The organism is Azospirillum sp. ST 5-10 (genome assembly GCF_051225715.1).
Taxonomy (GTDB): Bacteria; Pseudomonadota; Alphaproteobacteria; order Azospirillales; family Azospirillaceae; genus Azospirillum.
The window spans coordinates 1-56,260 of sequence record NZ_JBPJSP010000033.1; the positions used below are offsets into that span (position 1 = coordinate 1).

Annotated in this window: 48 protein-coding genes and 1 tRNA gene (1 of these 49 cut by a window edge); 28 read left to right on the plus strand and 21 right to left on the minus strand. The window is 71.0% G+C overall.

From position 1 onward, the window contains the following. Positions 1-374 (minus strand): transporter substrate-binding domain-containing protein (locus ACSBPG_RS26450; RefSeq protein ID WP_435540236.1); only part of this gene is annotated, 374 nt, incomplete at its 3' end. A 292-nt stretch (positions 375-666) separates the two neighbouring features. Beyond that, entirely contained in the window at positions 667-1,713 is a 1,047-nt protein-coding gene (locus tag ACSBPG_RS26455) for a transporter substrate-binding domain-containing protein (protein WP_435540237.1), read from the minus strand. An 81-nt stretch (positions 1,714-1,794) separates the two neighbouring features. Here ACSBPG_RS26455 and ACSBPG_RS26460 point away from each other — a divergent pair, with 81 nt between their 5' ends. The 8 genes from ACSBPG_RS26460 to rplS all read left to right on the plus strand — a co-directional run bounded on the left by ACSBPG_RS26460 (position 1,795) and on the right by rplS (position 10,179). Further along, entirely contained in the window at positions 1,795-5,313 is a 3,519-nt protein-coding gene (locus tag ACSBPG_RS26460; RefSeq protein WP_435540238.1) for an ATP-binding protein, read from the plus strand. Positions 5,314-5,350: 37 nt separating this feature from the next. After that, on the plus strand, positions 5,351-6,049 hold the full coding sequence (locus ACSBPG_RS26465; RefSeq protein ID WP_435540239.1) for a response regulator: 699 nt from the start codon (positions 5,351-5,353) through the stop codon (positions 6,047-6,049). A gap of 182 nt (positions 6,050-6,231) precedes the next feature. Next, positions 6,232-7,608, plus strand: coding sequence for a signal recognition particle protein (ffh, locus tag ACSBPG_RS26470; RefSeq protein WP_435540240.1), 1,377 nt, complete (start codon positions 6,232-6,234; stop codon positions 7,606-7,608). Continuing rightward, positions 7,605-7,979: a VOC family protein gene (locus tag ACSBPG_RS26475; protein ID WP_435540241.1), complete on the plus strand. Its 375-nt coding sequence runs from the start codon at positions 7,605-7,607 to the stop codon at positions 7,977-7,979. The genes ffh and ACSBPG_RS26475 overlap by 4 nt, the downstream gene beginning before the upstream one ends. Before the next feature lie 46 nt (positions 7,980-8,025). Next, the gene (gene rpsP, locus ACSBPG_RS26480) at positions 8,026-8,379 is read left to right on the plus strand and encodes a 30S ribosomal protein S16 (protein WP_435540242.1); all 354 of its coding nucleotides are present in this window, start codon (positions 8,026-8,028) and stop codon (positions 8,377-8,379) included. A gap of 12 nt (positions 8,380-8,391) precedes the next feature. Further along, on the plus strand, positions 8,392-8,934 hold the full coding sequence (rimM, locus tag ACSBPG_RS26485; protein WP_435540243.1) for a ribosome maturation factor RimM: 543 nt from the start codon (positions 8,392-8,394) through the stop codon (positions 8,932-8,934). A 3-nt stretch (positions 8,935-8,937) separates the two neighbouring features. Beyond that, positions 8,938-9,741 carry a tRNA (guanosine(37)-N1)-methyltransferase TrmD gene (gene trmD / locus ACSBPG_RS26490; RefSeq protein ID WP_435540244.1) on the plus strand — a complete coding sequence of 268 codons (804 nt, stop codon included), beginning with the start codon at positions 8,938-8,940 and terminating at the stop codon, positions 9,739-9,741. A 42-nt stretch (positions 9,742-9,783) separates the two neighbouring features. Next, positions 9,784-10,179 carry a 50S ribosomal protein L19 gene (rplS, locus tag ACSBPG_RS26495; RefSeq protein WP_435540245.1) on the plus strand — a complete coding sequence of 132 codons (396 nt, stop codon included), beginning with the start codon at positions 9,784-9,786 and terminating at the stop codon, positions 10,177-10,179. Between the two features lie 86 nt (positions 10,180-10,265). Here rplS and ACSBPG_RS26500 read toward each other — a convergent pair whose 3' ends face one another. The 8 genes from ACSBPG_RS26500 to ACSBPG_RS26535 all read right to left on the minus strand — a co-directional run bounded on the left by ACSBPG_RS26500 (position 10,266) and on the right by ACSBPG_RS26535 (position 25,759). After that, on the minus strand, positions 10,266-12,485 hold the full coding sequence (locus ACSBPG_RS26500) for a methyl-accepting chemotaxis protein (protein WP_435540246.1): 2,220 nt from the start codon (positions 12,483-12,485) through the stop codon (positions 10,266-10,268). Positions 12,486-12,579: 94 nt separating this feature from the next. Next, positions 12,580-14,685 carry a TRAP transporter permease gene (locus tag ACSBPG_RS26505; protein ID WP_435540247.1) on the minus strand — a complete coding sequence of 702 codons (2,106 nt, stop codon included), beginning with the start codon at positions 14,683-14,685 and terminating at the stop codon, positions 12,580-12,582. 94 nt (positions 14,686-14,779) lie between these two features. After that, on the minus strand, positions 14,780-15,745 hold the full coding sequence (locus ACSBPG_RS26510) for a TAXI family TRAP transporter solute-binding subunit (RefSeq protein WP_435540248.1): 966 nt from the start codon (positions 15,743-15,745) through the stop codon (positions 14,780-14,782). Between the two features lie 212 nt (positions 15,746-15,957). Beyond that, on the minus strand, positions 15,958-16,710 hold the full coding sequence (locus ACSBPG_RS26515) for a M48 family metallopeptidase (protein ID WP_435540249.1): 753 nt from the start codon (positions 16,708-16,710) through the stop codon (positions 15,958-15,960). Between the two features lie 5 nt (positions 16,711-16,715). Then, the gene (locus ACSBPG_RS26520; protein ID WP_435540250.1) at positions 16,716-20,060 is read right to left on the minus strand and encodes a type I restriction endonuclease subunit R; all 3,345 of its coding nucleotides are present in this window, start codon (positions 20,058-20,060) and stop codon (positions 16,716-16,718) included. Continuing rightward, positions 20,057-21,943, minus strand: coding sequence for an AAA family ATPase (locus ACSBPG_RS26525; protein WP_435540251.1), 1,887 nt, complete (start codon positions 21,941-21,943; stop codon positions 20,057-20,059). The genes ACSBPG_RS26520 and ACSBPG_RS26525 overlap by 4 nt, the downstream gene beginning before the upstream one ends. Positions 21,944-21,945: 2 nt before the next feature. Further along, a complete protein-coding gene (locus ACSBPG_RS26530) occupies positions 21,946-23,274 on the minus strand; it encodes a restriction endonuclease subunit S (protein ID WP_435540252.1) in 1,329 nt (442 codons plus the stop codon). Continuing rightward, a complete protein-coding gene (locus tag ACSBPG_RS26535; protein WP_435540253.1) occupies positions 23,267-25,759 on the minus strand; it encodes an N-6 DNA methylase in 2,493 nt (830 codons plus the stop codon). Before ACSBPG_RS26535 ends, ACSBPG_RS26530 begins: the two co-directional genes overlap by 8 nt. Before the next feature lie 176 nt (positions 25,760-25,935). On the opposite strand from ACSBPG_RS26535, the gene ACSBPG_RS26540 reads away from it, so the two are divergent. After that, on the plus strand, positions 25,936-26,232 hold the full coding sequence (locus ACSBPG_RS26540) for a DUF1778 domain-containing protein (protein WP_435540254.1): 297 nt from the start codon (positions 25,936-25,938) through the stop codon (positions 26,230-26,232). Then, positions 26,229-26,729, plus strand: coding sequence for an N-acetyltransferase family protein (locus ACSBPG_RS26545; protein ID WP_435540255.1), 501 nt, complete (start codon positions 26,229-26,231; stop codon positions 26,727-26,729). The genes ACSBPG_RS26540 and ACSBPG_RS26545 overlap by 4 nt, the downstream gene beginning before the upstream one ends. A 1-nt stretch (position 26,730) precedes the next feature. Here the strand turns inward: ACSBPG_RS26545 and ACSBPG_RS26550 are convergent, their stop codons facing one another. The 3 genes from ACSBPG_RS26550 to ACSBPG_RS26560 all read right to left on the minus strand — a co-directional run bounded on the left by ACSBPG_RS26550 (position 26,731) and on the right by ACSBPG_RS26560 (position 30,849). Further along, on the minus strand, positions 26,731-28,077 hold the full coding sequence (locus tag ACSBPG_RS26550; RefSeq protein ID WP_435540256.1) for a sigma-54-dependent transcriptional regulator: 1,347 nt from the start codon (positions 28,075-28,077) through the stop codon (positions 26,731-26,733). Next, a complete protein-coding gene (locus ACSBPG_RS26555) occupies positions 28,074-30,008 on the minus strand; it encodes a sensor histidine kinase (RefSeq protein ID WP_435540257.1) in 1,935 nt (644 codons plus the stop codon). Before ACSBPG_RS26555 ends, ACSBPG_RS26550 begins: the two co-directional genes overlap by 4 nt. A gap of 76 nt (positions 30,009-30,084) precedes the next feature. After that, positions 30,085-30,849: an SDR family oxidoreductase gene (locus ACSBPG_RS26560; RefSeq protein ID WP_435540258.1), complete on the minus strand. Its 765-nt coding sequence runs from the start codon at positions 30,847-30,849 to the stop codon at positions 30,085-30,087. Positions 30,850-30,963: 114 nt separating this feature from the next. On the opposite strand from ACSBPG_RS26560, the gene ACSBPG_RS26565 reads away from it, so the two are divergent. Then, a complete protein-coding gene (locus tag ACSBPG_RS26565; protein ID WP_435540259.1) occupies positions 30,964-31,902 on the plus strand; it encodes a LysR substrate-binding domain-containing protein in 939 nt (312 codons plus the stop codon). Between the two features lie 298 nt (positions 31,903-32,200). After that, complete coding sequence (locus tag ACSBPG_RS26570; protein ID WP_435540260.1) at positions 32,201-32,344, plus strand: AbrB/MazE/SpoVT family DNA-binding domain-containing protein; 144 nt, start codon at positions 32,201-32,203, stop codon at positions 32,342-32,344. Between the two features lie 266 nt (positions 32,345-32,610). Here the strand turns inward: ACSBPG_RS26570 and ACSBPG_RS26575 are convergent, their stop codons facing one another. Continuing rightward, a complete protein-coding gene (locus tag ACSBPG_RS26575; protein WP_435540261.1) occupies positions 32,611-37,494 on the minus strand; it encodes an NAD-glutamate dehydrogenase in 4,884 nt (1,627 codons plus the stop codon). A gap of 250 nt (positions 37,495-37,744) precedes the next feature. On the opposite strand from ACSBPG_RS26575, the gene ACSBPG_RS26580 reads away from it, so the two are divergent. Continuing rightward, a complete protein-coding gene (locus ACSBPG_RS26580; RefSeq protein ID WP_435540262.1) occupies positions 37,745-39,769 on the plus strand; it encodes a PAS domain-containing hybrid sensor histidine kinase/response regulator in 2,025 nt (674 codons plus the stop codon). 67 nt (positions 39,770-39,836) lie between these two features. Here the strand turns inward: ACSBPG_RS26580 and ACSBPG_RS26585 are convergent, their stop codons facing one another. Beyond that, positions 39,837-40,853 (minus strand): zinc-binding alcohol dehydrogenase family protein, encoded by a 1,017-nt coding sequence (locus ACSBPG_RS26585; protein ID WP_435540263.1) that lies wholly within the window; start codon positions 40,851-40,853, stop codon positions 39,837-39,839. Positions 40,854-40,978: 125 nt separating this feature from the next. Between ACSBPG_RS26585 and ACSBPG_RS26590 the strand changes: the two genes are divergently transcribed. The 5 genes from ACSBPG_RS26590 (at position 40,979) to ACSBPG_RS26610 (ending at position 45,639) form a co-directional block, all read left to right on the plus strand. Further along, the gene (locus ACSBPG_RS26590; protein WP_435540264.1) at positions 40,979-41,338 is read left to right on the plus strand and encodes a winged helix-turn-helix transcriptional regulator; all 360 of its coding nucleotides are present in this window, start codon (positions 40,979-40,981) and stop codon (positions 41,336-41,338) included. Between the two features lie 84 nt (positions 41,339-41,422). Beyond that, positions 41,423-42,436, plus strand: coding sequence for a YeiH family protein (locus ACSBPG_RS26595; protein ID WP_435540265.1), 1,014 nt, complete (start codon positions 41,423-41,425; stop codon positions 42,434-42,436). A 10-nt stretch (positions 42,437-42,446) separates the two neighbouring features. After that, positions 42,447-43,346, plus strand: coding sequence for a LysR family transcriptional regulator (locus tag ACSBPG_RS26600; protein ID WP_435540266.1), 900 nt, complete (start codon positions 42,447-42,449; stop codon positions 43,344-43,346). 21 nt (positions 43,347-43,367) lie between these two features. Then, positions 43,368-44,300 (plus strand): aldo/keto reductase, encoded by a 933-nt coding sequence (locus ACSBPG_RS26605; protein WP_435540267.1) that lies wholly within the window; start codon positions 43,368-43,370, stop codon positions 44,298-44,300. Between the two features lie 79 nt (positions 44,301-44,379). Then, a complete protein-coding gene (locus ACSBPG_RS26610; protein ID WP_435540268.1) occupies positions 44,380-45,639 on the plus strand; it encodes a DUF763 domain-containing protein in 1,260 nt (419 codons plus the stop codon). 59 nt (positions 45,640-45,698) lie between these two features. On the opposite strand, the gene ACSBPG_RS26615 is transcribed toward ACSBPG_RS26610, so the two are convergent. Next, a complete protein-coding gene (locus tag ACSBPG_RS26615) occupies positions 45,699-46,277 on the minus strand; it encodes a flavodoxin family protein (RefSeq protein ID WP_435540269.1) in 579 nt (192 codons plus the stop codon). After that, positions 46,274-46,747 carry a DoxX family protein gene (locus ACSBPG_RS26620; protein ID WP_435540270.1) on the minus strand — a complete coding sequence of 158 codons (474 nt, stop codon included), beginning with the start codon at positions 46,745-46,747 and terminating at the stop codon, positions 46,274-46,276. Before ACSBPG_RS26620 ends, ACSBPG_RS26615 begins: the two co-directional genes overlap by 4 nt. Before the next feature lie 118 nt (positions 46,748-46,865). Between ACSBPG_RS26620 and ACSBPG_RS26625 the strand changes: the two genes are divergently transcribed. Both ACSBPG_RS26625 and ACSBPG_RS26630 read left to right on the plus strand, forming a co-directional pair. Beyond that, complete coding sequence (locus tag ACSBPG_RS26625) at positions 46,866-47,771, plus strand: LysR family transcriptional regulator (protein WP_435540271.1); 906 nt, start codon at positions 46,866-46,868, stop codon at positions 47,769-47,771. Between the two features lie 226 nt (positions 47,772-47,997). After that, positions 47,998-48,621 carry an alpha-ketoglutarate-dependent dioxygenase AlkB gene (locus ACSBPG_RS26630; protein ID WP_435540272.1) on the plus strand — a complete coding sequence of 208 codons (624 nt, stop codon included), beginning with the start codon at positions 47,998-48,000 and terminating at the stop codon, positions 48,619-48,621. Between the two features lie 325 nt (positions 48,622-48,946). On the opposite strand, the gene ACSBPG_RS26635 is transcribed toward ACSBPG_RS26630, so the two are convergent. Beyond that, positions 48,947-49,021: transfer RNA gene (locus ACSBPG_RS26635), tRNA-Gly, on the minus strand. A 153-nt stretch (positions 49,022-49,174) separates the two neighbouring features. On the opposite strand from ACSBPG_RS26635, the gene ACSBPG_RS26640 reads away from it, so the two are divergent. The 6 genes from ACSBPG_RS26640 to ACSBPG_RS26665 all read left to right on the plus strand — a co-directional run bounded on the left by ACSBPG_RS26640 (position 49,175) and on the right by ACSBPG_RS26665 (position 52,745). Next, on the plus strand, positions 49,175-49,714 hold the full coding sequence (locus tag ACSBPG_RS26640) for a prolyl-tRNA synthetase associated domain-containing protein (protein WP_435540273.1): 540 nt from the start codon (positions 49,175-49,177) through the stop codon (positions 49,712-49,714). A gap of 69 nt (positions 49,715-49,783) precedes the next feature. Further along, positions 49,784-50,719 carry a thioredoxin gene (gene trxA / locus ACSBPG_RS26645; RefSeq protein WP_435540274.1) on the plus strand — a complete coding sequence of 312 codons (936 nt, stop codon included), beginning with the start codon at positions 49,784-49,786 and terminating at the stop codon, positions 50,717-50,719. A gap of 39 nt (positions 50,720-50,758) precedes the next feature. Next, entirely contained in the window at positions 50,759-51,442 is a 684-nt protein-coding gene (locus ACSBPG_RS26650; RefSeq protein WP_435540275.1) for an LON peptidase substrate-binding domain-containing protein, read from the plus strand. A gap of 30 nt (positions 51,443-51,472) precedes the next feature. Continuing rightward, positions 51,473-51,742: a Trm112 family protein gene (locus ACSBPG_RS26655; protein ID WP_435540276.1), complete on the plus strand. Its 270-nt coding sequence runs from the start codon at positions 51,473-51,475 to the stop codon at positions 51,740-51,742. Between the two features lie 2 nt (positions 51,743-51,744). Further along, positions 51,745-52,143 (plus strand): gamma-butyrobetaine hydroxylase-like domain-containing protein, encoded by a 399-nt coding sequence (locus tag ACSBPG_RS26660; RefSeq protein WP_435540277.1) that lies wholly within the window; start codon positions 51,745-51,747, stop codon positions 52,141-52,143. Then, positions 52,140-52,745, plus strand: coding sequence for an exonuclease domain-containing protein (locus ACSBPG_RS26665; protein ID WP_435540278.1), 606 nt, complete (start codon positions 52,140-52,142; stop codon positions 52,743-52,745). The genes ACSBPG_RS26660 and ACSBPG_RS26665 overlap by 4 nt, the downstream gene beginning before the upstream one ends. Here ACSBPG_RS26665 and ACSBPG_RS26670 read toward each other — a convergent pair. Both ACSBPG_RS26670 and ACSBPG_RS26675 read right to left on the minus strand, forming a co-directional pair. Next, the gene (locus ACSBPG_RS26670; RefSeq protein WP_435540279.1) at positions 52,724-53,071 is read right to left on the minus strand and encodes a cupin domain-containing protein; all 348 of its coding nucleotides are present in this window, start codon (positions 53,069-53,071) and stop codon (positions 52,724-52,726) included. The genes ACSBPG_RS26665 and ACSBPG_RS26670 overlap by 22 nt on opposite strands. Then, positions 53,068-53,823 (minus strand): HAD family hydrolase, encoded by a 756-nt coding sequence (locus tag ACSBPG_RS26675; protein ID WP_435540280.1) that lies wholly within the window; start codon positions 53,821-53,823, stop codon positions 53,068-53,070. The genes ACSBPG_RS26670 and ACSBPG_RS26675 overlap by 4 nt, the downstream gene beginning before the upstream one ends. A gap of 269 nt (positions 53,824-54,092) precedes the next feature. Here ACSBPG_RS26675 and ACSBPG_RS26680 point away from each other — a divergent pair, with 269 nt between their 5' ends. Continuing rightward, on the plus strand, positions 54,093-54,317 hold the full coding sequence (locus ACSBPG_RS26680; protein ID WP_435540281.1) for a DUF1127 domain-containing protein: 225 nt from the start codon (positions 54,093-54,095) through the stop codon (positions 54,315-54,317). A gap of 141 nt (positions 54,318-54,458) precedes the next feature. On the opposite strand, the gene ACSBPG_RS26685 is transcribed toward ACSBPG_RS26680, so the two are convergent. Further along, the gene (locus ACSBPG_RS26685; RefSeq protein WP_435540282.1) at positions 54,459-55,598 is read right to left on the minus strand and encodes a type III PLP-dependent enzyme; all 1,140 of its coding nucleotides are present in this window, start codon (positions 55,596-55,598) and stop codon (positions 54,459-54,461) included. A gap of 457 nt (positions 55,599-56,055) precedes the next feature. On the opposite strand from ACSBPG_RS26685, the gene ACSBPG_RS26690 reads away from it, so the two are divergent. After that, positions 56,056-56,260: the beginning of an MgtC/SapB family protein gene (locus ACSBPG_RS26690; RefSeq protein ID WP_435540283.1), read on the plus strand. The gene runs 269 nt beyond the window's last position; the window shows 205 of its 474 coding nt (coding positions 1-205); the start codon lies at positions 56,056-56,058; the stop codon falls past the right edge of the window.

Sequence of the window (56,260 nt, forward strand, 5' to 3'; positions counted from 1 at the left end):
TCATAGTAGGTGACGGGGGCGAAGTTGAGGCCGACCGAGGTGTCGCGGGTCAGGGTCCAGGTGGTGTTGCGCGACAGGATGTCGACCTCGCCCGACTGCAGCGCCGGGAAGCGCTGCTGCGCCGACAGCGGCGTGAACTTCACCTTCTCCGGATCGTTGAACAGGGCGACCGCGGCGGCGCGGCAGAAGTCGACGTCCAGGCCGGTCCACTTGCCGGCGCTGTCGGGATTGCCGAAGCCGGACAGGCCGGTGTTCACGCCGCACTGGATGAACCCCTTCTGCTTGATGGAGTCCAGCGTCTGACCGGCAAGGGCGGAACCGGGAATGGCCGCGACGGTCGCGGCGAGGACGGCGGCACACAGCGTGGTCTTCACGAGAGTGATCTCCTTGTTCGGTTCGGACGGCCTGTCGTTACGGCTCCGGGCGGCCGGTGCCACATCCCCGGAGGCGGCGTCCTGGGGGCGGATCATTCGAAGGCGGCGTGAATGCAATGCGCGCCCGACGTGAACAGGGCGCGGAAATGTGTGAACGAATGTCGCCGGAGCGCCCGTGCCGGGTGCCGGGCGGTCAGTCAAGCCCTTGACGGCGTTGACTCTCTCGTCCGGCGGGCGGAGGTGCGCCGTTGGACATTCCATTCACAATTGCCGGCGGCCGCGCCGCCGGCCGTCACTGGAAGGGCAGGGCGTAGAGGAGTCCGCCCTGGCGCCACAGCCGGTTGGGGCCGCGCGGCAGGCCGAAGGGCGAGCGCGCGCCGAGGTTGCGCTCGAAGATCTCGCCGTAGTTTCCGACCTGGCGGATCACCTGGAAGGCCCAGTCGTCGGCCAGGCCGAGGCGCCGGGTGGCGCCGGGAACGCCGCTGAGCAGGCGGCGGACCTCGCTGTCGCCGGACTCGTCGCGCAGCCGGGCGGCGTTCTGGGATTCCACCGCCTTCTCCTCGGCCAGCACGAGGGCGTGCATGGTCCAGCGCACCACCGTCAGCCAGGTGCGGTCGCGGCTGGCCACCAGCGGCGCCACCGGCTCGCGGGCGATGGTGTCGGGCGACACCACGAGGTCGTCGATGGGCTCGTGCAGGGCCTGCAGCATGGTGGTGAGCAGCGCCCGGTCGGTCGACAGCACGGTGCACTCGCGGCCCAGGAAGGCCTGCAGGGCGTCGTCCAGGCTCTTGTACGGGCGCACCGACCAGCGCTTGCCGGTGGCCGCCATGTGGTCGCGCAGGTTGCTCTGGGCCGTGCTGGATTCGGTCACGCAGACCGTGGCCTCGTCGCCGGCGAAGGCGGGGACGCCGTCGCGGCCGCGCCAGCCGGCGAAGCCCTGGCCGTCGTGGAACACCACCGGCCCGAAGTCGAGGGGGAGGGCGGAGTCCCGCTCCATCGTCCACGACGTCTGGGCGAACGAGACGTCGACGTCGCCGTTCTCCAGGGCGGCGAACTCCAGGGGCTTGGAGGAGCGGCGCAGGTCGATGGCGTCGGCGTCGCCCAGCACCGCGGCGGCCAGCGCGCGGCACAGGTCGACCATGAAGCCGACCGGCCGGCCGGCGGCGTCGTGGGCGGCGAACCCCGGGGCGATGACGACGCCGCAGCGCACCACGCCGCGCGCCTGGATGTCGCGGATGACCGGCGACGGCGCCGGCACCGGCCCGGCCGCCAGCGCCAGGAGCGGGAGGCACAGCGCCAGCAGGGCGGCGGGTACGGCGCGGAGCGCGGCGGTCGGCATGAGAAGATCACGCGCGGTGGAGGGCGGCCCGTATGCTACGGTTGCCGCTCCGTCATGCAATGGATTTCACGGCTGGAGGGGATGGCCGACGTGGCAAGCGTGTTCCGCACGGGCGTCGCCGGCCGGGTGTTCGGCGCGCTCGCCCTCAACGGGCTGGTCGCCCTGGTGATCGGCCTGGGCGCCTACATCGTCCTCGGCGACCTGCACCGCGGCATCTCCGACGTCACCTCGCGCCATTTCCCGGCCGTCGTCGCCTCGGCCAAGCTGGAGCGCCAGCACCAGCGCATCATGCGGGCGCTGGAGCAGCTGGCGCTGGCCAAGGACAACCTGACCCGTTCGACCGTCAACCAGAGCCTGTCGGACCTGCAGAACGGCTACGACCTGATGCTGACGGACCTCGCCCAGCAGGACGGCCGGCTCGCCGCGCAGACGCGCACCCTGCAGGACATGCGCGACGAGATCGTGCGCATCCGCCAGACCATCGACCGCCTGGTCGAGCGGCGCATCGCCGCCGGCAACGCGGTGCGCGAGAGCAGCCTCGCCCTCCAGGGCATCGAGGACCGGCTGGCCGGGCTCGGCGTGCAGGAGCCGGCGGATCCGGTGGTGCAGCGCTGGCGCGCCGCGGCGCAGCGGGTGCTCTATCTGCTGATCTCCTCCTACCGGGTGGAGAACACCCACGCCCTCAGCCGCCTCGCCGCCGAGGCGGCCAGCGAGATGACCGCCCTGACGGCGCTGTCCGGGACGCTGGACCCCGGGGTGCGGGAACGCCTCGACCCGCTGCTGGCGGCGCTCCAGCCGATCGCCCTGGGCGACGGCGCCATCTACAGCCACCGCCAGGTGCAGCTCGACGCCGAGGAGAGCCTGAGCGGCATGGTCGACCGGGCCAACCAGGTGTCGCTCACCAACACCGGCCTCAACACGGCGATCTTCGTGGAGAAGACGGCGGCGGCCGAGCGCTACCGCCAGGACATCATCGGCGCCTCGGTCACCTACACGCGGCTGTTCTCGGCCTCGGCCGGCATCGTCCTGGTCGGCGGGCTGCTGACCTTCCTGTACATCCAGCGCAGCGTGGTGGCGCGCCTGTGGAACGTCCGCCAGGCGCTGCGCGCCAAGGCCGAGGACGGCGACGCCGAGATCCCCGCCGACGGCAGCGACGAGATCGCCGAGCTGGCCCGGGCCCTGCGCTTCTACATCCACGAGACGGAGGTGAAGGGCGAGGCCCTGCGCCGCAACGAGCGCTGGCTGCGGGCGGTGCTGGAGGCGACGCCGGTGCCGCTGGTCATCGCCGGGCGGGACGACGGGCAGATCCGTTTCGTCAACCGCCGCGCCGTCGACCTGTTCGGCGCCGCCGCCGCCGACCGCCTGGTCGGCCGCCCGGTGCGCGCGCTGTGGGGCGACGGCGCCGTGCACGACGCCTTCGTCGGCACCATCCGCGAACGCCAACAGGCCATCGATTTCGAGGCCGAGCTGGTGGCCGGCGACGGCCGCACCGTGTGGGGCCTGCTGTCCGGCCTGGCCTTCCCGTTCCAGGGCGAGGACGTCCTGCTGATCTCGGTGGTCGACATCACCCGGCGCCGCGAGGCGGAGGAGCTGCTGCTGCGCACCCAGGTCTTCATGGACGCCGTCATCGACAACGTGCCGAGCGTCCTCTACGTGCTCGACGGCGACAGCGGCACGGTGGTCCTCTGGAACCACGCCGCCGAGCGCGCCTTCGGCATCGAGCGGGCCGGCATCCACGGCCGCCGTCTCGACGAGGCGCTGGGCGACGGGGTCGGCGGCCTGCTGTGGCGCGCCGGCGGCGCCCTGCCGGAAACCGACGAGCTGGTGCTCGATCGCGGCGGCGAGCGGCGCACCTTCGCGGTCCGCCGCCACCCCTTCACCTGGTCCGGCGACGGCCGCCATCACGTCATCGGCATCGCCAACGACGTCACCGCCTCCCACCAGGCGCGCGAGGAGCTGCGCCTGGCCAAGGAGCGCGCCGAGCGGGCGGACGCCGCCAAGACCGAGTTCCTCGCCACCGTCAGCCACGAGATGCGCACGCCGCTCAACGGCATCCTCGGGCTGGCGCGCCTGCTCGTCACCGGCAGCCTCGCCCCGGCCGACCGGCGCCACGCCCATTCCATCATGCGCTGCGGCATGACCCTGCTCGACCACGTCAACGACATCCTCGACCTGCGCAAGATCGAGGACGGCAAGCTCGAGCTCGACCCCGCCCCCTGCGTGCTGCGGCCGCTGCTCGACGACGTGCTGGTGACGGTGGAGAGCCTGGCCGAGGAGAAGGGGGTCGCCCTGCGCCTCGCCATCGACGACGCGGTGCCGGCGGCGATCGTCATCGACGAGCAGCGGCTGCGCCAGATCCTCATCAACCTGGTCGGCAACGCCGTGAAGTTCACCGACCGCGGCGGCATCGACATCGCCGTCGAACGGGCCGCCGGCCCGGCCGGGGAGCGTCTGCGCCTGACCGTGCGCGACACCGGCATCGGCATTCCCGCCGACCGGCTGTCGGCGATCTTCGAGAAGCTGGAGCAGGCCGACGCCTCCATCGCCCGCCGCTTCGGCGGCAGCGGCCTCGGCCTCGCGATCGTCCGCCACCTCGTCGACGCCATGGGCGGCACCATCGCGGTCGCCAGCACGGTGGGCCGCGGCAGCGCCTTCACGGTCGAGGTGGCGCTGGTGCCCGCCGCCGCCGACGCCGGGTCGGCGGTGACGGCCGGCACGGCCCTGCAGCCGGTGGAACGCTCGCTGACCCTGCTCCTGGTGGAGGACGCGCCGATCAACCAGGAGATCGCCCTGGGCCTGCTGGGCGACGCCGGGCACCGGCCGGTGCTGGCGGCGACCGGCGAGGAGGCGCTGGCGCTGGCGACGGCGCGGGCCTTCGACGCCATCCTGCTCGACATGCGGCTGCCCGACATCGACGGGGTGGAGGTGGCGCGGCGCATCCGCCGGCTGCCCGACCGCCGCCGTGCCGCGGTGCCGATCATCGCCGTCACCGCCAACGTCTTCGTCGGCGCGCGCGCCCGCTACCTGGAGGCGGGGATCGACGCCATCGTCGAGAAGCCGCTGTTTCCGGACCGCATGATCCAGGCCCTGTCCGGCGTGCTGGCCGGCCGCCGGCCGCCCCCGTCGGACGCCGCCCCGGACGCCGCCCCGGGCGGCGCGCCGGTGATCCTCACCCTGGACGAGGGCGGCGACGCGGGCACCGCCCCGCTCGACGCCGCCCTGCTCGATGCCGGCGCGCTCGACCGTTACGCCCGCTCGCTGGGGCCGCGGCGGTTCGCGGCGATCCGCCGGACGCTGCTCGCCACCCTGTCCGAAGGCCTGGCCCGCCTCACCGATCCGGCGCTGCCGGAGGACGGGCGGGCGGACGCGGCGCATCTGCTGGCCGGCTCGGCCAGCCATTTCGGGCTGACCCGCTTCGTCGAGTCCATGCGGACGGTCGAGGACCACCTGCGCGCGGGCCGGGCCGCGGCGGCGGCCGCGCTGATCGCCGGGGCCCCCGACCTCCTGGCCACGACCGTCGACGCCCTGGAGGCGTGGTGCGCCGCGCGCGCCGCCGAGGAGGGGCCGGCCGAGGTTGCCGGTGCCGCCCGCGCCGGCTAGAATCGACCGCTCGTCCGCCAGCGGGCTGTCATCCGACATGACGCACACCATCGCCATCGTCGACGACGACGCGGTCACCCGCGACACGCTCGGCGCCTATTTCGGCCAGGAGGGATTCACGGTCCTGCCGGCGCGCGACGCCGACGGGCTGTCGGCCATCCTCGCCCGCCACGGCGTCGACCTCGTGCTGCTCGACATCCGCCTGCCCGGCAAGGACGGGCTGACCATCACCCGCGAGCTGCGCGCGACCTCCGACGTCGGGATCATCCTGATCACCGGCCGCACCGACCGGGTCGACCGCATCATCGGCCTGGAGCTCGGCGCCGACGATTACATCACCAAACCCTTCGAGCCGCGCGAGATCCTCGCCCGCTCCCGCAGCCTGCTGCGCCGGATGGCCCAGGCCGCACCGCTGCCGGCCGCCAACGTCCACCGCTTCGACGGCTGGGAGCTGCGGCTCGACACCCGCCGGCTGACGGCCCCGGACGGCACGGAGGTGCGGCTGACCACCGCCGAGTTCGACCTGCTGGCGGCGTTCGTCGTCAACGCCGGCCGCGTGCTCAGCCGCGACGCGCTCCTCGACCTGACCCGCCACCGGGCCGACCCCTTCGACCGCTCCGTCGACCGGCTGGTGCTGCGGCTGCGCCGCATCCTCGAGCCCGACCCGGCGAAGCCGCGCCACATCGTGACGGTGCACGGCAGCGGCTACGTCTTCGCCAGCGCCGTGGCGGGATGAGCCGCCGCCTTTCTGTTGACTCCGCCCGGCGGCGCCCCTAAAGTCCGCACCCCAGTTCCTGTCGACCCGTTCGACACCGCGCCCGCCGGCGCGCCGCCAGTCCGCGAGTTTCGCGCACTGGCGCGTTTGCGTTTGGCGTGGTGGCGGTGGGCGGCGGGGACGGAGACCAGATCGAGGACCGCATGTTCGAAGGCCTGACCGGACGCCTGGGCGACATCTTCGACAAGCTGCGCCGGCGCGGCGCGCTGAGCGAGGAGGACGTCTCCGCGGCGCTGCGCGAGGTGCGCATCGCGCTGCTGGAGGCCGACGTCGCCCTGCCCGTGGTCAAGACCTTCGTCGCCCAGGTCAAGGAGCGCGCGGTCGGCCAGGAGGTCCTGCGCTCAGTCACCCCGGGCCAGCAGGTCATCAAGATCGTCCACGACCACCTCGTGGAGATGCTGGGCCAGGCCGAGCCGATCAATCTCAACGCCGTGCCGCCGGTGCCGGTGCTGATGGTCGGCCTGCAGGGCTCGGGCAAGACCACCACCACCGCCAAGATCGCGCTCCGCCTCAAGACCAAGGAGCGCAAGAAGGTCCTGATGGCGTCGCTCGACGTGCGCCGTCCCGCCGCCCAGGAGCAGCTCAAGGTGCTGGGCGAGCAGACCGGCGTGGCGACCTTGCCCATCGTCCCCGGCCAGGACCCGGTGGCGATCGCCCGGCGCGCCCTGGAGACGGGGCGCAAGGAGGGCTACGACGTCGTCATGCTCGACACCGCCGGCCGCCTCGCCATCGACGAGGAGCTGATGGCCGAGGTGGCGGCGGTGCGCGACGCCGCCAAGCCGGTGGAGACCCTGCTGGTGGCCGACGCCATGACCGGCCAGGACGCCGTGACGGTCGCCACCAGCTTCAACGACAAGGTCGGCATCACCGGCATCGTGCTGACCCGCGTCGACGGCGACGCCCGCGGCGGTGCGGCGCTCTCGATGCGCCAGATCACCGGCAAGCCCATCAAGCTGCTGGGCCTGGGCGAGAAGCTGGACGCGCTGGAGGGCTTCCACCCCGACCGCGTCGCCGGCCGCATCCTCGGCATGGGCGACGTCGTCAGCCTGGTGGAGAAGGCGGCCGAGTCCATCGACCAGGAGGAGGCCGAGAAGCTCGCCCGCAAGATCGAGCAGGGCAAGGGCTTCGACCTCGACGACATGGCCGCCCAGTTCCGCCAGATCCGCAAGATGGGCGGCATGAGCGGCCTGCTCGGCCTGCTGCCCGGTGTCGGCAAGATCAAGGACCAGCTCAAGGACAAGAAGATCGACGACAAGGCGCTCAAGCGTCAGGAGGCGATCATCTCCTCCATGACCAAGAAGGAGCGCAAGTCGCCCGAGATCATCAAGGCGTCGCGGCGCAAGCGCATCGCCGCCGGCTCCGGCACCACGGTGCAGGAGGTCAACCGGCTGCTGAAGCAGTACGACGACATGCGCTCGATGATGAAGCAGGTGCAGAAGCTCGGCAAGAAGGGCATCGCCCGCCACGGGCTGGGCGGCCTCCTGCCGCGCAACCTGCGCGGCGGAGGGGGCTTCCCGTGATCGACCACCTCTCGGTGCCCGTGTCCGACTTCGAGCGGTCCACGGCGTTCTACGACGCGGTGCTGGCGACCGTCGGCTACAGGCGGGTGATGGAGTTCGGCCGCGGCGCCGGCTACGGCGACGGCCATCCCCACTTCTGGATCAACGAGACCGCGGATCTCCCGGCGGCACCGGTCGCCGGCTTCCACATCGCCTTCCGCGCGCCCGACCGCGCCGCCGTCGACGCCTTCCACGCGGCGGCGCTGGCGCACGGCGGCCGCGACAACGGGGCGCCGGGGCTCCGGCCGCTCTACCACCCCGACTATTACGCCGGGTTCGTCCTCGACCCCGACGGCCACAAGCTCGAAGCCGTGTGCCACACGGCGTCCTGAAACCGTCCTTTTTGTTTCACGACCAGCAAGGAAAGCAGTTCTACCCATGGCTCTGAAGATCCGTCTGGCGCGCGGTGGCGCCAAGAAGCGTCCGTTCTACGCCATCGTCGTCGCCGATGCGCGCAGCCCGCGCGACGGCCGCTTCATCGAGAAGATCGGCACCTACAACCCGATGCTGGAGCGCGAGCACCCGCAGCGCATCGTGCTCGACGCCGAGCGCGCCAAGCACTGGCTGTCGGTGGGCGCCCAGGCGACCGACCGCGTCGTCCTCTTCCTCGCCAACGCCGGCCTGGTCGAGAAGCCGGCCATCCGCGAGACCCCGAAGAAGTCGGCGCCCAAGGCCAAGGCCCAGGAGCGCGCCAAGGAAGCCGCCGCCGCCGCGGCCGCCGCCGAGGGCTGAGCCGTCTAGGCCATGACGTCCAAGGTCTGCGTCGGCCAGCTCGTCGGGCCGCACGGCGTGCGGGGGCTGGTGAGGCTGAAGAGCTTCACCGCCGACCCGCAGGCCGTGGCCGCCTACGGCCCCCTGTCGGACGAGGCGGGAACACGGCGCTTCGCCGTGTCGCTCACCGGATCCAACAAGGGGCTGTGGCTCGCCCGCATCGACGGCGTGGCGACGCGCGAGCAGGCCGAGGCGCTGGCCGGCGTCCGTCTCTTCGTCGACCGGGCGGCCCTGCCCGAGCCGGAGGAGGAGGACGAGTTCTACCACGCCGACCTGATCGGCCTGCGGGCCGAGCGGGCCGACGGCACGCCCTTCGGCACGGTCAAGGCGCTGTACGATTTCGGCGGCGGCGACGTGCTGGAGGTGCGCACCGAAGCCGGGACGACCGAGCTGCTGCCGTTCACCAGGGCCTGCGTGCCGGTGGTGGACGTCCGCGGCGGCCGCCTGGTGGTGGAGCCGCCCGACGTGGTGGAGGCGAGGCCGGAGGGCGGCGCCGAGGGCGAAGAGGAGTCGTGAGCGGTGAACCACGGTGCCACCGGACCGTGCGTCTGGACGGCGCGGGTGCTGACCCTGTTCCCGGAGATGTTCCCCGGGCCGCTCGGTCACAGCCTCGCCGGCAAGGCCCTGGAAAATGGCGTGTGGGCGCTGGAAACAGTGGACATCCGCACCTTCGCGCGCGATAAACACCGCTCCGTCGACGAGACCCCCTTCGGCGGCGGCGCCGGCATGGTGATGCGGCCCGACGTCCTCGACGCGGCGCTCACCGCGAGCTGCGGCGCGCCGGGAAGCGAAGGGCGGGGACGGGTCGTCTACCTGTCGCCGCGCGGCCGGGTGCTGGACCAGGAGCTGGTCCGGGAGCTGGCCGCGACCCCCGTGGTGACGCTGCTGTGCGGCCGTTACGAGGGGGTGGACGAACGGGTGCTGGAGGCGCACGCGATCGAGGAGGTCAGCCTCGGCGATTTCGTGCTGTCCGGCGGCGAGCCGGCCGCGCTCTGCCTCATGGACGCCGTGGTGCGCTTGCTGCCCGGCGTGATGGGGAACGTGGAGACGGCGGGCGAGGAGAGTTTCGAACGGGGATTGCTCGAATATCCCCACTACACCAGGCCCGCCGTCTGGACGGACGGGCAGGGCGTGGAGCGGCCGGTGCCGGACGTCCTTCTGTCCGGTCACCACGAGAAGGTACGCGCCTGGCGGCTGGCCGAGGCGGAGCGGATCACGAGGGCCCGGCGGCCCGACCTGTGGGCCCGCTACGCCGAGCGCCGCCGGGCCGAAGAGGAAGCAACCGGCCGCGCGCGCCGCGGCCGCCGGAAAACGATGGAGTGACGGTCCGCCGCGAGGCGCGCCGGGTTGGAAAGGGGTAGTGTCATGAACCTGTTGCAGCAGCTCGAGCAGGAGCACATCCAGAAGGTCCTGGGTGAGAAGACCATTCCGGAGTTCTCGCCGGGCGACACGCTCCGCGTGAACGTGAAGGTGGTCGAGGGCACGCGCGAGCGCGTGCAGGCCTACGAGGGCGTGTGCATCGCCCGCAAGAACGCCGGCCTGAACTCCTCGTTCACGGTCCGCAAGATCAGCTACGGCGAGGGCGTGGAGCGCGTGTTCCCGCTGTACAGCCCGCGCATCGACTCGATCGAGCTGGTGCGCAAGGGCGACGTCCGCCGCGCCAAGCTCTACTACCTGCGCGACCGCCGCGGCAAGTCGGCCCGCATCGCCGAGCGCACCACCGGCCGCGGCACGCAGAAGCCGGCCGCCGCCGCCGAGTAAGCGCCAGCGCCTCTGCTGCAAGAGCCGTTCCCGTCGCCCGCCGGAGGTCAGCCTCCGGCGGGCGATCGGCGTTTGCGGCCGGGGCCCTACACGGCCCTGATGGAGGCCACGAACCCCCGCATCTCCGCGTCGAGGCGGCGGGACTGGGTGGACAGCGCCGCGGCCGCGGCCAGCACCTCGCGGTTGGAGGCGCGGCCGGCGTCGACCCCGGCGGAGACGACGCCGAGCGCGCCGGAGAGGTCGCCGTTCTCGCGGGCGACGTCCTGGATGCTGCGGCTGATGGCGCGGGTCGCCGCCGCCTGGTCGCGCATGCCGTCGGCCACCGTGCCGGCCATCCCTCCCAGGGCGCGGATGGTCTCGGCGATGGCGCCGATGGCGGTCACGGCCTCCCCGGTCGCGGTCTGCATCGCCGCGATCTGCCCGGCGATGCGGTCGGTGGCGGCCGCCGTCTGGTTGGCGAGGGTCTTGACCTCGGAGGCGACGACGGCGAAGCCCTTGCCGGCCTCGCCGGCGCGCGCCGCCTCGATGGTGGCGTTCAAGGCCAGCAGGTTGGTCTGGGCGGCGATGCGGCCGATCATCTCCACCACGTCGCCGACATTGGCCGAGGCGCCGGCCAGCCCGTGGATGATGGCGTCGGTGCGTTCGGCGTCGCGCACGGCGCGCTCGGCGGTCTCGGAGGACAGGGCCACCTGCCGCTCGATCTCGGCGATCGACGCGCTCAGCTCCTCGGCGGCGGCGCTGGCGCTCTGCACGCCGTCCAGGGTGCGGGCGGCCGCCGCGGCGGCGCCGGCGGTCTGCCGGCCGGCGGCGTCGGCCTGCCCGACCATCGCCTCCGCCGTGCCCTGCAGGCCGCCGGCCGCCCGGGCCACCGCGTCGGCCACCGTGCGGACGCTGGCCTCGAACCGTTCGGCCAGGGTCTGCAGGGTGCGCGCCTTCTCCGCGGCGGCGCGGCGGCGCTCGGCCTCCACCCGCTCGTTGGCCTGCGCCGCGGCGGCGGAGGCGTCGCGCAGGACGAGCAGCGCCTCGGCCATCGCCGCCAGCTCGTCGCGGCCGCCGGCCGGCACCGGCGCCGACAGGTCGCCGTCGGCGATCGCCCGCATGGCGCGGGCGAGCGCCAGCAGGCGGGCGGCGATGCGGCGGCCGACGTAGAGCCAGGCGATGAGCACCGCACCGGCGATGCTGAGGACGGCCACCGCCGCCAGCCAGAGCCGGCCGGAGGCGGTGGCGGCGCGGGCCGCCGCCGCGGCGTCGCGCGAGTCCGCCAAGGTGGCCTCGACGATCGCCTCGACGCCGGCGTCCAGCGCCGACGCCTGGCCGCGGCTGTCCGCCAGCAGGGCGGCGCCGGCGCGCATGGCCGCCAGTTCCGCCGTGCGCACGGCGAACAGCCCGTCGGCGGCCCGTCCGACCTCCAGCAGGGTGGCGACCGGCCCCTCCACCCGCGCCGCCTCGCGCGCCGGCAGGCCGGCGACCAGCCCGGCGATGGCATCGGCGGCGCGGGCGAAGCGGTCGCGCAGCGCCGGCAGGCGGTCGGCGTCGAGGCCGTTGGCGGCCTCGTTGAGCAGGCCGGCGGCGAGGTTGGTCAGCGCGCTCAGCTCGCGGAAGGTGCTGAAGCGCTGCAGGGCGTCGGTGGTGAGGTCGCTGACCGCGAAGGCGGTGTCGCGCTGGAGCTTGTCGGCCGCCCGCTTCATCGCCTGCGTGGTCGCCTCGCCGCGGCCCTCGGTCCAGGCGCTCACCAGGGCGCGGGCGGCCGCCGCGGTGTCGTCGGTCAGCGCCTCCGCCGCGGCCACCACGTCGTCCCTGGCCTGCGCCGCCAGCGGCTCGATGGCGCCGAGCAGGGTCTGGTGCGCGGCGTTCAGCGTCTCCACCAGGGCCAGCCGGCGCATCCGCCCGGCGATGCGGGCGTCGGTCGCCGCCGCCTGGCGGTCGAGCGTGGCGATCATGCCGCGCGCGGCGCCGCCCAATTCCGCCACCCGCTCCGCCGGCAGCCCGAGCCCGTCGAGTGCCGCCAGCCGCTCCTGCAGCACGCCCGCCCGTCCGGCGATGCGGGCCGCCGCGGCGTCGCGGTCGGCCGGCGTCGCCGCCGCCTCGAGGTCGGGTGCGGCGGCGGCGAGGGCCGCGCTCGCCGTGCTGAGGCGGCTCACCGCCGCCACCTCCGGCAGGGTGCGGTCGGCGATGGCGGCGATCCGCCGCTCGACCGCCGCGTAGGACCACCATCCCACTCCGCTGCCCGCCACCGTCAGGGCCGCCACCGCCGCGAAGGCGGCGAACAGCCTGACGGCCAGTCCCGTCCGGAACGCCGTACGCATCCTTTTCCTCCCGTTGTGCCGCGCCGCCGCCCGCTGGTCCGCGGGTCTTGTCGGCGCCCGTTGGTGTCCGCCCGCCGGCGTCAGAGCGCCTGCGTCAGACCGCCGGCGCCTGCACCGCCGCCCGGCGGGTGCGCCACCACTGCCAGCCGATGAAGGCCGCCGCCATCGCCAGGCCGAGCTCGTCGGTGACCGGCAGCGCCACGACCAGCAGCGCCGCCGCCGCGGTGGCGAAGGCGCGTTCGGGCCAGCCGAGGCGGGTCATGAAGTAGCCGACCGAGGCGCCGCCCCACAGCAGGATGCCGAGCACCGCCTTGGCCGCGATGTAGGCCACGGCGACGGGATCGTCGGTCTGCAGCAGCAGGGCCGGCGAGTAGACCGCCATGAAGGGCACGACGTAGCCGGCGATGGCGATCCGCGTGGCGAGGAAGCCGATCTCCAGGTGGCCGGCCCGGGCGATCGAGGAGGCGGCGAGCGCCGCCAGGGCGACCGGCGGCGTCAGGTCGGCCATGATGCCGAAGTAGAAGACGAACATGTGGCTGACGATCAGCGGCACGCCCATCTGCAGCAGCGCCGGGGCGGCGATCGCCGAGGTGATGATGTAGTTGGCGGTCGTCGGCAGGCCGGTGCCGAGGACGATCGAGGCGATCATGGTCAGCACCAGGGCGAGGATCAGGCTGCCGCCGGAGATCTCGACGATGCTGGCGGCGATGCCCGAGGCCAGCCCGGTCAGGGTCAGGATGCCGATCAGCACGCCGACCAGCGCGCAGGCGATGCCGACGCCGATGGCGTTGCGCGCACCGTCGGCCAGGCTGCGCAGCAGCAGGCGCAGGGTCTCCCGCCCGCCGCGCAGGGCCAGCGCCGGCAGCACCAGCAGCCCGACCATGGCCGCCGCCAGGTGCTCCACCCGCAGCCCGAGGCGCCACAGGGCGGCGGCGACGAGGCCGAGGACCACCCAGAAGACGACGCGCAGCCACGCCGCCGGCAGGGTGCCGGCGGTGCCGGTGCCGAGGATCAGCACGGCGGTGCAGGCGATGCCGATGACGCCGGCGAACATCGGCGTGAAGCCGGAGAACAGCAGCAGGACCAGCACGACCAGCGGGAAGAGCAGGTGCCAGTTGGCGCGGACCGCCGCGAGGGCGCTCGGGCACTCCGCCTTGGGCACGCCGTCCAGCCCGTGCAGGCCGGCCTCCAGGTGGACCATCCAGAAGGCGGCGCCGAAGTAGAGGATCGCCGGCAGGAGGGCCGCCAGCGCCACCTCGTGGTAGGGCACGCCGATGGTCTCGGCCATGATGAAGGCGGCCGCCCCCATGACCGGCGGCATGAGCTGGCCGCCCATGCTGGCGGTCGCCTCGACCGCGCCGGCGAAGGCCGGACGGTAGCCGAAGCGGGTCATCAGCGGGATGGTGAACTGGCCGGTGGTCAGCACGTTGGCCACGCCGGAGCCGTTGATGGTGCCCATGAAGCCGGAGGACACCACTGCCACCTTGGCCGGCCCGCCCTTGGCGTGTCCGAACAGGCCGAGCGCCACGTCGTTGAACAGCTTGATCATGCCGGCGCGCTCCAGGAAGGCGCCGAACAGGATGAACAGGAAGATGAAGGTGGCCGAGACGTAGACCGGCGTGCCGTAGATGCCCTCGGTGCCGAAGGCGAGCTGCTCCACCACCTGGTCGACGCCGTAGCCGCGGTGGGCCAGCGCGTCGGGCAGCAGCGGCCCGAGCAGCGCGTAGGGGATGAAGACGCCGCAGATGATCGGCAGGGCCAGCCCCATGATGCGCCGCGCCGCCTCGAACACCAGGGCGATGAGGGCTGCGCCGACGGCCAGGTCCAGGACCGTCGGGTCGCCGGCGCGCAGCAGCAGGTCGTGCTCGAACACCCAGTGGTAGAGGCTCAGCGCGATGGCGAGGCCGGCCAGCAGCCAGTCGGTCCATGGCACGGCGGTGCGGACGCGGCGCTGGTTGGCGCCGAACAGCAGGAAGGTGAGGGCCAGCAGGAAGCCGACGTGGACGGCCCGCACCACGGCGCTCGACAGGGGCGCGAAGGTGGCGGTCCACAGCTGGAACAGGGCGAAGGCGACGGACAGGGCGAAGATGATCCGGTGGGTCGTCGGCGGCAGGTCGAAATCGGCGGTCGCCGGATTTTCGCGGTCGACGACCCGCCGCGCTTCGGCGGACTCGTCGGACCGCCGGTCGGAACTGGTCATGTAAGATCTCCGGACGTCGGGGTGTTGGCGGCGGTGCGCCGTCGCCCCCTCCCAAGGCGGGAGAGGGCCGGACCGGTGCGCTAGGCAGCCGCTCTCACTTCAGCAGGCCCTTCTCGCGGAAGTAGCGCTGCGCCCCCGGGTGCATGGGCACGGCGATCGCGGCGGCCGCCGTGTCGACGGCGATCTGCTTGGCGGCGCTGTGGGCGGCGGCGAGGCCGTCGAGATGGTCGAAGACCGCCTTGGTCATGGCGTAGACCGTGTCGTCCGACACGCCGGCGTGGGTCACCAGGTAGTTGGCGACCGCCACGGTCTGGACGGCGGTGTCCTGCCCCGGGTAGGTGCCGGCGGGGATGGGGGCGGAGACGTAGACGGGGTCGCCCATCTTGGCGACCACCGCCGGCGGCACCTCGACGACGACGATGTCGGCGCTGACCGCCAGGTCCTTGATGGAGGCGACGCCCAGGCCGGCCGACTGGAGCGTGGCGTCGAGCTGGCGGTTCTTCATCAGCTCCACCGACTCGCCGAAGGGCAGGTACTCGGTCCTGCCGAAGTCGCCGTAGCTCAGGCCGGCGGCGCCGAGGATGGCGCGGGCGTTCAGCTCCGTCCCCGACTTCGGCGCGCCCACCGACACGCGCTTGCCCTTGAGGTCGGCCAGAGTCCGGATGCCGCTGTCGGCGCGGGCGACGATCTGGATGTAGTTGGGATAGATGGCGCCGACCGTGCGCAGCTTGTCCAGTTTCTGCTTGAAGCCGGCCTCGGCGTCGCCCGCCCAGGCGAGGCTCAGGGAATCGCCGAGCGAGAAGGCCAGCTCGCCGCGCCCGCTCTGCAGCAGGTTGAGGTTCTCCACCGACGCCTTGGTGGCCTGCACCGAGGTCTTGGCGTCGGGCAGCGCGTCGCCCACCTGCTTGGCGATCGCCACGCCCAGCGGATAGTAGACGCCGCTGGTGCCGCCGGTCAGGACGTTGACGAATTCGGCGGCCGAGGCCGGCGAGGCGGCGAACGAAACGGCGGCGAACGAAACGGTGGCGGCGACCGCGGCGGCGGCAAACGCTGATTTCATGGTGCGTCTCTCCCTCATGGCAGTCCGGCGGCGCTTGGGCGCGCCGCCCGGACGTCCAGGGGCAAGAGCCGTGCCATCAACTGTGCGTGCATGCGATGGTTGGAAACGCTGCCTTTGCGCGGAGCGGGCGGGACGGCGGCGTGCGGAATTCCGCACGCGGCGGGGAGGGGTGTGCGGGATCCGGCACGGCGTCGGAGGCCGCGGAGCCGGCCCTACAGCCCTTCGACCAGGATTCCGTGTTCGGCCAGCCACGCCTTGCGGAGGGCGAAATCGGGCATGGCGCGTTCGACGCGCAGCCAGAAGTCGGGGGTGTGGTGGGGGTGATGGAGGTGGGCCATCTCGTGGACCACGACGTATTCGGCGATGCGGGCCGGCAGCAGGATGGTCTTCCAGTGGAAGTACAGCCAATCGCCCTTGCCGCACGACCCCCAGCGGAACCCGAGGTCCTGCACCCGCGTTCCGGCCGGCGCCACTTCCATCCGCGACCGGTAGGCGGCGACGCGATGGCCCAGCCACGCACGGGCGTGGTCGCTGTACCAGTGGATGAAACGCTCGCGCCCGGCCGGAACCGCGTCCCGGCGGAGCCGGAAGCGGCCGTTGACCAGCTTCAACGGGACGTCCTGGTCATCGACCAGTTTCAGCCGATAGCTGCGGCCGAGGTACAGGAACCCCTCGCCGTCCACCAGCTCCTTCGTAGGGACGGTGCGCTGAAGAGAGTCCTTTTCCGCCAGCTTGGTGTAGATCCAGAAGCGCTTCTCCAGAACGAAGGCGCGCAACGTCTCCACCGGCACGTCCGGCGGAGCGAGCAGGGCCAGCGAGCCGTCCCGTTCCACGGCGATCTCGATCGAACGGCGGCGCGTGCTGCGGCGGACGCTGAAATGCAGGTCTCCGACGCTGAGATGCCCGTCGGACGGTCGTTCGGCGTCCTGTGGCAACGGGTCCGGGAGTCTGCGGCGGGCGAGCATGGTCCTCAGAGCTGGATCAGCCGGTCATGGTTGGCGCGGGCCTGGGCCAGCAGCCTGTCGGCCAATATACCCGCCTTGTCCAGGTCGACCAACGGCGGACGCAGGCGCATCAGGTGATCGAAGATCTGCCCGTTCAGGGATTCCTGGTCGGCGCGCTTGTACGGACTCCAGATGTTCGGGTCGCTCCGCAACTCGCCCGCCAACATGTCCACCAGCTCGACCGTCACCTCGCCGAGGCGCACGAGGTCGGCCGCGCCCGGCGTTCCGTCGGGGTGGACGACGTCGAGCAGCGTGCGCAGGAACGGGGCGCAATGGTCGGGAAGGTCGGCTGGCGGCGTGGCGTCCTCCACCGCACCCGCCCGCAACTCGTCGATGATCTTCTGCAACTGCGCGATCAGGTCGTTCCATTGGTCGCCCAGTGATTTCAGGATGGCGTTGAGCCGTTCGGAGAGCCGGCGGTACAACACCGGGTCCTCGTCCAGGTGCTTGCGGATGTGGGAGCGGATGGCGTGCTCCATCTCCGAGGCCTTGGCGCGGTTGTTGGCGGATCGGGCGACATGCCGGTCGAAGTCGGCGTCGGTGAGCTGGATCGGCGGCACCTTCGGATCGACGCCCAGCGAAATGACGTGGTCGTCGATCAGCTTGCGGACCTTCGCCCCGAGATCCTTGCCGAGGGCGGGCGTGTCCTTGTAGCGGTTGCGGGCGCGCGCGTAGATGTAGGCCAGCCGCTTGGCGTCGCCGGAAAACGGCAGCCCCTCGGGACGCGGCAGGACGGTGTCGAGCGAGGCGAGGAACGCCTTCAGCTTCACCGCGAACTCGGCCCGCAGCCTGACGTCGGCCAGCAGGTCGACGCACGCCTCGGTGTCCTGCAGGGTGTCGATGCCGCGGCGGCGGAACAGCTCGGTGACCCGCAGGTAGCGTTCGCGCAGGACCGGAATCTGGTCCTTCAGGCTGGTGAGCGCGCCGTCCACGTCCTCGTCGGAATAGGCCGCCAGCGCCTCCTTCAGATGCCCGGCCACGCCGTAATAGTCGACCACGATGCCGCAGCGCTTGCCGTGGCCGGTGCGGTTGACACGGGCGATGGCCTGGAGCAGCTCGGCCTCACGAATGGGGCGGTCGAGATACATCACGCCCTCGACCGGCGCGTCGAAGCCGGTCAGCAGCATCGACTTGACGATCAGGAAGGCCAGCGGGTCGGCCTGGTCCGCCTTGGCGTGGGACAGCGGCTTCTTGAAGCGCTTGATCAGGCGCTCCTGTGCCGCCGCGTCCGTCCAGGGCGCCCAGGCCGCGTCATCGTCCTCGGAGCCGGAGATGACGGGGGCGAACTCGATCCGCGCCAGCGTATCGCGGCTCCGCCATGCCTGGACCACCGCCCGCATCTTTGCCGGGCGCAGCGCCAGCGCCTCGTCGTCCATGTCCCGCTCGGCCGGGGACAGGGCGGCGGCCTCGGCCAGCAGCTCGTCGCGCGCCGCCTTCAGCGCCTCGACGTAGCGGATGGCGGCCAGCCGGCTGTAGGCCACCACCTGCGCCTTGTAGCCGTTGGGCAGGATGTGGGCGACGTAGTGGCGCAGGATGTCGCGCGCCTTGTCGGCGATCAGCGCCGGGGCCTCGAAGATCTGCCCCTTGGTGGCGTATTTGCGCTTCAACGCCTCCAGCTCGGCCGGGGAGAGCTGGCGGAACATGTCCTCGAACAGCTCGTCCATGCTGGCGCCGTCCTTGACGGCGCCCTTGGCGGTGCGCCCCTCGTACAGCACCGGAACGGTGGCGCCGTCGGCCTCGGCCTCCTTGAGGGTGTAGCGGTCGATGAAGGCGCCAAAGATCTCATGGGTGCGCTTTTTCGCCCCCATGATGATCGGCGTGCCGGTGAAGCCGATGCGCGCGCAGTTGGGCAGGCTGGCCAGCAACTCGGCGTGCAGGTCGCCGGCCTGGGTGCGGTGCGCCTCGTCCACCAGGACCAGGATGGCGTCGTCGTCGTTCGCCACGTCGTAGCTTGGCTCGACCACATAGGCGCTCTGCCCCGGCTCTGCGAAACCCCGTGGCGGGCCGGCGTCCCGGGGCAGGTCCGCGCGCGTCAGCGGCCGGTCGTCGTCGGTGTCGCCGTTGCGGTACTTCTGGATCATGGCGAAGATCAGGCCCGGCCCCGGCCGGCGGGCCAACGCCCGCACGCCGGCCGCGCTCTCGGCGACCTCCACGGTCTCGCCGGTCAGGACGGCGGTGGCGGAGAGCTGGCGTTGCAGGTCCTTGCGGTCGGTGACGACGATGACCTTGAAGCGGCGGAGCTGCGGGTCGGTGCGCATCTTGCGCACCAGGAAGACCATGGTCAGGCTCTTGCCGGAGCCCTGGGTGTGCCAGATGATGCCGCCGCGCTGGTCGTGCTCGCCGTGGCGGCGGCGGGTGGCGCCGGTCTTCAGGCGCGCCAGCGCGCGGTTGACGGCCCGGTACTGCTGGTAGCGGCACACGGTCTTGATGGTGCGCCCGTCCACCTGCATGAACAGCATGAAGTTGCGCACCACGTCCAGGAGGTGGGACGGCGTCAGCAGCCCGGCCGCCAACCGTTCCTGGTCCGACAGCGTGGCCTTGCCCAGCATCGCGGCGGCATCCCGTTCGCTGCCCTCGCCGTCGGGGCCGACCACGGTCTTCCACCGGGCGAAGTGCTCGAAGGCGCCACCGATGCAGCCCACCCGCGCCTCGTCGAAGCTGGTGGCGACGAGAAGCTGGACCCCGGCGAACAGCGCCTCGGCGCCCTCGTTCTCCTCCACCTCGAAGGCGGCGCGGCGCTGGTTGGCGTAGCGGCGGAGCTGGTCGACCGCCTCGGCCAGCGGCTCCGGCCGGCCGGGGCTCTTGCACTCCGCCACCACCAGCGGCACGCCGTTCACCAGCAGCACCACGTCGGGCACGATGAAGACGGTGCCGGCATCGAATCCCGGCGGGCAGTCCACCCGGAACTGGTTGACGACGGTGAAGCGGTTGTTGGCCGGGTGATCCCAGTCGATGTAGCGGATCGTCTGCCCCCGCCCGCCGTCCCAGCCGGGCAGCCCCTCGACCGTCAGGCCCTTGAGCAGCAATTCGGTGACCGCGGCGTTGGCCTCCATCAGCTTGTGAAGGCCGGGGCGGGTAAGGGCGGCGACGGCCTCCGAAAGGCGGGCCTCGTCCAGCCAGGGCTGCCCGTCCGGGCCGGGGTTCAGGGCGTGGAGCCGCTCCCGCAGCACGCCTTCCTGGATCACCTCGGAAAACGCCGTGCGGCCGGTGAGCGCGGGATCATCGCGGGAGCCTTCCACATGGGTCCAGCCCAGCGCCACGAGCTGAGCGATGAATGGACGCTCGACGTTGTCGTCCTCCCAGCCTTTCATGAATCCCCCGATTCGGCAGCGGCAGACTGGATGTCCTCGATCACCCGGTCGACGCCATTTCCGTTGTTTGCCGAGGGGACGAGCGGCTGTTCCTCATGGGGACGCGCTACCCGAAAAATCTCGGCCAGCAGGTCCAGCTTTTCCCGAACCTCTTTTTCCGCCGCCGGACTCAGCAAGGCATGGGGGACCAGCCGGTGCAACTCGCCTTTCTTGAGAAGCATGGCTCCGCCAAGTTCCTGGGCAAGCCTACGGAAGAATTCCTCGGCGAAATCGCTCATCTTGCGGCGTTCGGTCTGGGTCTCCCAGATCAAGCGAGCCGCATCGGGGGGCGAGTCGCGCCATACCTGATAATTTTCAGCGTTTCCATCGAAAATCCTTTCGGTGACTAGCTGCTCGAGAATCTTGTCTGTCGCGTTCGCCGCGGGCGTCCTGAACAATTCGCCGATCGGGTACTGAGCAAGAGCAAATTCGCGGAGCACGCTTGGCGTGATGAAATAGTTCTCGGCCTCGTACCTCCGCCAATACCGGATCTTGAGCGCGCCTTCGTCCCTGTCTTGTCGGCCCTTCCCATCATTGTCTAGAATGGCCAATCCTTTCAAGTTGGGCACTAGACTTCGAAGGCCGAAGAAATGTTCCTTCGGGGTGATCCCGAACCCGCCTTCCACCCGTTCCAACTCGGCCTCCTGATCCTGGAGGGGATAGTTGTTCTGAACGTAGAAGGAATTGATGCGCTCATCCCAGAGATCCGCGGCGGGATGGCGAAGGTGCCGGGCCAGCGCCGACAGCATGTCCACATCCGTCCCGCCCTCAATGTAGAGCACGTATCGGCGCTCCCGCGCCTTGATATAGTGAGCGGTTCCGAAATGTTTCAGGCTGCTCTTGATATCAATCTTCCTGGCCAGATTGTCGGTCTGTCCTTCCAGAAGCAGCGTCAGGTTGGTGTCGAGGGCTTCGTCCAGGATGACCTCGGAATGAGTGACAATGATAACCTGGGATTGATTCTCGTTGGCTATGTCCCGCAGCAGAATATATACCTGTTTCTGGCGCAGGATCTCTAGATGCGCGTCCGGCTCGTCGACCATGAGGACGCTGCGCTTGTGAGAATAGAGATAGGCGAAGACCAGCAGCATCTGTAAGAAGCCCCGGCCCGCGGACGAGATGTCCAGCTTCTCCTTTACTCCTGGTTGGCGATATTGGAGTTGGATGCTTCCGCGCCCGGTTTCCTGCGGCGCCTCCAAGGACACGTTGAAGAGCCGGTCCATCAGCGTGACGATTCGATCCCAGTCCTCTGCTGAGGACGTGAAGACCGACCAGCAGAGGTTCCGTAAGACACCTGCGGTCCGGCCCTGACCCAGCAGGACGTCGATCCTTCCGGGTTGGAGGATCGGTTCTTCTGTATCCAGACCGGACATCGGGTAGAGGAGTTCCACCCGGATGGAGGCCGCATAGGAGATGAGCGGAAGATCGGACATGACCGAAGGGTCGGGGGTTCCATAGACCAGATCATCTCCCTGGTTGCGGAACCGCATGGACAAGGGCCGGATCTCGCCCTTGAACTCCACCCCCACCGTGATGACCAGCGGGATATCTTTGTTTCCCCTCCGGACCTGGGCGTTGTGCCAGAACAGGCGTGTGCGCAGAACGGGGACGGCGACGATGTTCAATCGGTTCAGGGAGGTGGCCGTCCGTTGCTTCGCGCTGGACTCCTTGCGGGCATCGTACCAGGTGCGCACCGCCTGGGACCACAGGGCCAGCGCCTGAATGGCGCTGGTCTTCCCGCAGTTGTTGGGGCCGATCAGGACGGCCGGATGATCCAGTTCGATGCGCTGCAGCTCACCGAATCTCTTGAAGTTCTCGATTTCGAGATAGTGCAGCAGTCGCATGGTCAGGTCCTCGATTCTTCGAGAGCGCAGATGCCCTGCTCCAGCAGTGGCGTGACACGCACGCGACCGGTGAGGAGGTCGTCCATGAGGCCAGATTTCATCAGTCGAAGCTTGGTAAGCGTCTGGCTTTCGTAAGTCAGCCGCTTTTCATGCTTATCGATCCTGTCTGCTATTTCCATGGCCTCTTTAATTGAGGGCACTCCAATTGGGATTCTCCTAACATCTCGGAGATTGATTCCCTGCACCGCCACTCCCAGCGTATGAGTCGCCACAAAGCTGATCGGCGCGGGCATGCCCAAATATGCGTGGACAAATCGCGGATCTGTGCCTGTTACTGCCAGCCGTGCCGTATCTTGTGTTATATTTGCATTCTGGAGTTCATTCGGAACAAAAGCTGTCCTTCCCACCGTTCCACGAATCGTAAACAACAGGTCTCCTGCAATCAAACGCGAGCGATTGTATTCTTGATCGATTTTAGGGTTTGTTAGCATAATATCATTTTGTAGTATGATGCCATCGACAATATTTTTAACTTTCACGACTGGCACACCGCCTGGATAACTGGGTCCTGGCATCAGGATTCCATATACAACTGGACGTCTTGGGTCGACAAGTTCATTTAGTAATTTTGGCTCCCACTCGGTTGGGAGCCAGCCTAATGGGGATATTTTATATTTGTGCGGCGCTTCGGCCTGAGGCGGGCGGAGCTCGCCGTTGGCGTCGATGCCGCGCGTCAGCAGATCGTGCAGCAGTCCCTGTTTGACGGCCTTCAGCTTGGCGATGATTGCCTCGGTCTTGTCGATCGCCACCGCCAGTGTGTCTAGGATATGCGCGATGGTCTGTTGTTCGGTTGGCTCCGGATAGGCGACCGGAAGTGCCAAGAGCCTCGCTTTTGGCAGGTTCTTCATCGTGCCGCTGGTGCCGGTCGCATGCACCTGAACATACCGCCGGTACTCAGGCGACTGAAGAACAAAAGATAGCCAGCGCATACTCAGCTTTGATCGATCCCTGGGCCTCAACTTCCAGATTCGGTCAGGGAGAAACAGCGTCGCATGTGCGTTTTCAACGTAACAGGATTCTCCGACAAGATCTGGCGTGTTCATGCGGCTGACGAGTACGGAGTCGGATTCAACCGGCTCGGCAACGCGCCATTTCTCGCGCGTCAATACAGCTTTGTTCTCGTTGGGCCGGAACGCACCGGCGTTGATCGCGCTGGTCTTTAGGATACCGATTTCCCCAGCCCCGTGGGGGCGGTCCTCCGCGTTTACGCTGACTCCAGCGTCAAGGAAGGCGATCGCGTCGCCAAGCTTGCCGACCCGCCAATCACACATACCGCAGTTCCTTCAGAAACCCCTGCAACGCTGCGGCGGCGGCGTCCCGTTCTCGCTCAATCTCTGTAAGGGTGACACGATACTTATCCCACCAGTTCTCGAAGGCGGCGATGATCGCCTTGCGCTGGGCGGCGATGTGGCGCTCCAGAATGGTGCTCATGTCGTCGTGCAGGATGGTCAGCAGCAGGCCGGCCGCCGCTTCGGGCGACAATCCGTTCACCCCTGCGTTAATCTCCGCCGTGAAGGTCGCCAGCCTCGCCTTGAGCTCCTTCTTCACCGCGGCCAGATCCTTCTTCCAGGCCTTGACCTGCGCCTCGTCGACGGCGTCCCCGTCGTCGTCCTCGCCCGCGTCCGGGGCGCCATCCTCGTCGTCCGGGCTGGCGGTGGCGGCTTTGATCTGCGCGTCAAGCTCGGCCTTGCGGGCCTCAAGTTCGGTGATCTCCTCGACGAAGCCGCCCAGCAGGTGCTTGACCAGCTTGTGCTCCAGCGGGTTTTCCTTCTTGCCCCGGTCGGTGTCCTCCAGGGCCGTGACGATGCTGGTGCGCCAGGCGTCGGCCACACCCTTGGCGCCGCGGGCCATCAGGGTCAGGAAGTCGTACCGGGTCTGGTACCAGAAGCCGGCGACGATGCCCCGCACCTGGAACGGGTCCAGCATGGCTTCCGCTTCCAGCGCCGCGCTGAAGCTGTCCAGCAGATCGCTGCGCAAGGCCACCAGACCGGCGGCGTCGTCGATCCGGCCGGACAGGGCGGTGATGCGCGGGCTGTGCGCCTCCCACCACCCGGCAAACGCCGCGCGCATGGCGGCCTCCTTGGCCAGCAGGCCGGCGTTGCTCTCGACCGCCGTCCGCAGGTCGGCCCGTGCGGCGAGGTGCGGGGCGAAGTCCAGGTACTTGGCGTCGCGCTCGACCAGCAGGTCCAGCGGGTCGAGCCCGTGGGCGCGGAACAGGGCGTCCTTGGCCGCCACTTCGGCCTTGGGAATGCCGCCCACGAGGTGGGCGCGCACGTCGTGCGGCTCCGGCGGCGGGGCGTTGTCGGCGTAGCGGCGGATGTTCAGGTTGAACTCGTTCTGGCGCAGCGTGTCGATGTCCACCACGGCGGAGAAGCCGGGGACGGCGCGGAACTCGTCGAAAATGGTGGCGATCTTCTCGATGTGCTCGGGCAGCAGGTGGTTCTGCCCGCGGCCCTCGAAATATTCCCGGTCGGCGTTGATGAACAGCACCTTACCGCGGCGCGCCTCCGGCTTGCCGCTGACCCGGTTGGCGCCGTCCGCCACCCGCTGGCGCAGCACCAGGATGCAGGCGGGAATGCCCGTGCCGTAGAAGAGCTGGGGGCCGAGGCCGATGACGGCCTCCAGCAGGTCCTCCTTGATGATTGCGGCGCGGATGGTCTTCTCCTCGCCACCGCGGAACAGCACACCGTGCGGCATGACGGTGGCGACCATGCCGCCGTCACGGGTGACCGCCAGCATGTGCTGGAGGAACATCAGGTCGGCCTTCTTCGCCCCCAACGGCACCTGCCCGTAGCGGAAGCGTTCCGGGAAGGCCGGTTCCCAGGCGGGGGTGCCGTCGGGCTTCCGGTCCGTGTTGCCCCATGGCATGGAGAAGGGCGGGTTGGTGATGACCCGGTCGAAGTGCATCAGCTCGCCGTCGCTGACGTGCCGTGGGTCGGCCAGGGTGTCCTCGTTGTGGAGGTCGGCCGTCTCGATGCCGTGCAGCAGCATATTCATCTTGGCGATCGACCAGACCGTGCCGGCGGCCTCCTGCCCGAACAGGTTGGCCTTGCGGCCGTCCTCGCCGTGCTCGTCCATGTACTCCTTGGCCAGGATGAGCATGCCGCCCGACCCGCAGCAGGGATCGTAGATCTTGTGCTCCCGCTTCGGCTTCACCAGCCGCACCATCATCCGCACGACGGAGCGGGGGGTGTAGAACTCGCCGCCCTTCTTGCCCGCGGAATCCGCGAACTCCCCGATCAGGTACTCGTAGGCGGCCCCCAGCAGGTCCGGGAACTCGAAATCCTCGTTGCGCAGCCGGTGTTGCCCGAAATGGGTGATGAGCTGGCGCAGCTTGGCGTCGGGAAGCTTGCTCTGGCCGACCTTGCGGGTGAAATCGATGTGTTCCAGCACGTCGGACAGCCTGGTGTTGCCCGCCTCGATGCCGCTCAGCGCCTTGTTGAGGCCGTCGCCGACATTGTGGTGCACCTCGTTCAGCAGATACGCGTAACGCGCGCGCGGCGGCACCCAGAAGGAGCCCTTGCCCTTGTACCAGCGCTCGTTCTCCGCCCATTCCTCCGCTTCCTTCCGGCTCAGGCCGCGGCACGGTTCGGAGGCCATCACCTCCTCCCGGCGCTGGTCGAACACGTCGGAGCAGCGCTTGAGGAACAGCATCCCGAAGATGTATTCCTTGAACTCCGAGGCATCCATCTTGCCGCGCAGGATGTCGGCGGCCTTGAACAGATGGCGCTCGAGCTGGGACAGGGTCAGGGGCATCGACGGCGATCCGGCTCCGGGAATGCGGCTGTGTGCGGTGGGCGAGGCTCGCCCGGCAGGCTGGAAAAGGCTTTCATACCAATACCTTGCCGAGCAGCTTCGTGCAAGCGCCGCGGGTTGCGTAATGACATTGTCATTGCGTCGTGCTAGCGTCCTCGCAGCGGGAGGTCAGAGCCATGCAGCCCACCGGACCATCGGACGAGAAGCCGCGGCGTGAGACGCTGAACATCCGCATCCGGCCCGAGGAGCGGAGCCTGATCGACCGGGCCGCCCGGGCGCAGGGCAAGAACCGGACGGACTTCATCCTCGACGCCGCCCGCCGCGCGGCCGAGGATGCCTTGCTGGACCGGGCGGTTCTGTCGGCCAGCCCCGAGGCGTACGCCGCGTTCGTCGCGCGTCTCGACGCGCCGCCCGAGCCGAACGAGCGGCTGCGGCGGACGATGCGGACGCGCGCACCGTGGGACGGGGAATGACGCTCTCCGCGCCCGAACCCCTGGCGTCCCATCATCGGGTCGAGGCGTTCGAGTCCGGGGAACCGTCCCTGGACGCGTGGTTGCGCCGCCGGGCGATGGCGAACCAGGCCAGCGGTGCGTCGCGGACGTTCGTCGCCTGCCGGTCCGGAGAGGTCGTCGGCTACCACGCCCTGGCGTCGAGCGCGGTGGCGGTCTCCCAAGCACCGGGCCGGTTCCGCCGCAACATGCCGGACCCGATCCCGGTGGTCGTGCTGGCGCGGCTGGCGGTCGCCCGCTCCGAACAAGGACAGGGGCTCGGGCGGGCCCTGTTCCGGGACGCGGCGTTGCGCGTCATGCAGGCGGCCGATCTCATCGGCGTGCGCGGCCTGATCGTCCACGCGCTGTCGGAGCCGGCGCGCGCGTTCTATCTCGGCCTCGGCCTCGATCCGTCGCCGTTCGATCCGATGACGCTCATGGTCACGGTGGCCGACCTGCGGGCGAGCGTGGAGCCTCCCTGAGCTATCCCCGCTCGAACCGCGCGCGGTCGATGCCGTGCCGCTTCAGCTTGTCGTAGAAGGTCTTGCGCGGCAGTTGCAGGGCCGCGCAGGTGGCCGTCACGTCGCCGCGGTGGCGGGTCAGCTCGCGCTCCAGCACGCCGCGCTCGAAGGCGTCCATCTCCTCGGCCAGCGACAGGGATGCGGCGGCGGCCGCGCCGTCGCGGCGGCCGGGGGCGAAGGGCTCGCGCAGCAGGCCCAGCACCGTGCGCTCCGCCACGTTGCGCAGCTCGCGCACGTTGCCCGGCCAGTCGTGGGTGCACAGCAGCTGCATCTGGGCGCGCGACACCGCCGGCGGCTCGCGGCCGTAGCGCACCGCCGCCTCCAGCACGAAGTGCTCGAACAGCGCCGGCACGTCGGCGATGCGCTCGCGCAAGGGGGGCAGGACGACGGTGGCGACGTTGAGGCGGTAGTAGAGGTCGGCGCGGAACCCCTGGCGGTCGGACAGCGCCTTCAGGTCCGCCTTGGTGGCGGCGACGACGCGGAAGTCGACCGGCCGCCCGTCGTTGGAGCCGAGCCGCTCCACCCGCCGGTCCTGCAGGACGCGCAGCAGCTTGACCTGCAGGGCCAGCGGCATGGTCTCGATCTCGTCGAGGAACAGGGTGCCGCCGTCGGCGTGCTCGATCTTGCCGATGCGGCGCTTCAGCGCCCCGGTGAAGGCGCCGGCCTCGTGGCCGAAGATCTCGCTCTCGAAGACGCTCTCGGGCAGGGCGCCGCAGTTCAGCGCCACGAAGTTGCGGGCGCGGCGCGGGCTCAGCTCGTGCAGCGCGCGGGCCACCAGCTCCTTGCCGGTGCCGGTCTCGCCGAGGATCAGCACGTCGGCCGCGGTCTCGGCCAGCCGCTCCACCAGGCGCCGCACCTCGGCCATGGCGGGGGAGGTGCCGCGGATCGTCTCCTCCAGGGTGCCGCGGCCGGCGATGGCGCGGCGCAGGCGGCGGTTCTCCAGCACCAGCCGCCGCTTCTCCAGGGCGCGCCGCACCACCTCGACCAGATGGTCGGAGGCGAAGGGCTTCTCGATGAAGTCGTAGGCGCCCTCGCGCATGGCGTCGACCGCCATGGCGACGTCGCCGTGGCCGGTGACCAGCACCACCGGCAGGCCGGCGTCCACCGTGCGGGCGTGGCGCAGCAGCGCCAGCCCGTCCAGCCCCGGCAGCTTGACGTCGGTGACCAGCACCGCCTCGACGTCCGGCACCAGGGCGGGGAGCGCCTGCTCGGCGCTCTCGAACCCCTCGACGGCGATGCCCGCCAGCGTCAGCGCCTGCTCGCTGCCGAGGCGGACGTCCGGCTCGTCCTCGACGAACAGCACCCTCATGCCGCACCCGCCACACCGCTGGCGCCGACCACCGGCGCGCGGGCCAGCTCGACCACGAACTCCGCCCCGTCGGGCCCGTTGCGCACGCCGAGCTGGCCGCCGGCGTCGCGCACGATGCCGGCCGAGATCGGCAGGCCGAGGCCGAGGCCGGCCGCCTCCTTGGTGGTGAAGAACGGCTCGAAGATGCGCGGCAGCACGTCCTCGGCGATGCCGGGACCGCTGTCGCGCACGCGGATGCGCACGCACCCGCCGTCCGCCTCGACGGCGATGCCGAGGCGCCGCACCGCCCGGCCCTTCATGGCGTCCAGCGCGTTGCGGAACAGGTTGATCAGCACCTGCTCCAGCCGCACGTCCTCGAACACCACGGCGACGTCGGGGTCGGGCAGGGCGCAGTCCAGCGCCACCCCTTCCAGCTTGAGGCGCTGCTCGATCAGCAGCAGCGCGTTGTGCACGGCCCGCCCGACCGGCACCGGCTCGGCCCGCGCCTTGGTCTTGCGGGCGAACGCCTTGAGCTGGCCGGTGATGCGCGCCATGCGCTCGACCAACTGGGGGATGCGCACGAGGTTGGTGCGCAGATCGTCGTGCAGGCCGCGCTCGAACAGGACGACGGCGTTGTCGGCGTAGGTGCGGATGGCGGCCAGCGGCTGGTTCAGCTCGTGGGTGATGCCGGCGGCCATCTGGCCGAGCGTGGCCAGCTTGCCGGCCTGCACCAGCTCGTCCTGCGCCTCGCGCAGCACCCGCTCGGCCCGCTCGCGCTCGGCGACCTCCAGGGTCAGCCGCTCGTTGGCGGCGACCAGGTCGGCGGTGCGGGCGGCGATGCGCACCTCCAGCTCGTCGTGGGCCCGGCGGAGCTCGACGTTGGCCTTCTCCAGGGCGTCGCGCGCCTGCATGCCCTCGCGGATGCGGCGGCGGCGCTGGCGCAGGTAGAGGAAGACCAGCAGCAGGAAGACCACCGCGAAGGCGCCGACCGCGGCGGCGGTGCGCGCCGCCGCCGCCACGGGCGCCATGTCCGACAGGGTGATGACCCGCCAGCCGGGGCCGGGCAGCGCCACGCTCTGCATGAGGTAGTCGGTGGTGCCGCGGCCGTCCGGGTTGCGGATCGTCAGGACGGGCGCGCCGTGGACCTCGCGCCGCCCGGCGACCGGCAGCGGTTCCAAGGTCACGCCGGCGTACTGGCGCGTCTGGCTCATCCGCCGCAGCTCCGCCGCGGACGGCTCGTCCAGGGTGCGGAAGCGCCACGCCGGTTCGGAGGACAGGAAGGCGATGCCGGCGCCGTCGGCCACCAGCACCCGTTCCGCGCCGAACCGCCAGGCCTCCTCCAGCCCGTCCAGGCTGACCTTGACGGCGAGGACCCCGGTGGTGCGCCCGCCGTCGGTCACCGCGTGGGACAGGAAGAGGCCGGGCGTGCCGGTGGTCACGCCGACCGCGTAGAAACGGCCGCGGCCGTCCGCCATCGCCTGCCGGAAATAGGGGCGGAAGGCGTAGTTGTTGTTGACGAAGCTCTGCGGCGTGTCCCAGTTGCTGGCGGCCAGCGTCAGGCCGGAGGTGTCGAGCACGTACAGGGTGGCCGACCGCGCCTCCTGGGTCACCGTGGCGAGGTAGCGGTTGACGCGGTCGCGCAGGGCGGCGTCGCCCGGTTCGCGGAGCAGGCGCCGCACGTCGGCGTTCATCGACAGGACGAAGGGCAGGTAGTCGTGCCGCTGGATGGCGCCTTCCAGGTTGTTGACGTAGAGCGCGATGCGGTGCTCGCCGGCGGAGCGCAGCCCCTCGACACCGCTGCGCTGGCTCCACAGGGCGGCGGTGGCGACGGCGGTCGCCGCCAGCGCCAGCACGACGAGCCACTGTCCCGCCGCCCGCACCGGGCGCGGCAGCCGTCCGAACGACGGCGTCCGCCCCGCCCCATGCCCGGAAACCTGCCACCCGAACGCCATCGCCGCTCCACATTCTTTGCGCAGCGGAGTGTATCCTGTCCGGACGGCCTTGTCGCGCGCAGGCACCGACGGCGGGTCAGACCTGGGCCATGCCGCCGTCGGCGAACAGCTCGACACCGTTGACGAAGCTGCTGTCGTCGGACGCAAGGAAGACCGCGGCCTTGGCGATCTCGTCGGGGTCGCCGACGCGACCCAGCGGCACCTGTGCCGCCAAGTGGTCCACCAGCCCTTGCTGCCGCGCGGCGTCCGGGCCGGCCAATCCGACCAGTCCCGGTGTGCGGGTCGGGCCGGGGCTGAGCGTGTTGACGCGGATCCCGCGGTCTTTCAGGTCGAGGATCCAGCTGCGGGCGAAGTTGCGCACGGCCGCTTTGCTGGCACTGTAGACGCTGAAGGCCGCCGTCCCTTTGCTGCCGGTCGTCGAGCCGGTGAGGATCACCGAAGCCCCGCGTCCGAGCAGCGGCAGTGCCTTCTGCACCGTGAAGAGGACGCCCTTCACATTGCGGTTGAAGGTGTCGTCGTACTGCTCCTCGGTGATGGCGCCCAGCGGCAGCATGTCGCCGCCACCGGCGTTGGCATAGAGCACGTCGATGCGCCCCTTCTCGGCCTGAATCCGGGCGTAGAGCCGGTCGAGGTCGGCGAGGATCGACGAGTCCGCCCGGACTCCCGTGGTGGCGCCGCCGGCCGCGGTGATCGCGGCGACCGCGGCATCCAGTTCGGCTTGGCGACGGCCGGTGAGATAGACGAAGGCGCCTTCCGCAGCGAAGCGCTTGGCCGCGGCGAGGCCGATGCCGCTGGTGGCGCCGGTGACGACGGCGATCTTGCCGTCAAGCTTGCGTGACATCCGAGGTTCCCGTGTCCGAGATCGTGTGTGAGCGACGCTCCGGTCACGCAGGCTATCGACGGCCTGATCGCATCGGAATAGAAATGGATGAAAACCATCATTGCAGATTTGCCGATGTCGAAGCTTCCCGACTTCGAGGGCCTGGCGATGTTCGCCAAGGTGGCGGAGGAACGCTCCTTCGCCGGCGCGGCCCGCGCCATGGGCGTCTCGGTCGCGACGGTGTCGCGCGCGGTGAGTCGGCTCGAGGAGCGGCTCGGTGCGCGGCTGTTCAACCGCACCTCCCGCCGGCTGGCCCTCACGGACGTCGGCCATTCGCTGGCCGAGCGCGCGACGCGCCTCTACGGCGAGGCCGAGGCGGCGGAGGACGCGGTGCGCGAGATGTCCCGCCGCCCGCGCGGATTGATCCGTCTGGCCGTGCCGATGTCCTTCGGCCTGCGCTGGGTGGCGCCGCTGCTGCCCGACTTCTTCCGCCTCTATCCGGAGATTTCCATCGATCTGCACCTGAGCGACGCGGTCGTCGATCTGGTGGGCGAAGGCTTCGACGCCGCGCTGCGGATCGCGGTGCTGCCGGACAGCTCGCTGGTCGCCCGGCGGCTCTGTCCCGTCGCCCCCGTGGTCCTTGCCGCTCCGAGCTATCTCGCCCGACATGGCCGGCCCCAGCGCCCGCGGGAGCTCAACGGCAACCATTGCCTGGGCTACGCCTACCGGCGGCAGCAGGACATCTGGCGTTTCACCAACAGCGCCGGCGAGGAGGAGAGCGTGACGCCGTCCGGCCCGCTGCGTGTCACCAATGCCGACGCGCTGGTGCCCATGCTCCTGGAAGGGCTGGCGATCGCCGAACTGCCGGACTTCATGGCCGCCGAGCATCTCGCCGCTGGGCGGGTCACCGTGATCCTGACCGACTGGTCGCTGCCCAAGGGCGGCCTCTACTTCGTCACGCCATCGGCCCGCACGCGCCCGGCGAAGGTCAACGCGCTGGCCGGGTTCCTGGCGGACCGGCTGTCGGAACCGGCATGGAAGACCCCTCGGGTGGCGCTGTCCCCGCCAGGGTGATCGCATTTGAGTCCCCCTCTCCCCCTGGGGCTAACGTATTCACACATCTGATGCGGCACCGCAGAACAACCCTCCCTCGGCCCCGGCTCTCGGCGAATGCCTTGGCATTCGCCGAGAGCCGGGGCCGAGGGAGGGTCGGTCGCCCGGCGTCGGAAGACGTGTGAATCTTCTAGCCCCAGGGGGGAGAGGGTTAATCAAGCCAAATGCGATGACCGTGCCGTCCCCGCCGCCGATTCTCCCCACGGATACACGGACGTGATAAGTGTATCCGCGAGAATCGTGGGGACGAGGATCGCGCTTGCACGTTTCACGGTGGGGCAACAGCCTGGCCGTCCGCCTGCCAGCGTCGGTGGTCGAGGCGCTCGGACTGCGGGAGGGTGACGGCATCACCATCCACGTGGTGGGAGAGCGCGCCTCCGAGGTCGAGCGGCAACCGACATGAGCGGCCATAGGCGTAAGGCACCGCGGGTGTTCTTTGACTCCCCCGAGCCGAACCCCTGACACACGAGTGCCTCCCCGACCCTCCCCCGCTTCGCAGGGGGGGGGGAGGGGACCCGCGGCGGAGCCGTGGGAAGGGTGGGGCAGGCGGTGTGTCAGCCATTCCGCTCGACGGCATCACTGGTGACCAACGATCCGCTCTTGATCGGCCGATGATTCCGGATCGGCGCCCGGCGGGGATCTGGCCTCGCCGGGTGCCGCATCCTGCGCTCACCCCAGGGTGAGGCCGCGGAGCTGGCGGTTGGCGACGGCGAGCATGGCGAGGTCGACGGTGGCCTGGGTGCGCAGCTCCGAGAGGAGCTGCTCGACGCGCTCGACCACCGGGCGGCGCTGCTCGATCCAGGCGCCCACCGGGTCCTCGGCCGGCAGGGCGGCGGCGCTCTCCAGCACGCGCATGGTGAGGTGCGTCTGGTGGGCGAACAGGTCGTCGACGATCGCCGCGGTCGCCTGCTTCTGCCAGTGGTTGTCGGTCTTCACCATGGCCGCGCGGTCGCGCAGCCACTCCAGGCCGAAGCGGCGGCCCAGCATGAAGTACACCGCCGCCACCGCCGGCACGTCGCGTCCCGTCTTCTCCGCCACCCGCACCAGGTCGGGGGCGACCGCCAGCACCGGCAGGCTGGCCACCCGGCGCCCCACCGCCTCCGGCACCCCCTGCTCGGCGTAGGCGGCGCAGCGCCGGGCCAGGCGCTCGCTCTCCTCGGCGTCCAGCACCTCGCCCAGGCCGGCGGCCAGCGTGTCGATGGCCGGCCGGAACACCGCCGTCTCGGCGGCGATGTCGAGCGGATGGCCGCAGTTGGTGAGGAACCAGGCGACCGCGCGCTCCATCAGCCGCACCGTCTCCACCAGCATGGCGGTCTGCGCCTCGGCCGGGACGCGGTTGTCCAGATCCTCGATCGCCGTCCACAGCGGGCGCAGGTCGAAGGCGTCGCGCACGATGGCGTAGGCCCGCGTCACGTCGGCCGGCCCCATGCCGGTCTTCTCCATCATCTCCTTCACGAACACCGGCCCGACCCGGTTGACCAGGCTGTTGGTCACGCTGGTGGCGATGATCTCGCGCCGCAGCCGGTGCCGGGACACCGCCTCGGCGAAGCCCTTGCGCAGGGGCTTGGGGAAATAGCGCTGCAGGTCGTCGACCATGAACGGGTCGTCGGGCAGGTCCGACGCCAGCAGGTCGTCGTACAGCGTGATCTTGGCGTAGGCCAGCAGCACCGCCAGTTCCGGCCGGGTCAGGCCGCGCCGCTCGGCGGTGCGCGCCGCCAGCTCCTCCTCGTCGGGCAGCGCCTCGATGCGCCGCTTCAGCCGGCCCGAGCGCTCCAGCGCCCGGATGAAGCGGGACTGCGCCTCCAGCATCTCGAAGCCGCGGCTCTGCGCCACCGTCAGCGCCTGGGTCTGCAGGTAGTTGTCGCGCAGCACCAGCCCGGCCACCTCGTCGGTCATCTCCGCCAGCAGGACGTCGCGCTGCTTCACCGTCATGTCGCCGCGCCCGACGACGTCGCCCAGCAGGATCTTGATGTTGACCTCGTGGTCGGAGGTGTCGACGCCGGCCGAGTTGTCGATGGCGTCGGTGTTGAGGCGCACGCCGGCCTGCGCCGCCTCGATGCGGCCGCGCTGGGTGACGCCCAGGTTGGCGCCCTCGCCGACCACCCGCGCCCGCAGCTCCGCCCCGTCCACCCGCAGCGCGTCGTTGGCCTTGTCGCCGACCTCGGCGCTGCTCTCGCCGGCCGCCTTGACGTAGGTGCCGATGCCGCCGAACCACAAGAGGTCGACCTCGGCGCGCAGCATCGCCTGCATCAGCTCCTGCGGCGTCACGTGGTCGCGCTCGACGCCGAAGGCGGCGCGGATCTCCGGCGTCAGCTCCAGCGACTTGGCCGCGCGCTCGAAGATGCGCCCGCCCTTGGAGAGCAGCTTTGTGTCGTAGTCGGCCCAGGACGAGCGCGGCAGCTCGAACAGGCGGTGGCGCTCCTGCCAGCTCAGGCCGGGGTCGGGATCGGGGTCGCAGAAGATGTGGCGGTGGTCGAAGGCGCCGACCAGCTTGGTGCAGCGCGACAGCAGCATGCCGTTGCCGAACACGTCGCCCGACATGTCGCCGACGCCGACGCAGGTGAAGGGCGCCGTCTGGATGTCGCGCCCCAGCTCGCGGAAGTGGCGCTTGACCGACTCCCAGGCGCCGCGGGCGGTGATGCCCATCTTCTTGTGGTCGTAGCCCTGGCTGCCGCCCGACGCGAAGGCGTCGCCCAGCCAGAAGCCGTGGTCGACGGAGATGCCGTTGGCGATGTCGGAGAAGGTGGCCGTGCCCTTGTCGGCGGCGACCACCAGATAGGGGTCGTCGCCGTCCAGGCGGACCACGCCGTCGGGCGGCACCACCCGGCCCTCGGCGTCGAGGTTGTCGGTGAGGTCGAGCAGGCCGCGCATCAGCGTCTTGTAGCAGGCCACCCCCTCGGCCAGCGCCGCCTCGCGGCCCGCCGCGGCCGGCGGCGGACGCTTGACGACGAAGCCGCCCTTGGAGCCGACCGGGACGATGACGGCGTTCTTGACCATCTGCGCCTTCATCAGGCCGAGGATCTCGGTGCGGAAGTCCTCGCGCCGGTCGGACCAGCGGATGCCGCCGCGCGCCACCTTGCCGCCGCGCAGGTGCACCCCCTCCATGCGCGGGGAGTAGACGAACACCTCCACCCATGGCCGCGGCAGCGGCAGGTCCTCCACCGCCTGGCTGTCGATCTTGAAGGAGAGGTAGGGCTTGGGCCCCCCGTCCGGCCCGGTCTGGTAGGCGTTGGTGCGCAAGGTCGCCTGCACGGCGTTGACGAAGCGGCGCAGGATGCGGTCCTCGTCCAGGTTGGCGACGCCGTCGAGCGCCCGGGCGATGGCCTCGCCGAGCTCGGCCTGGCGCGCCGCCGCGTCGGCCTGGCGGGCCGGGTCGAAGCGGGCCTCGAACAGGCGGACGATCAGCCGGGCGAGCTCGGGATGGGCGGCGAGCGTCGCCTCGATGCTGTCCTGGGCGTAGGGGATGCGGGCCTGGCGCAGGTACTTGGCGTAGGCGCGCACCACCGTGACCTGACGGGCGGTGAGGCCGGCGCGCAGCACCAGGCGGTTGAAGCCGTCGTCCTCCATGCGGCCGTCCCAGACCGCCGCGAACGCGTCCTGGAAGGTGTCCTTGACCTGGGCGCAGTCGACCGGCCGGCCGGTCTGGGTGCGGGTGCCGAAGTCGTGGATCCACACCGCGTGCGGCCGGTCGGCCAGCGCCACCTCGAAGGGCATCTCGGTGATCACCCTGAGGTCCATGTGCTCCAGCATCGGCAGCACGTCGGACAACGGCACCGGCCGGCCCTCGTGGTAGAGCTTGAAGCTCACCGCGTCGGGCTCGGCCTCCAGCGGGCGGTAGAGGTTGATGGCGACCGGGCCGCGCGCCAGCACGTTCTCCACCCGGTCGATGTCGTGCACCGCCGCTTCCGCCGAGAAGGTCTCGCGGTAGCCCGTGGGGAAGGCGTCGCCGTAGCGCGCCATCATCCGGACCGCCGCCTCGTCGCCGCGCAGCGCCACCAGCGCGTCGCGCAGGTGGTCGCGCCAGTCGCGCGCCGCCTGGACCAGCCGGTCCTCGATCTCCGCCGCGTCGAAGTCGGGCACGGCGCCCGGCTCGGTGCGGATGGTGAAGTGGACGCGGGCCAGCACGCTCTCGGCGAGCTGGGTGTTGAAGCCGGTACAGGTGCCGTTGAGGGCACCCTCGAGGATGCCCTGGATGCGCAGGCGCAGGCCGGTGTCGTAGCGGTCGCGTGGCACGTAGACGAGGCAGGAGCAGAAGCGCTCGAACGGGTCCTTGCGGATGAACAGGGCGAGGCGCTGGCGCTCCTGCAGGTGCAGGATGCCGAGCGCCGTCTCGTGCAGTTCGTCGACGCCGATCTGGAACAGCTCGTCGCGGGGGAAGTTCTCCAGGATGTTCAGCAGCGCCTTGCCGTCGTGGCTCTTGGGGTCGAAGCCGGCGCGCCGGAACACCTCGCTGACCTTGCGGCGCAGGAACGGGATGTCGCGGGGGCTGCGGTTGTAGGCCGAGGAGGTGAACAGCCCGACGGTGAGCCGCTCGCCGACGATCCGCCCCTCGGCGTCGAAGCGCTTGACCAGCACCGCGTCCATGTGGGTGGAGCGGTGCACGGTCGCGGTCTTGTTGGCCTTGGTGACCATCAGGACGCGCGGCTGGCGCAGGAAGTCGCGCACGTCCGGGGGCAGGGTGCGGAAGTAGCGCAGCCCGTCGAACACGGTGTAGTCGGGGTCGCGCAGGATGCCCTGGCCGCTGCCGTCGACCATGCGCAGCATCGGCTCGCCGGCCTCGGCGTCGTCGTCGAAGCGGTACTCGCGGTATCCCAGGAAGGTGAAGTGGTCCTCGTCCATCCAGCGCAGGAACGCCTCGGCCTCGGCCACCTCCTCGGCCGGCAGGGTGCGGCGCATGGCCTCGGCCTCGGCCAGCGACTCGCGCAGGTGCTCGCGCATCGGGCGCCAGTCGGCCACGGCGACGCGCACGTCGTGCAGCACGCGCTCCAGCCCGGCGCGGACGCGGGCCAGCGTCTCGGCGTCGGTGTGGGTGCCCACCTCGACGTGCATGAACGATTCGGGCTGGCTGCCGTCGGCCACCTTCCCGTCGGCCACCTTCATGTCGGCCGCCTCGCCGTCGGCCGCCGCCAGGCCGGTGAGCACGCCCGCCGCGTCGCGGGTCACCCGCACCACCGGGTGGATCACCAGATGCACCGTCAGGCCCTGGCGGTTCAGCTCCGCCGTCACCGAATCGACGAGGAACGGCATGTCGTCGTTGACGATCTCGACGACGGTGCGGTGCGAGCTCCAGCCGTGCTCCTCGATGCGCGGGTTGTAGACGCGCACGCGCGCCGTGCCGGGCCGGCGTTCCTGGCCCCACTGCCACATGGCCACGGCGGCGCCGTAGAGCTGGTCGGCCGGCGCCTGGGCGATGTCGTCAGGCGGCACGTTGGCGTAGAAGGCGCGCACGAAGCGCTCGGCCATGTCGGCGCGGTCGCGGTCGAGTCGCCCCCGCACCTGCCGCACCACCGCCTCGGTCAGCTCGTCCTTGATCTGCTCCGCCCGCAGCGCCATCGTCCCGTCTCCCGTCCGTGTTCTTAGAGCGATTGGCGGAAAGGGTAGCCTTTCCCCCGGTGCGGACAACCGCCGTGCGGTTGTTTTCGGCACGGCCGCCGCCCGTCCACAGGGGACCATGCCGGAGCGCCGGCCCGGCGCCCAGCGCGAAGATGGCCCTCGTCCGAACGTCCGGATTGCCGTGCCTCCCGCCGGCACCGAAATCATAGTACGCTGTTGATGTCGAAACTGTTGCGGTCCAGGGGGTGCCATGGACGCGGCCTTGTGGATGGCCGGCACGGTCTTGGCGGCGGCCGTCGGCGCCGGGGCCGGCTGGTTGGCGCGGGGATGGTGGAGCCGGCCCGCCGCGGTGTCCGGCCCGGCGGGCGGGGCGGGGGAGGCCGGTGCCGCCGGCCTGACGCAGGCCCTGCTCGACGCCGCCGTCGACGCCGTCATCATCATCGATGCCGGCGGCGTCGTGCGTTCGATGAACCGGGCGGCCGAACGCACCTTCGGCTACGCCGCCGCCGAGGTGGTGGGGCGGAACGTCAGCATGCTGATGCCGGAGCCGTACCGCAGCGAGCACGACGCCTACCTCCGACGCTTCCTGGAGACCGGCGAGGCCCGCATCATCGGCAAGGGGCGCGAGGTGCGGGGACAGCGCCGCGACGGCACCGTCTTTCCCATGGAGCTGGCGGTCGGCGAGGCGAACACCGGCGGCGAGCGCCTGTTCGCCGGCATCGTCCGCGACCTGACGGTGCGCAAGCAGACCGAGGAGCGGCTGCGCTACAGCGAGGCCAAGAACCGGGCCATCCTGGAGGCGGCGGTCGACGGCATCATCACGATCGACGAGGAGGGCCGCATCGAGAGCTTCAACCGCGCGGCCGAGCGCATCTTCGGCTACGCCGCGGCGGAGGTCCTCGGCCGCAACGTCAACACGCTGATGCCGCCGCCCTACCGCGAGAGCCACGACCACCACCTCGCCACCTACCTGCGCACCGGGCAGGCGCGCATCATCGGCGTCGGCCGCGAGGTGCACGGCCGCCGCAAGGACGGCACCGTCTTTCCCATGGACCTCGGGGTGGGCGAAGGCTACCTGGCGGGGCGGCGGATCTTCGCCGGCACGGTCCGCGACATCTCCGAGCGCCAGGCCGCGGAGACGTCGCTGCGCACCGCCAAGGAGGAGGCGGAGCGCGCCAACGCCGCCAAGACCCGCTTCCTCGCCGCCGCCAGCCACGATCTGCGCCAGCCGGTCCAGTCGCTGGTGTTCTTCACCTCGGCCCTGTCGATGCGCCTGACCGACGGTCCCCTGCGCGAGGTGATCCGCGACATGGAGCTGGCGGTCGACGCCCTGAAGATGCTGCTCGATTCGCTGCTCGACGTGTCGAAGCTGGACGCCGGCGTGGTGGCGGCGCGGCCGCTGGTGTTCCCGGTGGACTCGGTGCTGTCGACCATGCGCGCGAACTTCGCCGCCGTCGCCGCCGCCAAGGGGCTGGACCTGCGGGTGGTGCCCTCGAGCGCGGTGGTCCGCACCGATCCGACCCTGCTGGGCCGGCTGGTGCAGAACCTCGTCGACAACGCGGTGCGCTACACCGCACGGGGGCGCGTGCTGCTGGGCTGCCGGCGGCGCGGCGAGACGCTGCGCATCGAGGTGTGGGACACCGGCATCGGCATCGCCGACGAGTCCACCGGCGAGATCTTCGAGGAGTTCACCCAGGTCGGCAACCCGGAGCGCGACCGTGCCCAGGGGCTCGGCCTCGGGCTGGCCATCGTCAAGCGGCTGGCCCGCCTGCTCGGCCACGACATCGGCGTGCGCTCGATCCCCGGCCGCGGCTCGATGTTCTGGGTCGAGGTGCCCTACGTGCCGGCGGCGCGGCCGCGCGCCGCGCCGGAGGTGCGGCCGGCGGAAGGGGCCGCCGGCCCGAGCCGCACCATCGTGCTGATCGACGACGAGCCGATCGTCCTCAGCAGCCTCAGCGTCCTCCTGCAGGGCTGGGGCTACCACGTGATCGCCGCCGACTCGGCCGACGAGGCGGTGCGCCTGCTGCAGGCGTGCACGCGGCCGCCGGCGCTCATCCTCGCCGACTACCGGCTGCGCGAGGGCCGCACCGGCACCGAGGCGATCCGCGCCCTGTGCGAGCTGTTCCGCCAGCCGATCCCCAGCATCATCATCACCGGCGACACCGCGCCCGAGCGCATCCGCGAGGCCAGGGCCAGCGGCATCGGCGTGCTGCACAAGCCCGTCACCCCGCCCGTCCTCCTCAACGCCCTGAGCGAGACGATGGGGACCGCCTGAGATGCCGTGACGACGGGAACGCCGTCCATTCCCGCATCCCTCGCGTCCCCCATCGGCACGCGTCCGGTCAGCCGAAGCCTTCCAGGACGATCTTGCCGCGCGCCCGGCCGCTCTCCAGCAGCGCGTGGGCGCGCTTGAGGTTGGCGGCGTTCACCGGGCCGAAGCGTTCGGCGAGCGTGGTCCGCAGGGCGCCGTCGTCGACGAGGCGGGCGACCTCGTCCAGCAGCTCCCCTTGCGCGGCGATGTCGGCGGTCTCGAACATGGAGCGGGTGAACATGAACTCCCAGTGCACCGACACGCTCTTGCGCTTGAAGCCGCGGACGTCGAGCGCCGCGGGGTCGTCGATCAGGGCGAAGCGGCCCTGGGGCGCGATGGCCTCGACGACGGCGTCGAGATGGGCGTCGGTGTGGGTCGTCGAGAACACGAAGGACGGCGCGCCGAGGCCCAGCGCGGCGATCTCCCCCGCCAGCGGCCTGGCGTGGTCGATCACGTGGTGGGCGCCGAGGTCGAGCGCCCACTGCCGGGTCTCCGGCCGCGACGCCGTGGCGACCACCGTCAGGCCGGTCAGGCGGCGGGCCAGCTGGATGGCGATCGAGCCGACCCCGCCGGCCCCGCCGACGATGAGCAGCACGGGCGCCGCCCCCGGCACCGGCCGGCGGACGTCGAGGCGGTCGAACAGCGCCTCCCAGGCGGTGATCGCCGTCAGCGGCAGCGCCGCCGCCTCGGCCCAGCCGAGCGAGGCCGGCTTGCGGCCGACGATGCGCTCGTCCACCAGGTGGAACTCGGCGTTGGTGCCGGGCCGCCCGAGGGCGCCGGCGTAGAAGACCTCGTCCCCCGGCCTGAAGCGGGTGGCGTCGGGCCCGGTGGCGACCACCACCCCGGCGGCGTCCCAGCCCAGCACCTTCCAGCCGCCGGGCTCGGCCGCCGCCGAGCGCCGCACCTTGGTGTCGACGGGGTTCACGGAGACGGCGCGGACCTCCACCAGGAGGTCGCGGCCGGACGGCTCCGGCCTGGGCAGGTCGATGTCGACCAGGGATGCGGGATCGTCGATCGGCGACGGGTGCTGATAGCCCACGGCGCGCATGCTGTCCTCCTTCGTCAAACGGGCTTCGTCGAACGGGCTTCGTTGAACGGGAGGGACAGTACGCCTATGCTCGAAAGCCGCAAGAACGCACATGAACCGCTCATAGTGTCGAAAAGGATACCGTGATGCCGCGCACCCGCCACGCGCGCCTGGACTGCAGCCCCGGCTGCGCCGTCGAGGCGACCCTCGGCCTGATCGACGGCAAGTGGAAGGGCGTGGTGCTCTACCACCTGTTCGAAGGCACCCTGCGCTTCAACGAGATCCGCCGCCGCCTGCCCAGCGTCACCCAGCGCATGCTGACCAACCAACTGCGCGAGCTGGAGGCGGACGGGCTGATCGTGCGCACCGTCTACGCCGAGGTCCCGCCGAAGGTGGAGTACAGCCTGTCGCCGCGCGGCCGCAGCCTGGAGCCGGTGATCCGCGCCCTCAAGGCCTGGGGCGACGCCCACATGGATCTGGTGCGGGTGGCCGAATCCATCGATTGAGGGGAACGATTCGTCAAGAACAATGCGTTGGATCGATCGGTCCGGCGCTGGCACGGTCGGCTCCCGTCCTTTGGGAGCCTTTTCATGACCTCCATCGTTTCCGACCGGCCCGCCGGTGCGGCCCTGCTGCCCGGCCTGGCCCTGGCCGCCGCCGTCGCCGCGGCGGCGTTCCTGCTGCGCGCCTTGCCCGGCCTGTCGGCGCTCAGCCCGATGATCCTGTCCATCGTCCTCGGCATCCTGGCGCACAACCTGATCGGCACGCCGCCGTGGGCCCGGGCGGGCGTGGTCTTCGCCCTGCGCCGGCTGCTGCGCGCCGGCATCGTCCTGCTGGGCCTGCAACTGACCGCCGCCCAGGTGGCCGAGGTCGGTGCCGGCGGCGTGGCGGTGCTGGCCCTCACCCTGACCGGCACGTTCCTGTTCACCGTCTGGCTCGGGCGGGCGCTCGGCGTCGAGCGCCGGCTCGCCGAGCTGATCGCCGCCGGCACGGCGATCTGCGGCGCGTCGGCGGTGGTCGCCACCAACACGGTGACCCGGGCGTCGGACGAGGACGTCGCCTACGCCGTCGCCTGCGTCACCGTGTTCGGGTCGATCGCGATGGTGGTCTACCCGCTGCTGCCGGACCTCCTGCACCTGTCGTCCCACGCCTTCGGCCTGTGGGCCGGGGCGTCGATCCACGAGATCGCCCAGGTCGTCGCCGCGGCCTACCAGGAGGGGACGCAGGCCGGCGACTTCGCCACCGTCGCCAAGCTGTCGCGGGTGATGATGCTGGCGCCGGTGGTGATGGCGCTGGGCCTGCTGGCCCGCCGCCGCGCCTGCGAAGAGGCCGGCCGCGGCGGCGGCGGCGCGCCCGTGCCGTGGTTCGTGCTGGGCTTCGTCGCCCTGGTGGCGGCCAACAGCGTGATCGCCCTGCCGGCCGAGGCGAAGGCGGCGGCGGGCACGGCGACGACGGTCCTGCTGTCGGTGGCGCTGGCGGCCATGGGGCTGGAGACCGACCTGCGCAAGCTGCGGGCGAAGGGGTTGCGGCCGCTGCTGCTCGGCGCTGCCGCCTTCCTTTTCGTCGCCGCTTTCAGTCTGATGCTGGTGCGGATGACCACCTGACCGGACGCCGATGACCCTGGAGCAGCTTCGCATCTTCGTCGCCGTGGCCGAGCGCGAGCACGTCACCCAGGCGGCGCGCGCCCTCAACCTCACCCAGTCGGCGGTCAGCGCCGCGGTGTCGGCGCTGGAGGCGCGCTACGCCACGCGCCTGTTCGACCGCGTCGGCCGCCGCATCGTCCTGACCGAGGCCGGCCGGCTGTTCCTCGGCGAGGCGCGGGCGGTGCTGGCGCGCGCGGCGGCGGCGGAGACCGTGCTGGCCGACGTCGCCGGCCTGGCGCGGGGCACCCTGCGGCTGGCGGCCAGCCAGACCGTCGCCAACTACTGGCTGCCGCCGCTGCTGCACCGCTACCGCGTGGCCCATCCCGGCATCGCCCTCAGCCTCGCCATCGGCAACACCGAGGGGGTCGCGGCGATGATCCACGACGGGGTCGCCGAGTTCGGCCTGGTCGAGGGGACGGTCGAGGACCCGGCCTTGTCGGTGACGCCGGTCGCCGAGGACGAGCTGGTCCTGGTGGTCGCGGCGCCGCTGGCGGGGGAGCTGGGCGGGTCGGTGGCGCCGGCCGACCTGCGGCGCATGCGCTGGGTCTTCCGCGAACGCGGGTCGGGGACGCGCGCCGTCTTCGAGGACGCGCTGGGCGCCGCCGGCGTCGCCGCGTCGGACCTCGACATCGTGCTGGAGCTGCCGTCCAACGAGGCGGTGCGCAGCGCCGTCGAGCACGGGGCCGGGGCGGCGGTGCTGTCGCGGCTGGCGGTGGCGGGGGCCCTGCGCTCGGGCGCCCTGGTGGCGCTCGACTTGGCCCTCGGCCTGGCGCTGCCGCGCCGCCGCTTCTTCGCGCTGCGCCACCGCGAGCGCGCGGTGACGCGGGCGGAGCGGGCGCTGCTGGACCTGCTGCCGTTCGCTGGGTCCTAGACCCGCACCGGGGACGGGCGCATGGTGGGCCCTGTTGAGGAGGGTCGCACCGACACCACCGCCATGGGAGACACCATCATGCCCACCCCCGACGCGACCAGGTCCGGCACCTTCAGGATCGGCGGCAACATGCCGGTCAGCCGGCTTGGATTCGGCGCCATGCGCATCACCGGGCCCGGCGTGTGGGGCGACCCGGCCGACCGCGCCGAGGCCCTGCGCACCCTGAGGCGCCTGCCCGAGCTCGGCGTCAGCTTCGTCGACACCGCCGATTCCTACGGGCCCGCGGTGTCGGAGGAGCTGATCCGCGAGGCGTTGCATCCCTATCCGGGGATGCTGATCGCCACCAAGGGCGGGTTGACGCGCACCGGGCCCAACGTCTGGGTGCCGCTGGGCCGGCCGGAGTACCTGATCCAGCAGGCCCACCTCAGCCGCCGCCGCCTCGGCGTCGAGCGCATCGACCTGTGGCAGCTCCACCGCATCGACCCGAACACCCCGCGCGACGAGCAGTTCGACGCCATCCGCACCCTGATCGACGACGGGGTCATCCGCCACGCCGGCCTGAGCGAGGTGTCGGTGGAGGAGGTCGAGGCGGCCGCCAAGGTCTTCCCCGTGGCGACCGTGCAGAACCGCTACAACCTCGTCGACCGCGGCAGCGAGGCGGTGCTGGAGCATTGCGAGCGGCGCGGCATCGGCTTCATCCCCTGGTACCCGCTGGCGGCCGGCGACCTGGCGCGGCCGGGGTCGCCGCTCGACACCATCGCCCGGCACCACGGCGTCGCGCCGAGCCGGATCGCGCTGGCCTGGGTGCTGAAGCGCAGCCCCGTCATGCTGCCGATCCCGGGAACCTCCAAGGTCGCCCACCTCGAGGAGAACGTCGCCGCGGCCGACCTCGTCCTGTCCGACGAGGAGTTCGCGGCGCTCGACCGCGCCGGCCGGGCCCAGGCGGCGGGCTGAGGGCGGCACATTCCGGTCCTCCGCCGGGCGCGGCCGTGCTATGACGGATGTTCGTTGTCCGTTCCTTCCGGAGGCCCCCATGGCACGCCGCGCCGGCAGCGCCGATCTGCCGCTCCACAACGGCCGGGTTCCGGCGTGGCTGGGCCGGCGCATGGCCCGGCTGGGCGCCGTCATGGTGGAGGCGATCGCCCACCATTACGGGCGCGACGAGGTGCTGCGCCGCCTCGCCCATCCCTTCTGGTTCCAGTCCTTCGGCGCCGTCATGGGGATGGACTGGCACTCCTCGGGCATCACCACCAGCGTCATCGGCGCGCTGAAGCGGGGGCTGGCGCCGCGGGCCGGCGAGCTCGGCCTCCACGTCTGCGGCGGCCGCGGCGGCCAGTCGCGCCAGACCCCCGGGGAGTTGGCCGCCGTCGGCGAGCGGGTGGGCATCGACGGGGCGGCGCTCGCCCGCGCCAGCCGGCTGGTCGCCAAGGTCGACAGCGCCGCCGTGCAGGACGGCTTCGACCTCTATCTCCACGGCTTCGTCGTCGCCGACGACGGCAAGTGGGTGGTGGTGCAGCAGGGCATGAACGGCGACAGCCGGCTGGCGCGGCGCTACCACTGGCTGTCGGAGGGGGTGACGAGTTTCGTCGAGGCGCCCCATGCGGCGATCGACGGCCGCAGCCGGGGCGAGATCGTCAACCTCACCGACCGCCGCGCCGCCGCCTCGCGGCGCCGCCAGCTCGACCTGCTGCACGGGCTGGGCCCGGACGGGCTGGTGCGCGAGGTGGCGGCGCTGGAGCGGGCCGACCGGCCGCCGGAGCCGGAGCCGGCGCAGCCGCTGCTGCCGCATCTGGTGATGCCCGGCCACCACGACGTGCGCCCCGGCGACGTGATCATGCGCCGTCTGCACGGCGCGCTCGCCGCGGCGGCCGAGGCCGGGCCGGCCGACTTCGCCGACCTGCTGCTGGTGCCGGGCGTCGGCGCCCGCACGGTGCGCTCGCTGGCCCTGGTCGCCGAGGTGGTGCACGGCGCGCCCTGCCGCTTCGCCGACCCGGCGCGCTTCTCGCTGGCCCACGGCGGCAAGGACCGCCACCCCTTCCCCGTGCCCACCCGGGTGTTCGACCAGACCATCGACGTGCTGAAGGCGGCGCTCGCCAAGGCGAAGCTGGGCAACGACGAGCGCCTCGACGCCATCCGCCGCCTCGACGCCCAGGCGCGGGCGCTGGAACGCACCGCCGATGGGCCGTCGCTGCCGGCGTTCCTGGCGGAGGAGCGCCGGCGCTCGGCGGACTACGGCGGGCGCAGCGTGTTCGGCTGGGAGCGGGACGCCGGCGCCGCCGACGGGGCGGGCTGACCGGGGCGGAAGGCGGCCGGAGGTGATGGGCGGCAACGCCCGCATCCGGGGAACGCGGGTCAGGCAGCCCGCGCCGCCGCGAAACGGCCGGCGATTTCCGCGACGCGAACGCCATACAGACGCGCGGTTTCAAGGTCGCCTTCCGACATCTCCTCGGGGGCGGCATCCGCGTCCGACTGCGCCATCGGGCCGATATAGGAGCCGATCCGGTTCGGATCGTCGCGCTTGGAGGCTTTCACGTTCGACGGTTTGATGCCGAGGCTCACCCAGATGCCGCCGTGCTGCCCGGCGAGCAGGACGAAGTATTGCAGCGTGTTGAGCTTGTCGCCGTTGAGGGTGGCGCTGTTGGTGAAGCCGCCGAAGATCTTGTCCTTCCACTTTTCGGCGAACCACGGCTTCGAACTGTCGTCGGCGAATTTTTTGAACTGCCAGCTCGGGCCGCCCATGTAGGTCGGCGAGCCGAAGATGATGGCGTCCGCGGCGAGAAGCGTCTCCCACGCGCTTTCGGGGATGTTGCCCTCGGGGTCGATCGCGATGAGCGTGCCTGCCGCTCCACCGGCGACCGCCTCGGCGACGCGGTGCGTGTGGCCGTAGCCCGAGTGATAGACGACGGCGGTGGTGATCTTGGTCTGTGTCATGGTGATTTCCCGATGTTCAACGTTGCGTTGGCGATGCGGTCGCTCGCGCGGCCGGAGGATCGCCACTTGGCGGGCCGTTTGCGGATCGGCAGGAGGGTGCGGAGGTTCGGGTCGCTAAGATAAAGACCGCCCCAGACCAGCACGCCGAGCAGCAGGGAGATGAGTTCGGGGGGAGTCCCCAGCTCACCCAGCCGGACATGGGCGCACATCGCCCCTCCCAGAAATCCCGTCGCGAGGATCGCACCGAGGAATGCCGTGGCCGGAATGGCATAAAGGACGGCGCAGGCGACCATGAACGTTCCCAGTACGGGGGCGATGGTCGGCGCGAACCCGACCTCCCGCAGCATGCCCGCAGCCAGATCGGGGGCGAGGAATTGCACCGCGCCGTCCAGCAGCAGCGCCGCGGCGGCCAGGGCGGTTGCCGAACGCCCGATCCAATGCAGACGATCCGGTGTCGCTCTCTCCAGCATGATGCCCCTCCCGTGAAGCGCCGTTCCGGTCCCTTGTTTATCGTGCCATATTGGTATGATAAATTACGTCAAATAGAACGCATTGTTCTCTCGAGGTAGAACATTAAGAGGCCTGCGCATGCACGATCTCGAGCATCTCCTCATCTTCGTCCGGGTCGCCGAAATGCGCAGCTTCAGCCGCGCGGCGGAGAGTCTGGGCATCCAGAAGGGGCGCGCCTCGACGGTCGTCCGGCAGCTTGAGGAGGATTTGGGCGTCAGGCTCCTGCATCGGACGACGCGCAGCGTGCGGTTGACCGAGGACGGGCGGAGCTTTCACGAACGTGCGCGAAATCTGCTGACGGATTTCGACGACCTGCGATCGATGTTCGCGGGGGATCGCGTGGCGCTGCGGGGCCGTCTTCGGGTCGATCTGCCGACCGAGCTGGCGCGCACGACACTCGTACCGGCCTTGCCGGAGTTCATGGCCTCCTGGCCCGAACTGGAGCTGGAGGTGTCGAGCACGGATCGGCAGGTGGATCTGGTCGAGGAGGGGTTCGACTGCGTTCTGCGGCTCGGACCGATCGGGGACGAGACGCTCATCGCCCGTCCGCTGGGCCGGCTGCGCATGGTGAATGCCGCCAGCCCGGCATATCTCGCGCGTCACGGCACCCCCAGGACGCTGGAGGATCTGAGGCTGCAGGATCACCGGACGATCCATTACAGCCGGACCCTCGGCGCCAGGCCCTACGGGTGGGAGTATCCGGACGGCGACACCTATGCAACGCTTCCGTTGCCGGGGGCGTTGCACGTGAACAGCGTGCAGACCTACGAGGCCGCCGGCCTGGCCGGCCTTGGCCTGATCCAGGCTGCGTTTACGGGAATACGCCGACATCTGGAGAGCGGAGCGCTGGTGGAGGTTCTGCCGGATGTCCGCCCCGAGCCGCTCGACGTGTCCCTTGTCGTGGCGCACCGACGGAACCTGTCGCGCCGCGTCCGCATCTTCATGACATGGATTGAAGAGGTGCTCACGCCCTATCTCGAATAGGGGAGCCCGATGGGCCAAAGGCCGACGCGCATTACGACGGATGCTTTCAGTTTTCGGAAGCGGCAGATGATGCGGGCTTCAAGGTATATGGCCCGTTTCCATTTGAGCCGGATGACTTTCCCGGATATGAGCATACCAAAACAAATGATAATGACAGCGCGATCGAAGACAAGACGACGTTTGGAGCCTGGGTGTTCGCGCCGATCAACAATGGGGATGTGCGGTGATGCTGGCCCTTGACCTGCCCGTTCGCCACCACCTGCCGCCGATAGCGGGCCTGACGTACGTTGCGGACTGCATGTCGGCCGAGGAGGAGGGCGGTCTGCTGGACGAGATCGACCGCCGGCCGTGGCTTACCGATCTGAAGCGCCGCGCGCAGCACTACGGGTACCGCTATGACTACAGATCGCGGACGGCCGGACGCGATGCGTACCTCGGGCCGTTGCCGGACTGGCTGCATGCCCTGGCCCGGACGGTCTCCGGCCCCGATCACCTGAACGCTCTGGCGGAGCAGGTCATCGTCAACGAGTATGTGCCGGGGCAGGGGATTTCCGCCCATACCGACTGCGTGCCGTGCTTCGGCCCGCGCATCGTGATCCTGAGCCTCGGATCACCGTGCGTGATGCGGTTCCTGCATCCCGGCACCGGTGCCGTCGACAGTGTGCTGTTGGAAGAGCGCAGTCTGCTCGTGCTGTCCGGCCCGGCGCGCTATGACTGGCAGCACGAGATTCCGGCCCGCAGGTCGGACATGGTGGACGGCCTGCGGATCACCCGCCGCCGGCGGGTGTCGGTCACGTTCCGGACCATGATCCTGGCGGAGGACGCCGGTCGCTCCCCTTATGGTGCGTAGCGCCACAGCGCGCCGTCCCGGTGGAATCCGGCCGGCTCCCATACCGGGGCAAGGTCTTCCGGAGCGGCGATGCCGAAGGTCTGTGCCGGACCATCCCGGTCATCCTGCGGCCCTGCGACTGGCACGGCGCCCCATTCGGGAAGCTGCTGGCGACGCCACGGGACGGCAAGGCGGTGACACTCTGGCGCCGGACAGGCCTATCCGCCGCGGATTTCTGCCGGCCCATTTCTGCCGGCCCGTGTCCCCCAACGTGTCCCCGAAACGACGAAGGGCCGGAGAAGATCTCCAGCCCGTCTCGTAAGACTTTGATTTCCCTTGGGAAAACTGGAGCGGGCGAAGGGATTCGAACCCTCGACCCCAACCTTGGCAAGGTTGTGCTCTACCCCTGAGCTACGCCCGCGCTCCGTTGCGGCATCGCCGGTTCCGGCCCTGTCGGGCGGCCCGCCGGCGGCGTGCGGCGGACTATACAGATCGGCCGACGCAATGCAAGCGTCATGTTGGCGCTTTTCGCGGACGGCTGGACGGACCCGGCAGCGCGCGGTAAAAGCCGGGCATGACCGACACCGATCCCGCGCCCCACGCCCCCCTGCCGACCTCGCCGGAGCAGCTCCTGGCGCGGCTGGCCGAGCTCGGCATCCCCGCCGTCACCCACCAGCACCCGCCGCTGTTCACGGTGGAGGAGAGCAAGGCGCTGCGCGGCGAGCTGCCGGGCGGCCATTGCAAGAACCTCTTCCTCAAGGACAAGAAGGGCCTCTACTGGCTGGTCGTGGCGCTGGAGGACGCGCCGGTGGCGCTCAACGGCTTCGACAAGGTGATCGGCTCGGCCCGCCTGTCCTTCGCCTCGGCCGAGCGGCTGTGGGAGGTGCTGGGGGTGCGGCCGGGCTCGGTGACCCCGTTCGCGCTGATCAACGACCGCGAGCGGCGGGTCGGCGTGGTGCTGCAGCAGGCGATGCTGGAGCACGACCCGCTGAACTACCACCCCCTGGCCAACGACCGCACCACGGCGCTCCGGCCGGCCGACCTGCTGCGCTTCATCCGCGCCTGCGGGCACGAGCCGCGGGTCGTCGATTTCGGCCGCGACGGCGGGGGATGAGCCAACTCTTGTTCGCGACCGTCCGCGCGCTCATTTAATCACGCAGATTTCAAACGGGAAAAGACCGCCATGTTCTCTCCGCCGCCCGCCAACACCGGTGCCGCCCCCGGCGCCGCCGACCTCGTCAAGGACAGCAGCGACCGCACCTTCATGGCCGACGTGATCGAGGCGTCGCGGACCGTGCCGGTGATCGTCGATTTCTGGGCTCCCTGGTGCGGCCCCTGCAAGCAGCTCGGCCCGATCCTGGAGAAGGTCGTGCGCGCCGCCAAGGGCGCGGTGCGCATGGTCAAGATCGACACCGACCAGAACCCGATGATCGCCCAGCAGCTGCGCGTGCAGTCGATCCCGGCGGTCTACGCCTTCTTCCAGGGGCGCCCGGTCGACGCCTTCGTCGGCGCCCAGCCGGAGTCGCAGATCAAGCAGTGGGTCGACCGGCTGGCGAAGCTGGCCGGCGGGGCCGGCGGCGACGACGTCGCCGCGGTGCTGGAGGAGGCGCTGGGCCACGCCCGCCAGGCGCTGGAGGCCGGCGATCCCGCCACCGCCGCCGACATCTACAGCCAGATCCTGCAGCACGACGGCGCCAACGCCGCGGCCTACGCCGGCATGGTGCGCTGCCACATCGCCCTGGAGGACCTCGAGCAGGCCAAGGACATGATCGCCGCGGCGCCCGAGGAGCTCGCCAAGAGCCCCGAGCTGGCCGCCGCCAAGGCCGCCATCGAGGTGGCCGAGCAGGCCAAGGCCGCCGGGCCGGTGACCGAGCTGATGGAGAAGCTGGCCCGCAACAAGGACGACCACCAGACCCGCTACGACCTCGCCATGGCGCTCTACGCCGCCGGCAAGCGCGAGGCGGCGGTGGACGAGCTGCTGGAGCTGGTGCGCCGCGACCGCGCCTGGAACGACGATGCCGCGCGCAAGCAGCTGGTCAAGCTGTTCGAGGCGTTCGGGCCGACCGACCCGCTGACCGTGCAGACGCGGCGCCGGCTGTCGACGATCCTGTTCAGCTAAGGTCCTGTTCGGGGCGGGGACGGGCTCTATGTTAGTGGCATGAGCCGGAGCCCGTTCGACCCGACCCTCGACCGCCTGCCCGACACCCTGGCCGTGTTCCCGCTGCCGGGGGTGATGCTGCTGCCGCGCTGCCCCCTGCGCCTGAACATCTTCGAGCCGCGCTACCTGGCGATGGTCGAGGACGCCATGGCGGGCGACCGGCTGATCGGCATGATCCAGCCGACCGACCCGGCGTCGCGCGCCCACGACCCCGCCCTCTACGGCACCGGCGGGGCCGGGCGCATCACCGCCTTCTCGCAGACCGGCGACGGCCGCTATCTCATCACCCTGACCGGCCTGTGCCGCTTCAAGGTGGCGCGCGAGCTCGACGGCGTGCGCGGCTACCGCCGCGTCGTTCCGGCCTGGAACGGTTTCGCCGCCGACCTCGCCGCCGGCGACGCCGAGGCCCGCGGCACCGGCGCGTTCGACCGGCCGCGGCTGCTGGCGGGGCTGCGGCGCTACCTCGCGGCCCAGGGCATCGCCGTCGACCGCGCCGCCATCGAATCCACCCCGGACGAGCGGCTGGTCAACTCGCTGGCGATGATCTGCCCCTTCGCCCCCAGCGAGAAGCAGGCGCTCCTCGAGGCGCCGGGCCTGGCCGAGCGCGCGAGGCTCTTGATCGCGCTGATCGAGATGGCCATTCTCGACGGTCACGACGGCGACTGCGCGGCGCAGCGCCACTAGTCCCCCTCGACACGGAACGGCAGACGGCCCATGAGCGCATCCCACCCCGAACAGGCCTCCACCGCGACGGGCGCGCCGGAGCCGGAGCCCAGGGCGACCGGCCAGGTCGACCGCAAGCTCCTGGAGATCCTGGTCTGCCCGCTGACCAAGGGGCCCCTGCGCTACGACGCCGAGCGCGGCGAGCTGATCAGCGACCGCGCCGGGCTGGCCTACCCGATCCGCGACGGCATCCCGATCATGCTGATCGATGAGGCGCGCAGCCTGGACTCGGACGCCGACGCCGGCCGCACGGGGGCGTGACCATGGGCGACGCCACGCAGGGAGCGGACGGCGGCACCCGCTTCTGGCCCGTCGAGGTCCGTCTGAAGACGGACGAGCGGCGCCTGGAGATCGAGTTCGACAACGGCCGGACCTTCTCCTACCCGGCCGAGTATCTGCGCGTGCTGAGCCCGTCGGCCGAGGTGCAGGGGCACGGGCCCGGCCAGGAGGTCACGCAGTGGGGCAAGAAGCACGTCGGCATCCTCAAGCTGGAGCCGGTCGGCCACTACGCCATGCGCATCCACTTCGACGACCTGCACGACACCGGCATCTACACCTGGTCCTACCTGTACGAGCTGGGCGAGGACCACGACCGCCTGTGGGCCGACTATCTGGCGCAGCTCGAGGCGAAGGGGCTGAGCCGGGAGCCGCGCGGCCGGTGAGCGGGTCCCGGGACCTCCTGAGCCGCCTCGCGGCGGCCCGGGAGGTCGTCGTCTTCGACCTGGAGTTCACCGCCTGGGAGGGTTCCCTGGCGCGCCGCTGGAGCGGCCCCGGCGAGCACCGCGAGATCGTCCAGATCGGCGCCGTGCGGATCGCCCCCGCCGCCGGCTTCGCCGAGGACGGCGCCTTCAGCGTCCTGGCGCGGCCCCGCATCAACCCGCGCCTCAGCGCCTATTTCACCGCCCTGACCGGGATCGACCAGGCGCGCCTGGACCGCGAGGCCGTTGCCCTGCCGGAGGCGCTGGCGCGCTTCGCCGCCTTCGTCGGCGACGCCGCGGCCGTGCTGTGCAACGGGGCCGACCGCGCGGTGGTCTGGGAGAACTGTGCCCTGGCCGGGCTGGCGCCGCCGGTCCCGGCGGCCCTGTTCCACGACGTGCGCGATCTGCTCGCCGCCGCCGCCGGGCGGCCGGGACGGCCGATCAGCAGCGGCGACCTGCACCGGCACTTTCCCGGCGTGCCCGTCCTGGCCGCCCACGACGCCCTGGCCGACGCCCGCATGGTGGCGGCGGCCCTGCGCCACGCCTACGGCAGGATGACCACGTAGTGCTTGGTGGTGGTCTCCACCACCTCCCAGGTGCCTTCGAAGCCGGGCTCGATGACGAAGCTGTCGCCCGCCCGCACCGTCCAGGAGCGGCCGTCGGCGTGGCTGACGACGCTGATCCCCGAGACGATCCGGCAATGCTCCCATTCGTCGTAGCGGATGCGCCAGCGCCCGGGCGTGCACGACCACACGCCGGCGAACCGCTTGCCGTCGGCCGACTCGTAGGCGTTCCAGGTGGTGAAGACGGGGTTGCCGTTGAGGATGCGGTCGGGCTCCGGGCCGCCGGTCTCCGGCGTCGCCGCGGACGGGTCGAGAAGCGCGAGGGTCATGGCCGGGCCTTGTCGGACAGGGGGGCGGATGGAGGGGCGGGCAGAGGGGCCGATAGGGAGGCGGCGCCGCCGAGGCGGGCCACCGCCGCCGGCAGCGCGTGCAGCGACTCGATGCGGCGGTAGCCTTCGGCGGGGGGCTCCGCCTCCTCGTGGGCCCAGGTCAGGTGGTAGGGCACGTGCACCGCGGCGGCGCCGACCGCCAGCACCGGCAGCACGTCGGAGCGCACGGAGTTGCCGACCATGAGGAAGCGGGCGGGATCGACGCCGTGGCGGTCGAGGATGCGGCGGTAGGTGTCCGGGTCCTTCTCGCTGACGATCTCCACCGCGGCGAAGCGCTCGGCCAGGCCGGAGCGCGCCACCTTGCTCTCCTGGTCGAACAGGTCGCCCTTGGTGATCAGCAGCAGCCGGTGGCGGCCGGCCAGCGCGTCCAGCGCCGCCACGGCGCCGTCCAGCAGCTCCACCGGGTGCTCCAGCATGGTCTTGCCGAAGGCGACCAGGGTGCCGATGTCGTGGCCGGCGATCCGGCCGTCGGTGACGGCGATCGCCGTCTCGATCATCGACAGGACGAAGCCCTTGATGCCGTATCCGTAGTGGCGCAGGTTCGCCCGCTCCGCCTCGAGCAGGCGGCGGTCCAGCGTCTGCGGGTCGGCGGCGTGGGCGAGCAGCGCGCGGAAGCGGTCCTGCGTCATCGAGAACAGCGACTCGTTGTGCCACAGCGTGTCGTCGCCGTCGAAGCCGATGGTGTCGATCATGGGCGGACCCGGAAGGGGCGGCGGAATGGGCCGGAGGGGTAGAGCTAAACGAGCGGCGCGGCCCTGGCAAGCGCCCCTGCGCCGCGGCGATGGCGCACCGCGGCGCTCGGGCATCCGTGATATTCCGTCGCGAGGCATCCGATTCCCTCAGCCCCGATATGTCTAGTTGAGGGTGGTAGAATTGGGAAGGGGAGAGTAATTATCTTTCCATCAGGCACGGCACACGGGCGGCGCCATCAAGGGGCGTCAGCGGTGCGAACGACGGACCCATGATCATGTCTCTGACCTTCCACTCGGCCCCCACGGGCCGCGGCTCCCTGGCCGGTGCGATGACGCACGCCATGGACAGCCTCTTCGACACCCTGGCGCTGTGGCGCCACCGGATCACCACCCGCCGCGAACTGGCCCGGCTGGACGAGCGCATGATGCGCGACATCGGCGTGTCCCAGTTCGACGTCGAGCACGAGGCGGCCAAGCCCTTCTGGCAGGAATGATCCTGCCCGGGCGCCGCGACGGCGACGCAGGAAAAAGGCCGCATCCCGAGGGGGATGCGGCCTTTTTGCCGTCCGGGAGCAGGGTGGGGCGCGGGCCCCGGGGCCGCCCGCTCCCGCGATGGAAGAGGGCGGCCGTCGCCGTCAGATGCAGTACTGCTGGAGCGGCGCGAAGCCGTTGAAGCAGACGGCGGCGTAGGTGGTGGTGTAGGCGCCGGTGGCGTGGATGCGCACGCGGTCGCCGGCCTTCAGGCCGGAGGGCATGCGGTACTCCGCCTTCTCGTAGAGCACGTCGGCGCTGTCGCAGGTGGGGCCGGCGAGGATGACCGGCTCCGGCTCGTCGTCGTTGGCCGGGGTGCCCAGCACCTCGATGGGGTACTGGATGGCCTCGTCCATGGTCTCGGCCAGCCCGCCGAACTTGCCGATGTCGAGATAGACCCAGCGCTTCCGGTCGGTCGCCGACTTGCGCGACACCAGCACCACCTCGCTCTCGATGACGCCGGCCGAGCCGACCATGCCGCGCCCGGGCTCGACGATGGCCTCCGGCAGGCGGTTGCCGAAATGGCGGCGCAGGCTGTCGAAGATGGCCTGGCCGTAGGCCTGCGAGGCCGGCACGTCGGTGCGGTAGCGGGTGGGGAAGCCGCCGCCCAGGTTGATCATGCCGAGGTCGATCCCCAGCACCTCGAGCTCGCGGAAGAGCTGCGCCACCTCGAAGATGGCCTTGTCCCACTGGCTCAGGTCCTTCTGCTGGGAGCCGACGTGGAACGACACGCCCCAGGGCTGGACGCCCATGCCCTTGGCCTTGACCAGCAGCTCGCGGGCCATCGGCAGGTCGCAGCCGAACTTGCGCGACAGCGGCCATTCGGCGCCCTCGCCCGAGGTCAGGATGCGGCAGAAGACGCGCGCCCCCGGGGCGGCGCGGGCGATCTTCTCCAGCTCCGCCTCGCTGTCGTAGGCGAACAGGCGCACGCCCAGCTCGAAGGCGCGGCGGATGTCGCCCTCCTTCTTGATGGTGTTGCCGTAGGAGATGCGCTCCGGCGGGCAGCCGGCGGCCAGCACCATCTCGATCTCGGGCACGCTGGCGGTGTCGAAGGCCGAGCCGAGGCGGGTCAGCAGGCGCAGGATCTCCGGCGCCGGGTTCGCCTTCACGGCGTAGAAGATCCGCGCGTCGGGCAGCGCGTCGGCCAGGGCATGGTAGTTGTGCTCGACCACGTCGAGGTCGACGACGAGGCACGGGGTCTGCGGGCGTCGCTCTTCGAAAAAGCGCGCAATCTTCTCGGTCATCTCAGTCTCCCGGACGCAAGATGAGTGGGGACAAGCCGGTGGCGTGTGGAGTCGGGTACGGAGCGGCCGAACGCGCCGATGAACCGCAAAAAGGCAGGCAGCGGTCAGGCGTTCAGGCCGCCCATACTGGACTGGCCGGGAGAACCCATGCGTGTGGGGAGATTTCGGAGACGGGTGGACCGTCGCGGCCCACCGACAACAACATCAACCATCGTAACCTCCAAGACGCCGCCTTGCTTAAGGGACGGTCGGGGATCACGCGTTACGTCGTTGCATAACCACCTCATCCGTTGGGGGGATCCCATGGGGACGAGGGCGGGCCAGCGGCACGTGCGCTTGCGAGTGGGCGTTACATAGAGCGAACGGCCGGCGGATCAAAGTGAAAAATCGCCGGCTCCGGTGAAAAAAATGAGCGTGTGTCCGGCCTTTCGCCAGGGGCGCGCGGTGGAGGTGGCGAATGGACCTGACCCTGACCATACCCCTGGACGAGGTGGCGCTGCGCCTGGCGCTGGCCGCCCTGTGCGGCGCCGTGCTGGGCGTCGACCGCGAGGCCCGCGGCAAGGACGCCGGCCTGCGCACGCACACGCTGGTGGCGGTCAGCGCCGCCGCCACCACCCTGGTGGCGCTGGAGATGTACGGGGCCCTGATGGTGCGGGAGGGGC

Bases quoted from the DNA above. Each gene is read 5' to 3' on its own strand.
- ACSBPG_RS26595 (WP_435540265.1), top strand. From the start codon at position 41,423: ATGACCTCCATCGTTTCCGACCGGCCCGCCGGTGCGGCCCTGCTGCCC.
- ACSBPG_RS26610 (WP_435540268.1), top strand. From the start codon at position 44,380: ATGGCACGCCGCGCCGGCAGCGCCGATCTGCCGCTCCACAACGGCCGG.
- ACSBPG_RS26655 (WP_435540276.1), top strand. From the start codon at position 51,473: ATGAGCGCATCCCACCCCGAACAGGCCTCCACCGCGACGGGCGCGCCG.
- ACSBPG_RS26615 (WP_435540269.1), bottom strand. From the start codon at position 46,277: ATGACACAGACCAAGATCACCACCGCCGTCGTCTATCACTCGGGCTAC.
- ACSBPG_RS26535 (WP_435540253.1), bottom strand. From the start codon at position 25,759: ATGCCCCTGACCCTGTCCCAGCTCGAGCGCCATCTGTTCAAGGCCGCC.
- ACSBPG_RS26600 (WP_435540266.1), top strand. From the start codon at position 42,447: ATGACCCTGGAGCAGCTTCGCATCTTCGTCGCCGTGGCCGAGCGCGAG.
- ACSBPG_RS26530 (WP_435540252.1), bottom strand. From the start codon at position 23,274: ATGTGTGATTGGCGGGTCGGCAAGCTTGGCGACGCGATCGCCTTCCTT.
- ACSBPG_RS26660 (WP_435540277.1), top strand. From the start codon at position 51,745: ATGGGCGACGCCACGCAGGGAGCGGACGGCGGCACCCGCTTCTGGCCC.
- ACSBPG_RS26500 (WP_435540246.1), bottom strand. From the start codon at position 12,485: ATGCGTACGGCGTTCCGGACGGGACTGGCCGTCAGGCTGTTCGCCGCC.
- ACSBPG_RS26460 (WP_435540238.1), top strand. From the start codon at position 1,795: ATGGCCGACGTGGCAAGCGTGTTCCGCACGGGCGTCGCCGGCCGGGTG.
- ACSBPG_RS26685 (WP_435540282.1), bottom strand. From the start codon at position 55,598: ATGACCGAGAAGATTGCGCGCTTTTTCGAAGAGCGACGCCCGCAGACC.
- rplS (WP_435540245.1), top strand. From the start codon at position 9,784: ATGAACCTGTTGCAGCAGCTCGAGCAGGAGCACATCCAGAAGGTCCTG.
- ACSBPG_RS26520 (WP_435540250.1), bottom strand. From the start codon at position 20,060: ATGAAAGGCTGGGAGGACGACAACGTCGAGCGTCCATTCATCGCTCAG.
- ACSBPG_RS26625 (WP_435540271.1), top strand. From the start codon at position 46,866: ATGCACGATCTCGAGCATCTCCTCATCTTCGTCCGGGTCGCCGAAATG.
- trxA (WP_435540274.1), top strand. From the start codon at position 49,784: ATGTTCTCTCCGCCGCCCGCCAACACCGGTGCCGCCCCCGGCGCCGCC.
- ACSBPG_RS26620 (WP_435540270.1), bottom strand. From the start codon at position 46,747: ATGCTGGAGAGAGCGACACCGGATCGTCTGCATTGGATCGGGCGTTCG.
- ACSBPG_RS26550 (WP_435540256.1), bottom strand. From the start codon at position 28,077: ATGAGGGTGCTGTTCGTCGAGGACGAGCCGGACGTCCGCCTCGGCAGC.
- ACSBPG_RS26640 (WP_435540273.1), top strand. From the start codon at position 49,175: ATGACCGACACCGATCCCGCGCCCCACGCCCCCCTGCCGACCTCGCCG.
- ACSBPG_RS26465 (WP_435540239.1), top strand. From the start codon at position 5,351: ATGACGCACACCATCGCCATCGTCGACGACGACGCGGTCACCCGCGAC.
- ACSBPG_RS26515 (WP_435540249.1), bottom strand. From the start codon at position 16,710: ATGCTCGCCCGCCGCAGACTCCCGGACCCGTTGCCACAGGACGCCGAA.
- ACSBPG_RS26585 (WP_435540263.1), bottom strand. From the start codon at position 40,853: ATGCGCGCCGTGGGCTATCAGCACCCGTCGCCGATCGACGATCCCGCA.
- ffh (WP_435540240.1), top strand. From the start codon at position 6,232: ATGTTCGAAGGCCTGACCGGACGCCTGGGCGACATCTTCGACAAGCTG.
- ACSBPG_RS26575 (WP_435540261.1), bottom strand. From the start codon at position 37,494: ATGGCGCTGCGGGCGGAGCAGATCAAGGACGAGCTGACCGAGGCGGTG.
- ACSBPG_RS26630 (WP_435540272.1), top strand. From the start codon at position 47,998: ATGCTGGCCCTTGACCTGCCCGTTCGCCACCACCTGCCGCCGATAGCG.
- ACSBPG_RS26680 (WP_435540281.1), top strand. From the start codon at position 54,093: ATGATCATGTCTCTGACCTTCCACTCGGCCCCCACGGGCCGCGGCTCC.
- ACSBPG_RS26455 (WP_435540237.1), bottom strand. From the start codon at position 1,713: ATGCCGACCGCCGCGCTCCGCGCCGTACCCGCCGCCCTGCTGGCGCTG.
- ACSBPG_RS26650 (WP_435540275.1), top strand. From the start codon at position 50,759: ATGAGCCGGAGCCCGTTCGACCCGACCCTCGACCGCCTGCCCGACACC.
- ACSBPG_RS26505 (WP_435540247.1), bottom strand. From the start codon at position 14,685: ATGACCAGTTCCGACCGGCGGTCCGACGAGTCCGCCGAAGCGCGGCGG.
- rimM (WP_435540243.1), top strand. From the start codon at position 8,392: ATGACGTCCAAGGTCTGCGTCGGCCAGCTCGTCGGGCCGCACGGCGTG.
- ACSBPG_RS26670 (WP_435540279.1), bottom strand. From the start codon at position 53,071: ATGACCCTCGCGCTTCTCGACCCGTCCGCGGCGACGCCGGAGACCGGC.
- ACSBPG_RS26565 (WP_435540259.1), top strand. From the start codon at position 30,964: ATGTCGAAGCTTCCCGACTTCGAGGGCCTGGCGATGTTCGCCAAGGTG.
- ACSBPG_RS26555 (WP_435540257.1), bottom strand. From the start codon at position 30,008: ATGGCGTTCGGGTGGCAGGTTTCCGGGCATGGGGCGGGGCGGACGCCG.
- rpsP (WP_435540242.1), top strand. From the start codon at position 8,026: ATGGCTCTGAAGATCCGTCTGGCGCGCGGTGGCGCCAAGAAGCGTCCG.
- ACSBPG_RS26540 (WP_435540254.1), top strand. From the start codon at position 25,936: ATGCAGCCCACCGGACCATCGGACGAGAAGCCGCGGCGTGAGACGCTG.
- ACSBPG_RS26525 (WP_435540251.1), bottom strand. From the start codon at position 21,943: ATGCGACTGCTGCACTATCTCGAAATCGAGAACTTCAAGAGATTCGGT.
- ACSBPG_RS26675 (WP_435540280.1), bottom strand. From the start codon at position 53,823: ATGATCGACACCATCGGCTTCGACGGCGACGACACGCTGTGGCACAAC.
- ACSBPG_RS26590 (WP_435540264.1), top strand. From the start codon at position 40,979: ATGCCGCGCACCCGCCACGCGCGCCTGGACTGCAGCCCCGGCTGCGCC.
- ACSBPG_RS26545 (WP_435540255.1), top strand. From the start codon at position 26,229: ATGACGCTCTCCGCGCCCGAACCCCTGGCGTCCCATCATCGGGTCGAG.
- ACSBPG_RS26560 (WP_435540258.1), bottom strand. From the start codon at position 30,849: ATGTCACGCAAGCTTGACGGCAAGATCGCCGTCGTCACCGGCGCCACC.
- ACSBPG_RS26510 (WP_435540248.1), bottom strand. From the start codon at position 15,745: ATGAAATCAGCGTTTGCCGCCGCCGCGGTCGCCGCCACCGTTTCGTTC.
- ACSBPG_RS26605 (WP_435540267.1), top strand. From the start codon at position 43,368: ATGGTGGGCCCTGTTGAGGAGGGTCGCACCGACACCACCGCCATGGGA.
- ACSBPG_RS26580 (WP_435540262.1), top strand. From the start codon at position 37,745: ATGGACGCGGCCTTGTGGATGGCCGGCACGGTCTTGGCGGCGGCCGTC.